The organism is Paenibacillus sp. 7523-1 (genome assembly GCF_002276415.1).
Classification (GTDB): Bacteria; Bacillota; Bacilli; order Paenibacillales; family Paenibacillaceae; genus Paenibacillus; species Paenibacillus illinoisensis_A.
Window position 1 is genome coordinate 230,686 of sequence record NZ_NPBR01000024.1, and the last position, 57,671, is coordinate 288,356.

Sequence of the window (57,671 nt, forward strand, 5' to 3'; positions counted from 1 at the left end):
TTGCAGAAGCTGCAGCTCGAAAACCGTGTTCAACTGACCCGCTACGCACTTGAAAGCGGCCTTGCCGGACGAAAACTGCGCAAATAGCAAGCATTCATGCTTTTGTCACAATTCTTGGAATATAATCGTTTTTTTATAGCCCGATGTAGTCATACGCCGTTATTTTGGACAAAGTTATAATGGTATAGATTGTTATCGGCATCCGAAGAATAACTACAATTCTATAACCTGAGGGTGATGTTTTTTTGAGTTTAGGACGTTTTACAATGAGATGGGATAAACGGCACTGGGCCGTAATGGTTTCCCTGCTGCTCATGTGTTGTCTGGTTATGCCGCAATGGGCTTCAGCTCATGCTTATATTGTTCAGGCCTCGCCAGGGGAGGACGATCTGGTAGCGACCGCTCCAGAGCGCTTGACACTGGAATTCAATGAATCGCTGCAAACGGCCTTCTATGATATTAAAATTACCGCACCTGACGGCACACAAGCGGATGACGGCAACGTGCAGATAGACGCCGAGCGTCCTCACGTGCTCGAAACGGGGCTGCGCAGCGGACTTGGCAACGGTACATATGCCGTCAGCTGGAAAGCCGTGTCGGCCGATGGCCATCCCATTCAGGGAGCCTATGTATTCCATATCGGGGAACCGTCAGGTGCCCCTGCGGGTCTGGCGGATCTGACCTCCGGTACTGGTCAAACAGGCGGTCCAATCAAATGGATACTGTCGCTGACCGATTGGATTCAATATCTTGCATTGTCTGTCATCCTGGGCACGCTCGCCTTCCTGCTCTTCCGGATTGCTCCGTCATCCATGGCAAGAGAACCCATGGAGGTGCCAGGCAGCTATAAGCTGTTATGGATCAGCTATGCGGCAGCTTCTGTAGCCGCGATCATCAGTTTGCCTCTGAACACGATTTACGAGTCAGGGGTGGCTATCCATGAATTCAGCTGGGCACTGATGGGCAGTGCCTTGAAGCTGACGTCGTTTGGCCTCATTTGGATGGCACAGATGCTCATTCTGATGCTGCTTGCAGTCACAATCCTGTCTGGATATGACCGGGATCGCTCACTCAAGATCCGCATCTGGTCATCTTATGGTTCACTGGTACTTGTACTGGGATGGCTGCTCACGCATGCTATGACAGGTCATCCCGCCGCAGCCGAGCAGCGTGGACTTGCCATAACCATGGATTATGTCCACCTGATTGCGGCAGCATTCTGGATTGGTGCTCTGACGGCCATGGCGGTTTGTCTGCCTCCACTGGCTGACAAGCTTCCTCCGAAGGTACGAGGAGAGGTGTATTGGGGAGCTATCCGCCGTTTTGCAGCTTGGGGCATTGGTGCTGTAGCCGCTCTGGTTGCTACGGGGATCTACAGCAGTTTAATCATTTTACCCGAACCTGTACTGACATCCCTGTTCACCACCACTTATGGTTATGTGCTGCTCGCGAAGATCGTTCTGCTGCTGGTGATGATCGCATTCGCATGGCGTCATGCCCGAACGGCCAGACAGGGCAAGGGTAACCGACTGGCAGGCAGTCTCAAAGCAGAGCTCGCGATAGGTGCCGTTGTGCTGGCTCTGGCTGCTGTACTTACCCATCTGTCCCCCGGCCAGCCTGAAGCCGCTGGTCCATTCAAGGAAGTACAAACGACAGAGGATGGCTCAGCGATCACGCTCCAGGTCAGCCCTAATGTCACTGGTGAGAATCAGTTCGAGGTTGGCGTAAAAGCACCTGACGGCAGCGTAGTAAATGATCTGGAGCAGATCACCTTGACGCTGACCCACCTGGATATGGATATGGGGATTTATGAAATCACCATTCCAAAAAACGATACAGGCGTGTATCAAGCAGAAGAATACATCTCCATGCCTGGACGATGGAGCATCAAGGTTCACCTGTTGACTCGATCCCTTGATTCACTGGATACCGAGTTCGAGATCAACACAGCGAATCCATAATTTTTCTAGAAAAAGAGAGGGGTAATTTATTTTGAAAAGAACATCCTGGACTTCCAAACTTACATCCACTATAGCGGCAGGTGCTGCAGCGCTCATGCTGTTCGCCGGCTTCGCAAGTGCTCATGTCACTGTCAGCCCAGCGGCTGCACAGACCGGAGCATGGCAGACGTACACGATCAAAATTCCTTCCGAGAAGGATCTGCCAACAACCAAGATCACAATGAAGGTTCCGGAAGGTGTAGCATTCAAGCAATATCAGCCACTGGCTGGATGGAAAATCACCACAGAGAAAAACAGCTCGAACGAAGTAACATCGATTACCTGGGAAGTGGATGGAGATAACGAGGGGATCCTCGCCGGACAATTCCAGCAATTTAACTTTGTCGCACAAAATCCGGATACAGCAACAGAAGTCGCTTGGGACGCGTTCCAATACTATAGCGATGGCAGCATCGTAGAATGGACAGGACAACCTAGTGACAGCACACCTCACAGTATTACGGCTATTAGCGAAGAACCTGCAGCTGCAGGCAATCAAGCCGCAACAGGTGGCCATGACAGCGCAGGTACAGCTGGCAATGCAAGCGATGACGAAGCAGCCGCTGGAGATAATAATGCCGCAGACGATACCAAGACTGACGATGATACCACGCTCGGCGATGCATTAACCGATACCGTTACAGGTGAGCCGAATAATACGGATTCAGATCCGGGTACATTGAAACTGCAGCAGGCAACACTGATCGTATCGATTCTGGCGCTGATTATGTCCTTCCTGGGCATTGCACTCGCCACACGCCGCAAAAAGAGATAACACGCGGTCTTATATATTGGTTAACGTAACAAAAGAGCCTTGGCAGATGCCAAGGCTCTTTCTTGTGAGATGAGATTTCCCATACTTCGTTTCAACGTTTACGATTAGCGTTCCTGATCCGTCTGAATCATAATCTCAATATATTGCAGCAAGCTCCGCTTCTGCTGTTCAATTGAATGGATTCGACTGGACAGCCCTGCGAAGAATCCTTCAATCTGCTGCCTGGTGTAGTCAGCCGACTGACCCTTCCAGTCATTCAGCCGCGCATACAGGGCTCTGGCCTCCTGCTCATCTGCCTGCAGGCGGGCCAGCAGCCGTGTAAGCTCCTTCTCCGCAATTCGAAGGTCATTCAGTTCCACCAGCAATTGTCCGCTCATGCCTATCCCCTCCCCTTATGTACATACCATTATCGATCTCCTGGCAGCTCCGGTGTTTAATTAAAATGAACCGGACTCTCATCAGCCTGGCGGAAGGCATCTGCCTTCTGATCAATGAAGTCGAGGAATTGACTCGTATGCTTCATATGCCATGTACTTAATTCGTTAATGGACGCATCAAGCTGGGTTACAATGGGCTCCAGTCTGCGACTGCGGCTGGTATGCAGATATTGAGCCATACGGCTGCGCACCTGATTGAGCTCGGCGTTGCACTGCTGTGCATTTTGCTTCCAGCGGGAAGCGACACTCTTCAGTTCTTCCGGCGTTACCTGAATCAGACCGGAAGCAGCTCCTGCAGCTCCCCCGCCTACACCTGTTTTCGATAGGCGTGGCCCCATGTTTTTGCTGTAGCCAGTCAAGTAGTCCATCAGACGAGGTGAATAACCAATTCGCTCTCCGGTAATCGGATCGTACAGTTCATTGGAAATATAACCATTCTTGAAGTTATATTGATCAAGGCTGTGATAGTTTTCGCCGCCAAAAGAGTTCTTCGCTTTGTCTATGATGCTGACACCGTCGTTCGCTGTCGCGTAATCAGAATTGATATAGTAGGTTGTTCCCACATGCCGATCATATCCGCCAAGCGTACCGCTCGCTACCAGATCGCCCGGATGCGCATAGTTCGTAATCTGGCCATCGAATTTACCCGCTTCCGCCTGACGGCGTACTTCCGGGGTCAGGTTACCCATAACAGATGGGGCACTAAATGTCACTGCAGGTATGCCTGTGTACGCGGATGCATACTGTGCATTCCCCCCACCAAGGGAGTGTCCTGTCATCGAGAAATTCAGATCCCTATGCTTATCCTGCATGTGATTCGCGTAATTCTCGGCCTGATACATCTGGTTAGCCCAACCTGTTGGGGACACGGTTTTCTCAATATCTTTTACCCGGTCGCCAGCCCAGTTCTCCACATCTCGTACTCTGTCCCCGGCCCAATTTTCCACTTTGGATACCCCGGTGAAGTCCTTGACGTTCTCAACACCTTTGTCGAGCCATTCCGGTGTGAGACTATCGACAAATTTGCTGGTCTCTTGCTGGCCTTTGCGGATTAATTCCCCGCCACCAATGCGTCCATCCATAACAAAATCGGGAACAGATCTGTCCAGAGAGGCACTCCCCTCCGTACCGCGGTATGAAATGACTGCTTGCTTGGTCTCCGGGTTGTAGAATGTGACGGCATCAAAGCCGGACAATTTGTTGCTTTCCGTCCCTTCAAGCACCTCCCATCCAGGAAGCTCGGTTAATTTATCACCCGTTTTCTGATCCTGGTAGGCCAGGTCGGATAATGTTCTATATGTCTCGTCATCAATATTCGGCGGTTTGCTCAACAACTACACCTCCAGTTTATTTGGCGTACGGATCGTACCCTTTCGCTTGTATGGCTTCCTCAATCTCCGGGCTAATGACCAGATTCTTGGTTGTTTTCTTTTTGTAATCGTATGATATGCCGAAACTTTGACCCTCATGGTCCTTCACATGCCCTTTCAGACCGATCTGGGAAACCGCCATTTCAGGTAAAAGTTCTTTGCTGGTAATCACAACATCCAGTTCATATTTCTGCTTGAAGTACTGAACCACACTGGATTCGGCCTCCTGGTACAATGCTTGCTTCTCGCTTTCTTTCATATTGCTGCAGCCCCCCAAAATTAAAGTAACCATGATGATAAGTGCAATGAAGCCTTTAAGCCCTCCTGTACGTTGAATACCAATCCCCCCTCGGTCATAATCCTAAGCAGCATTTTAGAGTCCGCCCTATTCATTTGTTAACTGCATCATAGTACAAAATCAACATGCCCACATCGGCTCACGGCATCGTTTTTATATAACTTTCTTCCTAAATGGTTCCAGTAAAGGATTCGGGTTACATTACCCATTTTCCTGATTTTTGCAACAATTTCGCAGCATTTGCGCAGACACGCAAAAAAGAGCCGCCCCATATTAGGGCAGCCCTCCAACTTACTAAGCCTAAGATCTTATTCCAGTACCATCCGCAGGGCAGTCAGCGCAATACCGATAACGAATCCGGTCACGGCGCCGTTAATACGAATCCATTGAAGATCCTGACCTACCTTGTCCTCAATCAATGAGATTAATGAGGCATTATCCATTTTATCAACATTTTCACGGACCAGATTTCCGATCTTGGAGTGGTTTTTCTCCAGCAGCGTTGTTACGCCTTCGACAATCTTGGCATTCATGGCATCCAGCAATGCACTGTCTGAGCGCAGATCGGATAATACCCGCTCAATGGCAGGGAGCGCATACGTCTCCACATACTTTCCATCCTCCATAGCAGCGAGAGCTCTTTCCCTCAGTTCGGCAAGCTTGTTGAGCACGGTTTCTTCCGCGTTCCAGCTGTCCAGCAGGCTGTCTTTCCAGCCGTTCAATCCGCCGCGCACACTTTCGTTCAAGGCAAGACGCACCGCTTGAGTTCGAACCAGACCTAACACCTTATACCGGAGGGCACTTCCCTCACGTTTCATATCCTCTACCTGGTCAAATAAATATCCCTGCAGGATGCTGCCAAGCTTCTCCTCATTCATATAGCCAAGGAAGGCATTCATGGCAAATTGCATAAGGCCATTCATCTGAATGCCACTAATAGCTTTCATGCCGCTCTCACCCAGAAACGTGATGGTCTCCGGCTTCACCAGCCACTCTTCAGCCTGCTTCAACCCGTAGTCCAGTGCCTTCGTGTCATATCCACGTTCACTCAATTGGATGGACGCCCGTTCCAGGATCGGTCCAAGGTCGAAAGCCCCGGCCTGTGATTTGATCTCACTCGCAACCAGCGGCGCAATCTGCTCCAGCGGCAGCCCTGCCAAAATACGTTTGCACAGCGTGTCGATCATCGTTTTGACGCCATCATTGTGAAGTTCACGTGACATGATGTCGATTACCATTTCTGCTGCCTTGAAACCGGCAATTTTCTCGGTAATGCTGTCTTTGTTGAGCAGATTGTTCTCCACCGCAGAAACAAGGCCCTCCGTCATCTTATCCCGGTTTTTCGGCAGCAAGGCCGTATGCGGAATCGGAATGCCGAGCGGGTGGCGGAACAATGCCGTTACAGCGAACCAGTCGGCAAGCCCCCCTACCAATCCTGCTTCAAATGAACCCACCAGCAGCTTGCCTACAACACTGCCCTGAAACGGCAATGAAGCGGCAAAGCCTGCCCCCATTACGACGAGTGACCAGGCTGCTGCCTTTTTGGTTTGTTTAGGTTTAGCCATCATTCTTGCTCCTTTATCATTAATCGCACGTCTGATCCCAACTGGACCCATCCGTGCATATTCCGTTCTTTTTCGAATGTGAGTATTCCAAAGTCGTTAACAGCACTTTTCATTATTTTCGCTTCCACATCGCGTATACTTCATCTTATCACCCGCAAGCACCAAAACCAAACCTCCAACTGCCAAAAAAGAGTAAAAGAGCTTTATTTTCCGTTAATTTTCTGCCCATCTTTTTTCCATTCCCTAAGTGCTTTTAGTATAATCAGGAAAGATGGCCTATCCTATGCGATTGGCTGCCTTACAGCAGGGTAATTACATAGTGGGATAAATGAAGGAACAGGGGAGGAAATACGGATCATGAAAAACGTGCAGGACACAACGACACTCTATAACGGAGTCAAAATGCCTTGGCTGGGTTTTGGCGTATTCAAAGTGAAAGATGGAGAAGAAGTGGTTGAAGCCGTCAAAACGGCCATTCAGGCAGGTTATCGCAGCATCGATACAGCCAAAGCCTACAACAACGAGACCGGTGTAGCCCAAGGTATTCGTGAATCCGGAGTTGCCCGCGAGGATCTGTTCATTACCACCAAAGTTTGGAACAGCGACCAAGGCTATGAATCAACATTGGCCGCCTTCGAAGCCAGCATGGAACGACTCGAACTTGAATATCTTGATCTCTATTTGATTCACTGGCCAGTCAAGGGCAAATACAAGGATACATGGAGAGCACTAGAGAAACTGCACCGCGAAGGACGCATCCGCGCTATAGGCGTAAGCAACTTCCAGATTCACCATCTGGAGGATCTGATGACGGATGCCACCGTCAAACCTGCTGTGAATCAGGTCGAGCTTCACCCGCTACTGATTCAATCGGAGCTCCGGGACTACTGCAGTAAACACCAGATCCAAATTGAGGCCTGGTCTCCACTCGGCCAAGGCAATCTACTGGAACATCCGCTTCTTCAGGAAATTGCAGCGAAGTACAGCAAATCCCCCGCACAGGTCATTTTGCGCTGGGATCTTCAAAACGGCATCGTAACCATACCAAAATCCGTTACGCCACAGCGTATTCGAGAGAATGCTGATCTATATGATTTTGAACTGACTGCGGATGAGGTTGAACAGATTAATGGACTGAACGAAAACAAACGCTTCGGTTCGGATCCGGATAACTTTAACTTCTAAGTTCAGTCATTTAGACAAGCTTCATGAAATATAGGAAAAACCAAAAAAATCCCGATTTGAATGCATCTGCATCCGAATCGGGATTTCGCCGTTCAATCGTTTTAACCGATCAGCCTTTGGAAACCAGCTTGAAATCATCATAGTGGAAACCTGGTGCAACCACACACGTTACCAATACAGGCTCATCTCCCAGCGGACGTGCCGTTTGCCATACCCCAGCTGGAACAAGTACCTGCGGCGATTGCCCTGCAGCAAGATCCATGCCGAGCACGAGCACTTCCTCATTCTCAGGGTTTTCCCCTTTGCCGCCCAGTTTCAATTCAATTGGACTTCCGCTGTGCCACAACCACAGCTCATCGGACAAAACGGTGTGCCACTCGGAAATTTCATGCGGGTGCAGCAGGAAGTACGTCGAGCTTGCAGAGAATCTTGGACCCGAATAAGCTTCCGGCAGAACGGATTGCGGGATTTGATAAGAAGCCTTCCATACTTCCTTATACCAACCGCCTTCAACGTGGGGCTGCATATCCAGCGCAGCAACCAGAGGCGATAATTCATGTGTCGTCATAACCTGTTTCCTTCCTTCCAAATCATATTGGAGACCCTCTTTCAGAGTTTGGCCTCACTCTCCCTACTGTAAAACATCGCTGTTCGTTTGTCACCCTTAGAACACGTCCATCCCATTTGAACGAAACTTTTGATAGCGTTTACAACAAACTGGATTTTCCGTTATGATATGGATATAAACGTAAATCAGACGAAGTAGAAGGGAGCCTGATCATGAGTATGATTGAGGATCGAATCGGACCCAAATATCGCATTGGGGAAAATTCATTCACCATTGAATACATGCGCAGACATGAAGGCAATGCCATGCCGCAGCCTCACGCTCATCCATTTTACGAGCTGTATTACCTGCTTGAAGGAGAACGGGTGTATTCCATGAACGGCCAGCTCCTGACCGCCAGCAAAGGTGATCTGATCCTCATTAATCCACATGATGTGCATACAACGTCCAGAGGAAACAGGCCCGGATTCGAACGAATACTTATTGGTTTCTCTCCTTCGTTTGCCACCGGGATGGAACTTGGCGTGTGCGGTCTGCTCCCTTTCGAACGATCCAGGCTGCTTCACTTCCCCGAATCAGAGCAGCAAGAGATGGAACGCATGCTATGGCAGATGCTGCGCGAATGCAAGGAGCGTCGCCCTCACTATGAGATGGTTGTCCGAAGCCTGCTCGCTCAGCTTCTGATCCATATCTATCGCGTAGAAGAAAATAGCCGCCTGATGTCACCCGGCCCGATTCACCCGATGCAGGACAAAATCGGCGAGATTGCCGCTTACGTGAACAGACATTACAACGAACCGCTTACCCTGGAGGATGCGGCAGCCCGTTTCTATATCAGTCCATCCTATCTGAGCCGGATGTTCAGTCGGTTTACCGGTTTTCGTTTCAGTGAATATTTACGGGTTGTACGGGTGCGGGAAGCGCAGCGGCGCCTATTGTCCACCCAGGAGCGGGTGCAGTTGATCGCGGAGAAGGTCGGGTTTGAGCACACGGCTCATTTCAACAAAACATTCAAACAGGTGACCGGAACCACCCCTTTGCGCTATCGAAAAGAGCATCGCTAGTACGGGGAATCTTGGAAAGTTGAAGATAGAAGCCGAGTGGGTAGCCCTACCAAGATAGATGTGTCTCTATATCACAAAAATCAGGATGATATCTGGAGACACATGCTACACCACTGCGGCTGAATGTGAAATAACGAACGACTTGCCATTCTTTCGTATCAAGGACTCTTATCTGCGGATGAGCACACCGCTTCTTACCTCAGGGCCCATAGAAATCTGGCGTCCTTCCTCATCTGCATCGTCCTCCCGGCATACAATTCCGGCAGACTCGTGTCCTGTTACAATCAGAAGCCGGCCGTCAGCTCCCTTCCCCTGTATGCCCTCTATTTCAGCACCCTTGCACTGGTGTAAATGGATCAATGATCCTTCGGAAATCCGGGCTCTCAGATTGGCAATTCTCAAGTGCTTCGCATGAGCACACTGTATACCGCTTCGAGCAGTGACGTCATATCCTTCGATTACTACACCGTCCAGAGGCATTTCGGGCAGTCCGCTTACGAATAAAGCCATCTCTGCACCTGCACAGATAACATCCGATATTCGAATATCGCGGAACACCGGGGTCTCTTCACTAATGTCCTGAAACAGATCGCTGCCGCGGGCTGATCCCTCCATATTCGCATAGAAAAAGGAAAACGAGATGGCTTCCATGATGATATCTTTCATATAGATACGTTGAATTTCAATATCCTCAACAACTCCACCGCGCCCGCGGGCGCTTTTGAACCTTAGTCCAATATCCGTCCCAATAAACGTACAATCCGATACCCGCACATGCCGTACGCCACCCGACATCTCACTGCCAATAACGAATCCGCCATGACCATGATATACGGTGCAGTCCCGAATTGTAATATATTCAGATGGCAAACCTAGCTCTCGGCCCTCAGCGTCCTTGCCGGATTTCAGGCAGATGGCATCATCCCCCACATCGAACACACTGTGCTCCACGACGACATGACGGCATGACTCAATATCCAGCCCATCACCATTTTGAGAAAACCACGGATTTCGTACACTCACGTTACGTATGGTAACATGCTCCGATGCCCACGGATGCAGGTTCCATGCAGGTGAGTTCTGGAATGTTGGACCATCCAACAGCACCCGCTTGCACCGACGCAAACTGACCATGTTCGGACGTAAAAAGTCTCTAGCTCCCTCATAAGCGGACAGTTCGCGCTCCTGTTCCATATGAAGCCGGTTGGCAATGGCGCCACCTTCGAGGGCTGAGGCCGAAGGCCACCAGATTTCTTCATTTTCACCCGAATGCTCTACAACACCACCGGAATCAACCAATTGACTCCATTGTGAAGCGGTCATCTTGGACCGTTTGACTGGACGCCATGCTTCTCCGCTGCCATCCCATATCCCCTCACCTGTAATCGCGATATCCTCCAACGATTCTCCGTCAATTGGAGATTGGCATCTTACCACCTGCCACCCCTCGAAGCTCGAAGCAATCAGAGGATAATGATCAAACTCGCGACTGAACGTTACCAATGCTCCCGCCTCTGTGTGCAGCTCAATGCGACTGCGAAGCACAATCGGACCTGTCAGCCAGACTCCTGCGGGAATAACAATTCGTCCGCCACCGGCTTCAGCACACGCAGCTATAGCAAGCCTGAACACCTCCGTGTTGTCCGTCACGCCGTCTCCTTTTGCTCCGTAGTCCGTGATGCGGAAATCCCGAGCAGGAATGTCAGGTAGAGCAACCTCATAGGCTTTCGTATCAGCTTGGATACCTTCTCCTGTACGTAATGGGGAGTAGTATGTATTCATCGTTCAGAACATCCTCTCTTCTCTGTATTGGGATTGGACTGTGATCGACATAGCATCGCTTTCAGGAATGAGTATTATCACCCATCATATCAACGGGATCTGGACCAAGGTTGTGTTTTTTTGCCATGTAGCGTTAGAATTTGAGGTTATTTGTTCCGTTACCCTGGACATAGGATAGGTATCAACATCAGTATACTCTATACATCTATTCCAAAGGTTGTAAAAACTCTAGGAGATTCGATTCATTTTTCTGTCAGGATTCGTCACAAACAACTTACCAACTTAACAAATACATGACGCATTTTTGGTCTACAGCCCTATTAAACCTCATACTTATGTCATGTTTTATTACAAACCAATTGCCAGAAGAAGGATGACTATGTATGATTAAATAACTAGTTTCAATTTATTCCTTATTATTCCTTTTCCAAACCAACGTTGCAGAAAGGATGGGTTACTCTTGATTGAATTTAGGGGTGTGCAGAAGCACTTTGGTCATTTTCATGTCCTCAAAGATATTCATCTTCACATTGAAGAAGGAGAGGTCGTTGTCATTATTGGCCCTTCCGGCTCTGGCAAAAGTACACTGCTCCGCTGCATCAACCGTCTGGAGACCATTTCGGAAGGCGAACTCGTCGTCAGCGGTGTCCCTTTACATCAGAAAAAGGTGGACATCAACCTCTTCCGTCGCGACATTGGCATGGTATTTCAACACTTCAATCTCTATCCTCACAAAAAAGTCATCGATAACATTACACTTGCCCCAGTAAAGGTACGCAAACAGCCCAAAGCTGAGGCAGCTGCTACGGCAATGAAATATTTAACCCGTGTTGGCATTGCCGACAAGGCTGACAGCTATCCCTCCCAGTTGTCCGGTGGACAGCAGCAGCGGGTCGCTATCGCGCGAGGACTCGCCATGGAGCCCAAAATCATGCTCTTTGACGAGCCCACCTCGGCGCTCGACCCCGAAATGATCGGGGAAGTACTGGATGTCATGCGCTCTCTCGCACATAACGGCATGACCATGGTTGTCGTTACCCATGAAATGGGCTTCGCCCGTGAAGTGGCAGACCGTGTCATTTTCATGGACGAAGGACGGATCGTGGAAGAGGCTTCTGCCACAGAATTTTTCGATAACCCGCGGGAAGAGCGGGCACAGCAGTTCCTAAGTCGTCTAATTCATCATTGAGAATGATAGGATATTCCATTTTGAAAGGGGTCTTTACTCATGAAGAATTTGCTGAAGTGGCCGTCGTTTGTCCTTGTTTTGGTTCTCTCGCTGGCATTGGCCGGCTGTAGTACAGGAGAGGAATCTACCGGCAGCGGTGGTGGTGGCGGTGATGATAATACTGCAGCCAAAGGAACCATTGAACAGATTAAGGAGCGCGGCAAGCTGATTGCCGGGGTCAAATATGATACGAAGCTCTTTGGCTTGAAGGACCCGGCAAGCGGTGAGGTCGAAGGATTCGATATTGATATCGCCAAGGCACTTGCCAAACAGATCCTTGGAGACGAGACCAAGGTTGAGCTGAAAGAGGTCACATCCAAAACCCGGATTCCCATGCTCCAGAACGGTGACATCGATATCATCATCGCTACTATGACGATCACAGACGAGCGGAAGGAGCAGGTGGATTTCAGTGACGTTTACTTCGAGGCAGGACAGTCCCTTCTTGTAAAAAATGATAGTGCCATCACCGGACTGGAGAGCCTTGGAGGTGTGAAGGTGCTCGCAGTTAAAGGTTCAACCTCTGCACAGAATATTCGTGAAAAAGCACCGGATGCCGAAGTACTGGAGTTCGACAACTATCAGGATGCCTTCACTGCGCTCAAAGCAGGCAAAGGTGAGGCACTGACGACGGACAATATCATCCTGATCGGCATGCAGCAAACGGACAACAACTACAAGCTGGTTGGTGGCAACTTCACAAGCGAGCCATATGGAATGGCCATCCGCAAAGGCGACTCTGCTTTTGTAGAAGAAGTAAACAACCTGCTCAAGAGCATGAAAGACAGTGGTGAATACGATACGTTACATGAAAAATGGCTTGGCACCAAGCCCGAGTAACCTCGATTAACGATGAACGAGCGGCGGTTTTCATCTGTAGGGACTAAACCACCCGTATAGCATGAGTCGCCGCTTCACATCTGGAGAACGGAGGCTTCGCCTACATGGGCAAATTGGATTTTGATGTATTGTTCAAGCATTCCGATCGTTTCCTGGAGGGATTCCTCAATACGATTCAAGTAAGCATCATGGCTTTGATCGGCAGTTTTATCCTTGGAGCAATCATGGCAATCTTTCGGATATCCCCCATCAAGCCGCTCAATTGGATCGGTACGGCTTTTGTGGAATTCATTCGAAATATTCCGCTTCTGCTGGTCGTGTTCTTCTTTTACCTTGGACTGCCCGCCCTTGGCATTTCACTGGACGGGTTTGTCTCTGGTACGCTAGGTCTTACCATCTACACAGCAGCTTTTATTGCAGAAGCCATCCGGGCAGGCATTCAGACCGTCCCCCGGGGACAGCTGGAGGCCGCTAGATCTTCAGGTTTGTCCTACGTACAGGCCATGAACCTGATTATTTTGCCGCAGGCAATCAAGATTGTGCTTCCATCCATCGGCAATCAATTTATCAACCTGGTCAAAAACTCCTCCATTCTTGCCGTTGTTGCTGGCATGGACCTGATGTATTTTGCCGATCTGGTCAATTCGGATACGTTCCAGCCACTGAGCGTGTATACCATTGTTGCACTTTTCTACCTGGTACTGACGCTGCCGCTCAGTTTTCTGGTTCATTATATGGAGCGCAGGTTTGGACAGAGCGACGCCGAAGCACGAGGCCGCAAGGGCAAGCCGAAGAAAAACAAGCCGGCCGGGCAGGTTACCATGTGATTTAGCCATACCACTATTCAGCCTAAGCATTACTCACAGAAGGAGGTCGATGTACTATGGACTTTAGCGGGGCTTATGCCTGGCCCAACCTTCGTTTCCTGCTGCATGGATTCCTGATCACCTTGCAGGTGGCAGGACTGTCAATCGTCTTCAGCTTTGTTCTCGGCACCGTGCTGGGTACCGTCCGGTATACCCGTATTCCGGTCCTGTCACAGATCATTGCGGTTATTGTGGATACAATTCGAAACCTGCCGCTGCTGCTGATCATCTTCTTCATTCATATTGTCCTGCCCCAGCTGGGGATTAAGATGTCCGTCTTCTGGTCCACCGTCGTTGGGCTTAGCCTGTTCGAAGGCGCCATGATCGCCGAAATCGTTCGTAGCGGTCTCAAATCGGTTGAGCGCGGACAGGTGGAAGCCGCCCGTTCCTCCGGTCTCAGCTATATGCAGACCCTGGGCAGCATCATTATGCCTCAGGCACTGCGCCGCATGTCACCGCCGATGGTCAGTCAGTTCATCTCCCTGCTGAAGGATACGTCCCTGGCCATTATCATCTCCTTGCCGGAGCTGATGCACAACGTGCAGATCCTGGGCGGTCAGAGCTTCGATTACGTTATCCCGGCGCTCCTGCTCGCAGCGGTCTTGTATTTTGTTATCAATTACACCCTTTCCATCGTGGCCCGGCGCCTTGAGGCAAGAATGAATTGATTCGGTTAGATCTATCGAAAGGCATTGTGTATGCACATAAGAGTCCAGCTAAACACATCTCTGTGTCTAGCTGGACTCTTTATTATTTGCGTATTGTTTCCGATTTCAAATTGCCACTCCATTTTGCCGTAATTCTTTCTGCAGCAACGCAACAGGGAGTGACAGTGGATCAAGCTGCATTTGCACTGCCAATGCAGCTGATGTTCCGGCTGCCTCCCCCGTAGCCATGCAACTGGGAGTCAACCTTGTTGTAGCATGGGCCTCATGCGTGGTAGAGATGCAGCGTCCTGCTGCCAGCAGGTTTCGGATATTGCTGGAGATCAGGCAGCGGTATGGAATATCGTATGCTCCATCTCCTTCAATAAATGCAGCCGTTACGCCTTGACCTGAAGGATCATGTATATCAATGGGATAACCACTTCTGGCGATAACATCGTCAAACTTTCGCCCCGTAACTACGTCTTCCCTCGTCAAAGAATAATGTCCAATAATCCGTCTCGATTCACGTATGCCAATCTGGGGAGCAACTGCAGAAATCGAAGCCCGCTCAAATCCGGGAACATCGTGCTGCAAGAATTCAGCGATCATGAGTACCTGCTTCCTGCCTTCCTGCTCAGCAGAAGTCAGATCCTCCGCATTGGTAGCATCCAGTCCCTGGACCCTGGTACAGTTAATCAACACTTCATCCTCAGCAGGCCCGGTAAAAAACAATACCTGATCACGGTTAATCGGAATCCCTGACTTCTGCCATTGCGAATAAAAACCACTCACCCCGGTTAACGGAATACGATCCAGCTCTGCAACAGGTGTTTTGGCGTAGAAATCTTCTGGGTGCTCCAGAATATACTGCTTTACTCGCTCAAGGTTTACGCCACGCATTCGAAATTTCATGGTCATAGGCTGGGACCGTTGATCTCCATCACGTCCCTTTGCGATAGCAGCGCCAGCTAGATAAGCTGCATCTGCATCGCCACTGGTATCGACAAATACTTTTGCTCTAAGCTCCATTCGGCCCGATTTGTTTGTTAATCTAACCGCTTCCACCCGGTTTTCCAGAGCAACCACTTCATCCACGAAGCTGTGTAACAACAGCCGAACACCTGCCTCTTGCAGCATATCCGCAGCAACCACCTGATAAATGGCCGGGTGGTATGGTGTAACACTATGCACAAATCCTACTGTATCGCGGAGATGTCCTGGAGATCCCCCTCGCTCCTTCAATCGGTCAACGATCTCCTGAGCGATACCTCTAATTACCTGCTCGCCGCTCTCTGTGTGAAATGTCATCCAAGGATAGACCATAGCTGCGGTCGACATCCCACCAACAAACCCATACCTTTCTACCAACACCGTACGCACGCCGTGTCGTCCGGCAGCAATTGCCGCCGCAATGCCAGCAGGGCCTCCACCCACAATGACAACATCCGCTTGTTCTATCTTCATGCTCCTTTGGTCGTTCATCCTACTCCTCCTCTCCTTGTTTAGCTGACTATTCTTTGAGTCCTGTCATCGCAACACCCTCAATGAATCGCCGTTGAGCTATGAAAAAGACAATCAGCAATGGCATAGTCGCCATAACCGTAGCACTCATCAAATATTGCCAGGCTGTACCCACTTCATCCGTAAACAGGGACAAGCCTAGCGGTAGCGTCATTAACTCGCGTGAATTAATGAAAATTAACGGATCAAAAAACTCATTCCAAATGGTGACAAAGGTAAAGATCGTCAGCGTCGCCATACCAGGTTTGGCAATCGGCAGCATTATGCGCGCATATATCCGGAACCTGCTGCAGCCATCAATCATCGCCGCTTCCTCCAGTTCAGTTGGGACCGTAATAAAAAACTGTCGCATCACAAAGATTCCGAATACACCACCTGCCCCGAAGATTGGAAGTAAAATCAGCGGGAGATGTGTATCAATCCAGCCCAGCTGCCGCATAAACAAAAACATGGGGATTGCTGTCACCTCATGAGGAATCATCATGGCACTTAGTAACACAAGGAATACCACATTGCGGCCCTTGAATGGAATTTTAGCGAAAGCATATCCCGCAAGAGAGGCGAAGAATACCGTGCCCAGGACAACCAAAACAGCAATATACGCACTATTCAAATAAAAACGATGGAATGGAATTAATCGAAAGACATCGATGTAATTCTGAAATCGGAACGTTTCCGGTATCCACTGCGGTGGATACGTAAATATACTCTGAGGCTCCTTGAACGATGTTGATATCATCCAAATAAAGGGCACAATCATGATCAGTGAGATCAATGTCAGCAATAAATACGTACCAACTGCCCCTCCTGCTGTATGAACAGATGGCTTAGGCATCGCTTTCATTGAAAACCCACCTCTTTCGTAGCTGCCATTGCAGCAGCGTCAGAATCATTACGATAAAAAATAGCACATACGCCAATGCGGAAGCATAACCGAATTGAAACAGTTTAAAAGCCTTTTCCCAGATGTAATAGACTAACACCTTGGTGCTATTGCTTGGACCTCCCTGTGTCATCACATAAATCTGCCCAAACACTTTGAGCGATCCAATGACCGTCATAACCACGGTCAAAAATACCGTAGGTGTAATCATTGGAAGCGTCACATGAAAAAAGGTTTTCTGCCTACCTGCACCATCCAGTTTGGCCGCTTCGTACAGTGATCTGGGTACCTGCTGAATTGCGGCTATGAATAGTACCATATTTAGGCCAACATTTTTTAGCACACTGGTCACAATCACCGCGGGCATCGCCAGATCCTGATTGTAGAGCCAGGCCGGTCCTTTGATGCCTATCATCAACAGAAGCTGATTGATCAGTCCCGACTCTGTCGCATACATAAGCTTCCATACAATTGCCCATACAATAAGTGAAGTCATGACCGGAACGAAGATAGCTGTACGGAATATCCCGATGCCACGCAGACTTTTGGATAGCAGCAAAGCGAGTAGCAACGCCAGCACGATATTCAGCGGAACAAGTCCAGCTGTGAAATATACGGTGTTTCCCAGTACCTTCCAAAACATCTTATCTACCATGATCTCGCGGTAGTTATTCAGCCCAATAAAGTGATGGTCTCCGAGCAATGGCCAATCGGTCAAGCTCATGTATAACGCGAGGCCCATTGGAAAGAGCAGCAGCAGAGTAAAACCAAGAACCATCGGAGATACGAATAGCCATCCTGCAATCTGGGCCTCTCTTGCAAGCGGTCCTCTTCCTGAATATTTGCGTGAATTGGTCAACGCTGGCCCTCCTCATCTCATCCGTCTTCCTTCTACTTCAGTTTGTCCATGGCATTGCGAAACCCGTTAACGACTTTTCGCAGTTGCTCCTCCGTTTTACCTGTTACGACTGCCCCAAGCATAATCGCCTTAACCCCGGTATCGTGCAGCACCCGCACATCCTCCTGTACCAGTCTCCTCTGGGAAGGGACCAACACCGGAAGCTCTGCTTGCATCACTAACCGGCGATACCGGAGGACATCTGAGAAGCTTAGCGATGTCCCATACTCTTCTCCAGGGACAATCGATGCTTCCAACGCGGTAAAACCATAATGTTGAGCCTCCTTAACCAAGGAAGGGTCGTAGTGTTCATTGATCGCGAAAGTTTTATCCAGACCGAGCTCACCCAGCATGAAGGATGGTAAATGGTGAGCATATATGGAATAGAAATCAAAACCCAAACCGGAAAGCCTTATCACATCTTCCCGTTGAATCCCATCAATGGTACCCGACGGGACCACTCCAAGCGGACCGTTAAATTGGGATCGGATATCACGGAAGTTTTCAATGTATTCATCCAGCGGACCAAAGTGATTTCCACTGGCGCGGTGTCCGACATTGCAATGTACTTTTAGTGCGTCTGCCCCTTCTTCAATGGCTGCCCGGGCCAGTGCTGCATCGTTAGCGGGCAGGCTGACTACAAGCAACATGCGTTGTCCGTTCAGCGCTTCTTCCAATTGCCCCATACCGTTACCTCCTTTAAATATGCCATTATTTATTATTGCAGCAGACCTTGAATCTCTTCCTGCATCTGCTTCAGATTATCCTGAGGTGTGGCTAAACGGGCAAATAATCGATCGAAACCCTGCAATACTGCATTGTCGATGTCTTGCCAGCGAATGTGGCCCGGAATCAAGCGTGCTTTCGGCATTTCATCAATTACTGCCTGAACAATATGTTCCTTGCTAGGATTATTCGGCTGATTAATGAAAACATCGGAATTCAGCACTGAGGTACGCGGAGGAACAAAGTAAGTTGCCGTGGCTTGAATTCCCTGTTCACTAGCAAAAAACTTCAGCAGTTTCTTTGCTTCTTCGGGATGTTTACTGTCATTAAACATGGCATATCCCGCCTGACCCAGCATGGGCACACTGCCCTGAGATCCTGAAGGCATCGGGGCAATACTCCATTCGAAGTCCATAATCTCTCTTGCTTTGGACACGTAGCTGTAGTTGTCGAAAAACATTCCCACATTACCAGCATCGAAGCTGACCTGCTCACCTGCCTTCGGGTGCGACTCATCGGTAAACATCATCCGTTCAAGCAATTCCAAGGTTTGCACACCATAAGGATCATTCCAGGTAAATTTCATCATGCTCTCATCAAAAGGCCCGCTGCCATTGGACCAGGAATAGGAGGAAAGAACAGCCCAAGTCTTCCAATCGCGAAAAAAGTTGGCACCGTAAATTCGGTTTGTTGCTTCCTTGCTGGCAATCGTCTTCGCTGTCTCTTCAAATCGCTCCCACGTCCATTGCCCTTGAGCGGCGAGCGTGTTGGGATCCGTAAGGCCAGCCTGGTCGAATAGCGATTTGTTGTAGAACATGACGACCGGAGGCGTGGAGAACGGCAAGCCAAGCAGTTGTTCACCATCCCGAAACAGATCCAGCGTACTTGGAATATAGTCACCCAGCTTGAACTCTGCATCATCCTTGAATTCCGATACGTCTGCCAGAATGTGATTGGATTTGAATTGTGGAATCATCCGCTCGGAGACCCAGGCGATATCCGGTAGCGAGCTGCCAGCTGCAAGCACAGATATTTTTTGCTGGTATTCCGCAAAGGGTACGGATTCCATCGTCACCTTGATGCCCGGATTTTCCTGTGTGAAGCTATCAATCAACTTGTTATAAACGTCCATGTGCGCCTGATTTCCCCACATCATGAACTTCAGTTCAACCTCTTCATCTCCTGCGGATGTATTCTCAGGGTCACTACCGGAATTGGAGCCTGCACAGCCAATTAATGCAACAATGATGAATACGAGCATGAACATCAATCCTGCTTTTTTCATGGAAATCCCCCTTGTGGCTTAGTGGTGTACACGTGCAACCAAATTATAGCGAAGGAATCAATTGTTCTAAATCACGCCAGCTATAGAAATGGTACGATTTTTCAAGGACTTATGCTGTTTGACACCTACTATAGCTGCTCATCCGTACTGAATCGGTTCCGATATTCCCCTGCCGTCCAACCCACCTGCTGTTTGAATACCAGCATGAAGTGTTTGGGACTCTGATGTCCGGACAACCTCGCTACGTCATATATTTTCAGTTGGGTGTTGACCAATAGCCACTTCGCCCGCTCCATGCGCACCTCAGCGATGTATTCAGAAAAGGTTATCCCCGTTTCATTTTTGAAGAGCTGGCTTAGGTAGGTTGGATTCAGATGAACAAGTGCTGCTATGGTCTGCAGGCGCAGATCCCCATCCGGGTGAAGCCTGATATATTCCTTTACATCACGAATCGTCTTTCGGGTATCTCCACTGTTACACTGTGCTTCCTTCGTTGTATCTACCTTCTGGCTGGACGAAATGCCGTACCTGCGGTTCAGCAGCAATTGAATTTTATGAATGGCGGTAACCCACTCGTGAAGTTCCACTGGTTTCAGCAGGTAATTCAGTACGCCATATTCCATCGCTCTACGCGCATACTCAAACTCGCCATAGCCGCTGATGACGATGATCAGCAGTTCGGGGTACATTTCCCGAGCTTTGGAAACCAGGGTCAGTCCATCCATTTCTCGCATGCGAATATCTGTAATCAGTACATCAGGCACATTACTTTTCATAAAATCCAGAGCCTCAGTTCCTCCAGAAGCCTCACCAATAACGCGAAACTCAGGAGCTGTCTGAATAATCAACTCTCGTAACCCGTCGCGGATGACCCTCTCATCTTCTACAAGCAAAACTCTATACATGCACGTTATCCCCTTTCTCCTGCAGCGGTATAGTAATTGTGGCAGCCAAACCCTGCCCGAGACTTCCGTCAACGCTCAGACTGGCGCCTTGTCCATAAATAAGATGGAGCCGTTGTGCTATATTGGTGAGCCCTAAATTACCTCCAACATTACAACGCAGGAATTCACTTGAGGGAAGCTGGGAGAATGACTCGTTCCATTTGTCAATCTCTTCTTGGCTTAGACCTTTACCATTATCTCGAACGGTAAGCAGCAGCTCTTGATCAAACTTCAAGGCCGATATCCAAATCATTCCCCCATCCTCCTGCCCTTCAATTCCATGGTATACTGCGTTCTCCACGAGTGGCTGCAAAATCAGCTTGGGAATCAAACCATCCATGACCTCTTCTTCAACTTCAAAAATCACCTGCAGCCTTCCGTTATAACGCACCTGTTGAATGCGTACATATGATTGTACAAAAGCTAATTCCTCCTGAAGGAGTACGATCCGATCCACCTTATCAATGGTGTAACGCAGCAGCTTGCCCAAGGCCGTCACCATGTTGGACACTTCTGTATGCTTCCTGCGGATGGCCATCATATTAATGGACTCCAGCGTATTGTATATAAAGTGAGGATGGATCTGACTTTGCAGTGCTGACAGCTCTGCTTCCCGTTCTCGAATACTGAGTAGAAACACCTCGTTAAACAAGCGGTGAATCTCTTCCATCATTCGATTAAACCCCCGGCCAATCTGTCCGAATTCATCACTGCCGAAACTTGCCACACGCTGGGTAAAGTCACCCTGCTCCACCCGAATCATATTTTGCTTTAGGCTGATTAACGGCCTTGTTACACGATAGGATATAAGAGCCGCCAGAATGGCTACGCCCGCCATGCACAGAATAGCGAACCCAAAAGTAAACGAAAGCATTTTACCCGATTCCTTTTGTATGACAGAAATGGGTGTAAGACTAATGACTGATAACCCGGAATAATTCGAGTAATGCCGTACATACAGATAGGAGCTCCCGTCTAGTTCCACCTTTTGATTTCCTGCATAGTCTTGAAGCTGCTCCAGCTGCAAAAGCTGATTGTATGTGGATCTTCCACCAAGTGAAGTTCGCTCAAACACAAGCCGCTGCTTGCTGTCCACTATCATGAGACTCGCATTTTCCTCAAAATTCAGATTGGATAGCAGCTGGCTAAAGGCGTCCAGCCGGATATCAATCAGAATATATCCCAGCCGTTTGAGCGTGCCTGGATCACGGAGCTCTCGGGCAACAGAGATATAGGCTTCTTCAACCTTGTCTGTGTAGTAGCTTGGATGATGTGGAGGGAGCAATCGCCACTCTCCCTCCGATCCACTCAACTCTGCAAACCAATTATCCAGTCTACTGTCCCATACCGGCTTCACCGCCAATGAATCCAGGTTCGAGAACAGGATGCCACTGTTCGAGATCAGGTGAATGCCGCGAATTTCCGGACGATCATAGGCCTGACCCGAAGTATAGAGCTTCATCTTCAAGTAATCGTCGGACCTTGCCCAAGTAGCAGTCCCCATTGGGGCGTTGTACTTTCCCAGAATACTCAGCACCGTCTGATCATAGAGCGGTAAGAGCGATATACGCTCGAAATCCCTCAACAGCCGATTCAGATTGGTGTTGATCTGCCGGATCATATCAATAGTGAACTGCTCGGTTTTTCGATCAATTGTCTGTGAAAAATGGTAATAGTTGACCAATCCCTGTAAACTTAGCGGAAGCAAAGTGAGAACCACGAACAACACCAGCAGCTTCGTGCGCAGGTTCATGTTTCTTTTTGAACAACCTAGTACCTTGTCCATTTAATCGATCCCTCCCACTGTGTCATTCAAGAATCTCCTTCAAAAACCACACTGGATATCGTTGGCGTTTATCATATCGAGTTTCAAGGATGGTTGGCTATCCTGCCAACACTGGGATTGGTATGGAATTTCAAGATAAAACCACCCTCACTTCAATGAAAACCAAAAAAAGCCGACTGTATCGCTCTACAGTCGACTATTTCTATGAACAAAATAATTCAATAAGACGAGATGTCTTTACCAGTGGATGGAATAATGCTACGTCGCTTTCTTGAAACTAAAAAACCGACTGCATTATGCAATCGGTTGTCTGTTCATATATTGTTGTTTTCTATATTTAAAACGGTTATATTCATTAATCAATTCGTCCAGTACCATCGATTGTTGAAGGACTTTGTAGTCTTGCATGCCATGATGCTCCGCCAAACGACTTAATTCTTGCCTGTTCCGTTCAATCTGGTCTACAACTTGACTTGGTCCTTTCATAGCATGCACCCCCTTCTTTATAGACCATTTTAGGATAGATTGCCAAAAAATTCATATTTTATTCCTTTGCAAATCAAAAAGTTTATTTGCAGAGGTATTCATTCATTACCAAGCATTTTATGAAAGTTCCTTGTGCCACTCAATTTCTACAAGATATGGATAGACTGATCCCCTTCCCCTCTACATATCGATTCTGAAGTAGGCTTTCATTAGAACGTTAGAAGTTCAATCCGCAATTGTTTTACTCTGTTTGCAAATAAGTTTATTAAATGTCTCTATCCCATTTTTATTACAAAAAAACAGCAACGTCCCTAAAGTTCAGAACAATGCTGTTTTAAATTAATCATTGTATATGTGTTTAACTCTAGTTATACCCCTCCATTGCCATGAGTGCTAGGACTGTACATTACAGGATTACTGGAAATAGGTTGAGGGTACCAGTTGAATAATAAAATAGTACTAAACAAAACTATGATTAAAGCTGCTTTTTTTCTCATAATTACTGTAAACCTCCCCAATTATAGTTTTATACTTACTTTCTAATTCTACTGTAACTCTACTTCTATGTCTCTCAAATAATCCCACACATTGCAAAAGTATGGATTCACTTTTCATTGTATTTGCTAATTTCAAACAGTCTAACAAATGCTTAAACCCTTCTGTGTATCGTTCTCTATGAAGCTGATAAACAGTTAACTCTTTGAGAAATTGTATATATCTCTCATCAGTGATCTGTTCCGTATAACTCCCTCTTACTTCAAGTGTTTCTCCGTACATAGAGATGTAAGGGTCAAATTTATCAAGTACCGGATCGACATCCAGGTTGTGCGTGTTTGCAGCCTCCATTATTTTCACCAATGCAGGCAGAATCTCAGCCTCATCCTGCTCAACAACAGCAATATACGGCTGTATAACTTCAGAATCCCCCATCATTAACCTGTATAAATAACGATTTACTTCTGCCCATCCATTAAACTTATTAATAAAAATGAGTTCCTCTTCACTGGGTTGCTCAATTTTGGTTAACCTAGAATAGGCCTCAGTATAACGGAGCGCTTCAGAATATTCTTCACGTCCATCACATGCCGCTGCTCTTATTAAATTTGAGTAAGCGGAATATACAAACATAGGATAAGAGGAGATTCTTTGAGTTTCCTCTTTCCTTTTGTTATAAGTTTGCAAAAACACTGTCTTCTGTTCTAACTCTTCTCCAAGATCAAACACTTTATCCCAATAGCGGAGAGATGAGTATGTATTCGCCAGATCCTTAATCGCGTCCAGCTGTCGCTCTTCATCCAGCCGGTTAATATACGGCTCGAAGTGTACTGCAGCCCTGAGATTCTCATGCTGGTCCTGGCCCAGAGACAAGGTGAAGATGCGATAATGGCATAGTGCCAGACGTTCGGAGTGCTGGTACTTCTCACACTCGGCGACACATTCGTACAGCATTCGCGCAGCCTTCTTCTGACCACGTTCAAGCATATACTCGGCCAGCTCGAACAATTCGGACACATAGGAGCGGTCATCCGTCACTTGCTGAATTACCCTCTGTATGCAGTCCAGCTTGTCCAACTCAGCGCAGCGTTGCAGGAACGGCTCCAGCCTTCTCCAGTGCGGTGCGGATTCCACAAAACATTCAGCACCATATATTTCGTAGAAGTGGCCCTCTTCCAGCTTCATCCCCTGGGTAATGAGGTCCAATTGAGCCATGGCGATCGGCCGTGTACCTTTGATAATTGCACTTAACGTCCCGGCGTTAACCCCCGATATATCAGCAAAGTATTGAAGGGTATACCCCTGTTTCCTGATGTAATCCTCAATATTTGAGCGTATCGTAGTTGTAGGTTCCATGTCTCCCACCTCCACAATGAAAATCCAGAAATTTGAATTTCTATGATAAGTACAATTTTAATCCTAAATTTTACAGCGGTCAATAAAAATCGTGGCAATTTCCTGCACATTTAGACATTTATATTGAATATATTTCGTCTTATAGAAAAAATCCATTAGAAGAATCGAAACGGACATGTTACAGTAAGTTTAATTCATAATACCCTACTATTTCCATAGGATTAAACAACACAGAATGGCCAATCCAGTTCAAGGAGAAGTTTAGATGAAATTTGCCTTGTTTAGCCTCATGATGAACCTGCCTAATGCGGTCACTGGTGAAGCTCTCACGACACAGCAGAAATTCCACAACATTCTGGAGCAAGCCAGACTGGCCGAGCGTTTGGGTTTCGATGCGTACGGGATTGGTGAACGGCACGGGGCACCTTTTCTGTCCTCTTCACCTCCAGTTGTATTGACTGCTATAGCTGCAGCTACCTCACGTATCCGGTTGCTTACCACAGTCACTGTTCTGAGCGTACTGGATCCGGTGCGGGTTGCAGAGGATTATGCAACGCTGGATCAGTTATCTGGTGGACGGCTGGAGATGATCATCGGGAAAGGCAATGACCCCCGGCACTATCTGCTGTTTGGCATTCGTGAAGAGGAACAGTGGGTTTCCCTTGCTGAACGTTATGAACTGCTGAAGCGCCTGTGGACGGAGGAGAATGTAACCTGGCAGGGCACGTATCGACCTCCCCTTCATGAGGTTACCACTTGGCCGAGACCACTCCAGCAATCCATTCCAATCTGGCATGGCAGCGCGTCGAGTACACTCTCTACTGAACTGGCTGCGAAATATGGTGAGCCGCTTTTCACTTCGAATTCTTTTCATCCCCTGGCAAAATACAAAGCATTGATTGACCATTATCGGGAACGCCTCGATTATTATGGTCATGATGCAAGGCGTGCGGTGATCGGATCGGGAGCAGGCAGCCTGTATCTGGCAGATACTCGTGAGGAGGCGATTCGTCGCTACACACCTTACTATAATGCATTTCATGCTACCGCTGCCGCACAGCATAACCAGTCACCCTTCACAGATCTGGAAGATAATATTGCACGTGGACCCGTGCTTATTGGCAGTCCGGAACAGGTCATTGAGAAAATCATGGATTACCATGCCGCTTTCGGACATCAGGTGCTAAGCATTAGCGTGGATGGACTCAGTCATAGTGAGCAGCTGGAGCAAGTGGAGCGCTTTGCCCACGACGTAGCACCTGTATTGCGACGAGAATTGCCGAGTGTGGTATGGAACGATCCCCCCGTTTTAAGCCAGCAATCTCCTTCCTCTGCCTCCGATACTTCTGCTTCTTGGCCCTCAGCCATTTCTCCCCTGTTTCAGGTATGACGCAGCCTCGCCAGATACACCTTCATACAGGGTGATTCATGAGAATCGCCCTGTTCCCCTTCGGCTTTCGTTCCTTCTCTCCGCTTACTTGGACTTAATCCCTGCAAATAGTGAATCCAGTAGTCTCTGTACAAACTCAGGATCCATTGGTTCCCCCGTCACTAACATGCGATAGAACACCGGCCCGTAGATCATGTCGATGCACAAACCGATATCCAGGTCACTCTTCAATTCGCCCCGCGTTACGCCCTTTTCAATAATCCCCCAAGCTTCACGCCGACGAGGCTGAATATATCTGGTCCGGTATTCTACCGCAAGACCTGGATCTGACTGCCCTTCTCCGATAATCTCTGTAATGGCCTTTCCGTCCTGGCTGGTCAAAAATTGAATCATATTACTCGCATGAATGCGTACATCCTCAAATACCGATCCTGTATCCGGGACAGGCAATCTTGCTGTCATGGCCGACATGTATCCATCCATAATGACAGCCCCCTTATTGGGCCACCATTTATATATGGTTGCTTTGCTTACTTGCGCTCGCTCAGCTATCTTTTCAACCGTAATCGCGGCAAAGCCATGTTCCAATAATAACTCATAGGCTGCTGCCAGAATGGCATTCTGGGTTTCCATGTTGCGGGGACGCCCTCTTTTGGCTGTCATCTAGACCCCTCCTTGTTTCTAAGCACACATTTCATTTCTATTTTCTTAAAAACGATACGTTCATTATACTAAATTGCCCACTACATAAACAATTTGCCCCTCCGACGATGCTGATTTTCCCAAATAATTTATTTGCGCCTATTTACAATACTAAACGTTTAGTTTAATATATGTTTGTAATTAGTGAACGAACTGTTTAGAAAATAATGATTCCAGCTGTATTGACTCATAATGAGTAGTAATTTAATACCATGTGGAGGATGATAATCATGAACATGAAAAACGATGTGCAAGCAAAACAGGTTCCCCGTTGGCTGGTTTTCCTTTTGGCTGCGGCATGCGGACTCATTGTGGCTAATCTGTACTACGCACAGACCGTAATCGGGCCGATCAGTGATTCGACAGGATTGTCGCCTGCTGCGGCAGGATTAATCGTAACGTTAACACAAGTTGGATATGTCATCGGACTGCTGTTTATCGTACCGCTCAGTGACATTATGGAGAATCGGCGGCTCGTAACTTCCTTTCTGGTATTACTGGTTGTTGCCTTGGCTGCAGCAGCGTTCTCCACTCATGCTGTATTATTTCTAACGGCCTCTCTGGTTATCGGTGTAGGTTCCGTCGTTGCCCAGATTCTCGTACCCTACGCGACTTACCTTACTTCGGAAGAACAACGCGGGCAGGTCGTAGGCAATGTCATGAGCGGCCTTCTTCTTGGCATCATGCTGGCTCGTCCGGTGGCAAGCTTCATTACGGATGCTTTTGGTTGGCAGGCTGTCTTTATCTTCTCCGCTATCGTTATTGCACTGCTCGCTCTGCTATTATCACGCGCTCTTCCTGCACGCAAGCCTCAGCCTGCAATGAAATATGGTCAGCTCATTGTTTCACTGGGTACCCTGTTTAAAACTCTGCCCATGCTGCGCCGCCGGGCGCTGTATCAGGCCAGCTTGTTTGGTGCCTTCAGTCTCTTCTGGACCACTGTACCCTTGCGGCTGGCGAATGATTTTGGCATGACCCAGCAGGGCATTGCCTGGTTTGCCCTAGCCGGGGTGGGCGGGGCCATTGCGGCTCCCATCGCGGGCAGATGGGCAGACAAAGGCCTGACCCGGATATTGACCGGTCTCGCCATTGTAATTGCTGTTCTATCCTTCGGCCTTGCGTACGTGTTCCAGGGACATTCGACTGCTGAGCTGGTTCTACTGGTCGTTGTTGCCATTACACTCGACATGGCAGTCTCGGGCAATCTCGTTCTGGGGCAGCGCGTCATCTACTCCCTTGCTGGCGAAGCAAGAGGACGGGTGAACGGGATCTTCATGTCGATCTTCTTTATTGGAGGTGCCCTTGGTTCCTCTATTGGAAGCTGGTCTTACGCATCAGGTGGCTGGAGTCTGACGACACTAATAGGCCTGATCATGCCGCTGCTGGCCCTCGGTTACTATTTCACTGAAAAGAAAGTCAGCATTGTCAGCAACTCATAACCGATTCCCATAATTAATATGAAAGAAGCCTAATCCCAGTGATTAGGCTCCTTATTTCGCATTTTTATCAAGGTCTGCCCATTCACTTAAATGACCAAATAAGCTGCCAATAGAGAAAGCACAACAACATTATAATTCCGCGTTATACTTTCTTTAGAATTAGCCCGTATCCTTGGGTTATGGATTTCAACATATCATTCATACGGAGGATACACATCATGAACCTGAAATATCGTTTTATTCAAAAAACAGCCGTACTCGGCATGGCTATTGCCATGATTGCTGGCTCCGCTTCGGCAGCAGCCTCACCTATAGCTAAGGAGCAATGGGTGCAGGAGCATGCCCATGAGATCACATCCCTGACCTCGGACAACTACAGTGACCTTGCCTTTCTAAAGCCATTGCTGCAGGACAAGAAAGTAGTTAGTCTGGGAGAGAACTTTCACCGGGTTGCGGAATACAGTGCCATCAAAACGCGCATGATCAAATTTTTGCATGAAGAACTCGGCTATGATGTCATTGCCTTCGAATCCGGCATGGGGGATGCAGCCGTTGCCTATGAACAAGGCGCGAACCTGACGCCTGCCCAGATGATGGAGCTTTCCATTTTCCCGATCTGGCACTCGCAGGAAACACTCGGCCTCTACGAATACATTCAGGAGCAGAGCAAGACGGATCATCCACTGATTCTTGCAGGATATGATATGCAGTTTACGACCGGGTACTTAACCCAATTTATCAGTGACTGGATTAGCAGTCTGGATCCTGCCAGAGGCAAGCAGTTCTATGCATTTGAGATGCAGGGCATCACGGATTTGTATGCCGTCCTTAACAAATATGGTATCGACAGCGACAACAATCCCGAATTCAAGGCGGCCATTCACCAAGTGAAGGAAGCTTATTCTCCTCAGTACGAGGAATTGGTTCATTGGATCACCGAGCATAAGCAGGAACTCGTAAAGTCATTCCCGGATAACCCGAAACTGGCTGACATGATGATCCGTGTGCTGAAGGACCGGAGCAAATTTATCGAGATGGCTGCCTACGACACTCGGGAGAGTTACGAATTCCGCGACCGTGCCATGGCTGATAATCTGGAGTGGCTAATGGACGTCATGTATCCAGGTAAAAAATTCATTCTTTGGGCTCACAATGACCATCTCGCCAAGAGCACATCGACCATTCTCAATCCTCCAATCGGAGAAGGTAACGGGAACTCCGGTTTGTGGCAATCCAGCTTCAAAAGCATGGGCGAAATGATGCATGAGAAGCTGCAGAATGACATGTATGTGATCGGGCTTTATATGAATGAAGGACAAGCGAGCGAGATTTCCACAGGCCAATCGTTTGATATCTCTCCGATGCCTCGCGGCAGTCTGGAGTATACCTTAATGAAATCCGGTTTCCGTAATACATACATTGATCTCTCCGAAGCCAAAAACGCTACAGGTGCTGCAGCCTGGTTGTCCCGCCCGGTCTTTGCAGCAGAAGATGGCATGGTGGATGAAGTCATTCATCCGATGTCGATGAACTTCATCCCGGCTGAACAATATGATGGCATTCTGTTAATCGACAAAGTCAAAGCACCAACGACCACCTACAAAGGCGGCTTCAAGGATCAAATGCAGCAGCAAAAGTAACCTAACACGCTGTAAAAGGGTAACCTATCAAAAAAAGAGGCAGACATTCCTTTCGGGAATACCTGCCTCTTGGGCTATCTTTTTAACGCATTCAGCTGTATGAAACTCATGGTTCCTCCTGGACTTACCCGCGCAGTCGGCGGGCACTCAGTGCGTGATGACCTTGCTGGAGGAAGGTGCTGCGTGTATTCTTCATCAGCTCAATTCGGCGTTCAGCCAAACGGTCTGCGGCGATATACGTGGCTATGCCCTCGGTACGGGAGGTTTCGAAAATTTTCTCCAAACTGGTGTAAATTTCTCCGATTTTGCTCCAAGCACGCTCCGAGTTATAACCATTCAATTCGTCCGCGATGTTGATAACTCCACCTGCATTAATGACGTAATCCGGAGCATAAACGATACCTCTCTCATGCAAAATGTCACCATGACGTGGTTCCAGCAGCTGGTTATTGGCACAGCCTGCAACCACTTTGGCTTTGAGCGTTTTGAGTGTATCGTCATTAATCGTTCCGCCCAGTGCACACGGTGCATAGATGTCACATTCGACGCCGGTAATCTCCCCCGGATCAACAGCCGTTGCCCCGAAGCGATCCACTGCTTGCTTCACGGAATCCTTGTGAATATCCGTCACAATCAAGCGGGCTCCTTCCTCGTATAAATACTTGCACAGACTCATGGCTACGTTGCCGACACCTTGAACGGCAACGGTTTTACCTTCCAGCAGATCCGTGCCAAAGGCCTCTTTGGCCGCTGCCTTCATCCCCCGGTACACTCCCCAGGCCGTAGCAGGAGATGGGTTCCCGGACGAGCCGTAGCTTGGCGATATGCCTGTTACATAATCCGTTTCCTGATAGATCAGGTTCATGTCTTCCTCCGAGGTCCCCACGTCTTCTGCAGTTACATAACGTCCATTCAGACCTTGAATGTACCTGCCGAATGCACGGAACATCGCTTCATTCTTGTCGCGGCGTGGGTCACCGATAATCACAGCTTTACCGCCGCCAAGATTCAAGCCGGATACGGCATTTTTATATGTCATTCCACGCGAAAGGCGCAGTGCGTCTTCTATAGCAGCCTCTTCAGAAGCATACGTCCACATTCGAGTACCGCCGAGTGCAGGGCCTAGTGTTGTATCGTGAATGGCGATGATCGCCTTTAACCCGGAAGCTTTGTCCTGACACAGGACCAGTTCCTCATAATCATGATGCTCCATTACTTCAAACCAACTCATGTTTAACCGTCTCCTCCAACCATTTTTGCGAGTAAATCACAAGGCTTCTGTATCTTCGCCATCCTCTATTGTACCTAGTTAATCTCAGAATGTGCAAAATCACATCACGATGTAAGACGAATACGAAGCTAGGAAGCCTCCTGTCGCTTATCGTTAATGAATGGTCTCAACGACATTAATGGGATGCAAATCCCCGTCCACGGCAAAAGAAGCTTGTCCCGTTTCCTCGGAAACAACCAGCACAACGGCATCTGTCAATTCACTTAGCCCCAGTGCGGCACGGTGGCGTGTTCCCATTTTACGTTCCCCTGCTTCAGCCTGGGACAGTGGGAGCACATTGCCTGCGGAGACGATCTGGTTGCCGCGGATCAGAACTGCCCCGTCATGCAGCGGTGCACCGGGGATAAACAAGGATTCAAGCAGCGCATGGGTCACTCGCGCATCCACAGCAACACCCGAATGAATGATAGGTTCAAGAGGAATTTCACGTTCAATAACGATAAGAGCACCATATCTGCGATCAGACAGATGCTGTACGCTTGCCGTCAGCTCAGCGAATTTTTCGGTGAAGGGAGACAGGTAACAATCCAGATAAAAAGAAGAGGCGAGCACCTCAATCTGCTTGATCTCGGTACGAATCTCAGCGAATTGTGCGAGCAGACAGACACTGTCATTGTCAAAACGGGTTAATGTCCGATTCATGCGATCCGCTACACGATGCAAATCTTCCTTCAGCCTCTGTCTCATGGACGAACTGTCACAGTCTACTTGCCGGGTCATTATTTACCGCCTCTCCTTCTGGATTGATGCCAACATAGTTAACCTATACGTTTCCCGCGGTACGATTCATTTATACCAATCAGACCCTTGCCCTGTTTCATCAAATAGGAAAAGCCTGTTTGCAACGTTAGCGTCACAAACAGGCTCCAGTACAGCTAAGCAGCTCTCTAAGATTCTACTTTAAGGGGTAACGGCGCCATAAGAACCTTTCTTAAACGTCGTTGGATCGTACCATTTATATCCTGCAGCCGGAGCAGACCATGGCTCAAGCTGTGGTTCGGTGGAGTTAGCCGGAGTCTCTATGGCAAGCAGGTTCGTCGGTGTGTCCAATGTCAGGCCAGATACCTGCGACAGACTCGTATAGCTTTCTTTTACCGCAAGCCATTTTACGGTGTTGACCAGGAAGGTGCCATCGTCCACTTCCTTGAATCCATCATAGGTTTTCTTGGAGGCTCCCGTCTCTTCTCGTAAATATTTCGGAGTCGCATCTTCCACCGGTGAGGAATCGCCGATAAATGCTGCTTTGCCTGCGCCTACTTTGGCAATGGCTGCATATGCACCTTCGGCACGCCCGCCGCCATTGTACACGCCCTGATCCACTGCGCTGCTCCATTTAGATACACCGCTTGGCACATAAACCAATCCCTTGGCTTTGTTCGGATCAATGATGGCCAGGGTAGATCCGGCATGCATCGCCACCGCATTTACACCACTTGTAATTCCAAATGACTGTGATGGAGCCACAATATCGGTGGCATTTACGTCACCCAGTGCATTATAGCGGAACCGGATGCCGAAGTTGCTTGCCAGCCAGTCAGAGCTCGTAACTCCCTGCATCGCTGGAGATTCGGCTTCTGCCGAGGACATGCCTTTGGCCGGATTCAGAAAAGCTCCACGGCGGTATCCATTAAACACTTCGGAGGAGTCCCAGCGGTTTTTGTTTCGGTCTGCATTATAGTGATCGGAGATGAAGAAGACGCTGCCCCCGTTCTGTACATATTGCAGCAGGGCAGCCTGCTCCGTTGCTTTAAACGGCACGTTGGCTTCGCCAATGACGAAGACATCATAATCTTTTAATGTATTGTAGGTGATGGCCTGCTCACCGAATGTATACGGGATGCTGCGCTCAAGCTGATCCACGGCAAAGCCTACGTTTCTAAGCCCGTTCGCAAAGTCTGAAAATGCCCCATCAATGATCCAGTCCGCTGCCCCAGCTGTTTGGGCATGGGTATTATCGAACAACACCTTCTTGCCTTTACCATCAGGCAGTGTTGTCCCTGGGCCCGGTTCAGGGTTAGGATTGGTTGTTCCGGTAGAGAGTGTAATGGAGGTTGGGTTCTTGAGTCCTGCATAGCTGTTGTATGCACCAAGTGTTCCGGTTACGATAACCTTCTTGCCTACAAGGCTCGGATTGGAAGCAAGTCCATACTGTGAGCGGAATGAAGAGGAAACTTGTATGTCCAACAATTTTGCGTTGGCCTTCTCTGACGGAGAATCCGCAATCAGGAAATTAAAATCATTGGCGTAAGGAGATGTAAACTTGGCTGTAAGTGAGCCGGTAGCATGTCCAACAATATAACCCTCTACCGTCGCCGTTCCTCCACCACTCTGAGCAGCTATAGCCTGCGATACAGTAAGCGGTGCTGCCGCAGCTTGTACCGGACCCTGTGAACCTGGCCCCAGCAGTGCTGTTGCCGTCAGAATGAAAATTAGGAATGCCCCGATCCAGTGCTGCCATAACGCCTTCTTCATGTTCTCCTTCTCCTCCTCAGATTTACCTTTTAATGGGTTGTCCACTTTAATTTAATCCTTCACATGATGAATTCCTCTTTGTTTATGTAAAATTTTTGAAAAAAGTTTGCTCCGTTGCGCAACTGCCCATACTGTTTACCAAAAGCATGATAAAGGAGAACATGTACCATGAGATTTCTATTTTTGCTGCTTCTAATCATTGTCCCGCTCGTGATGGTTTTTCTAGCTCTTCGTTCCCGAACGGTCATAAAGTGTTTTCATGCCTTGGCTCTTATATGTTTCTATAGTGCTGCCACGGTCATTGCCGGAGATGTGTATGCCACCAATGCACATATGACTACATTTACAACCGAAATTCATCATTTTCTGCTGAATGGCTGGTTCCTCTATCCGTCGGCTTATTTGGGCGTGTACATTCCGTTTCTGTTATGGATAAGCCTTTTTTCGAAAAAAAATAATGATTAATTGGTTTCTCAACATTGCTTTTTCGCTGTGTTCGTAGCATAATACATGTATACGTGATAATGATTATCATTCTTGAGGTTGTCTCTTATTTACAATTGAACTTTACATGAATTACCGATCATATAGCTAAAGGGGAACGAACATCAAATGAATACAACACTGCAAAAGACTTCACTGCAGCTTGACGATTATCTGGATCTTCTGAACCTGGCCATCACCTTGGGTGATACGAAGTGGCAGAAGGAAATCGTCCGCAAATTGGCTTACACTTATCCTGCAGTTCCATGCAAACAACCACAATAACACCTTTTCAATAACTCATGAGCGATTCAGATCTGAATCGGCTTCATGAGTTATTTTTTTGTTATAATGATCCAATCGATACAGGTAAAATGAACTTAATTTTCGGCCAGGGGAGTGAATGGCATGTTAGCAGAGACAGAACGACTGATTTTACGAGAGATTGGCTTGGACGACTGGGAAAGTATACATACGTACACCGTTTCACCTGAAGTAACCAAGTACACAGCTTGGGGACCCAACACAGAACAAGATACAACTGCGTACATCGAACAGGTTCTGCAGTCGCAACAGGAACAGCCTAGATCCCAATATGACCTTGCTGTCTGCCTGAAAACAGACGGAACACTGGTCGGCAGCGTTGGCATATACACGGAGGGAACCAATGCGGAGATGGGTTATGTGATGAATCCACAGTATCAGGGTAGAGGCTTCGCCGCCGAGGCAAGCCATGCGCTGCTGGGTTTGGGCTTCAACACCCTTGGTGTACATCGGATCTACGCCAAATGCCGGCCGAATAACAAGGCATCTGAGCGAGTCATGCAGAAGATCGGCATGGAGTACGAAGGCCTGATGCGGGAGCACTGGTTTTACAAGGGAGCATTTCACGATTCGTTGCTCTATTCGATCCTCGCCAGGGAATATGCTCAACTCCAAAAAGCTGATATCGGTTAATACCGACATCAGCTTTTTTCTTCTCCGTAACGACCCCAATCGCCAGTGAAGATTGATCTGTGATCCATGACTATGGTGAAACTAAAGGCGGCATAACTCTGCCGGACAGCTCGGAAACGTAGGACACCCACACATGCAGCGCAATGCGGCTAGATCGCGAATCATCAGTTTGCCATCCAGTGTGTCCAGTGTACCCTGTTCTTTCCAGGCCCCCAGCATCCGTGTAACACTCTCCCGAGTAGCTCCAATCATCTCCGCAAGCTCCGTATGGTTCAGCTTCATCTCAAGTACGATCCCCTCAGGAGTGATTTTGCCATACGAGTTGCTGGCACGGATCAGTGTCGAAGCCAAAGCCCCAGCTTTGCCATAGAGCAGCAGATCCCGGAAACGCGATTGGGTAATCCGCTGTGAAAGTGCCATCCATTGCAGGAATTTCAAGGCAAGGTCCCCATGTTTGCTAAGCACGCTTTCCAGATCACTGAGCGAGATGATCGCGAGTTCGCCTTTCTCCGTCATCTCTGCACTGTAGCTGTGATTCTGGCCGCCAATGCCACCAAATTCCCCGATCAGGTCCCCTTTTTGCTGAATCGACAAAATGATTTCCTTGCCATCTTCCGTCGATTTGGTCATTTTCACGCGTCCCGAACGAATGTAGTACAGATATCCGGCTTCATCGCCTTCCAGAAAGAGACTATACCCCGACTTCACCCGTTTGGGCTGCATTTTGTCCTCAATCCAGGCCCACTGTTCAGCTGTTACGAACGAAAGTATTCCACCTGTCTCTCGTGTCATTTTGCTTCCCTCCGTTTTACGTTCTGTCGCTTGGGTTGTTCTTTCTGTAAATATCGTACCCATCACTTTCGTCCCCCTCGTGTTTCCTTATGAATCTATCTTATCGCGAAACCGGCGTGAACGTTATCGGGGGATTACCTGAACCTGGCTGAGAAATTCCCTGAATTTGCTGTGAGAAAAGTCACATCCTATGAGGTCATACACATGTTTCGATATGGTAAAGTTTCTTGCTGTGTACGGATTGAGTCCATACGTTAATTAAGATCAGTATTTTGCAGAACCGAAATAGGGGGATTCCCTGAATTACAACTCAGACGAATGAGACTACAATAGAACTACCGTATAAACTTATATTTCAGGACACCTTGGTCAAAGGTTAAACATATCCATGTCACCGAGTCTAATCTAATGGTGTAATTCCAAAAAGGAAGTGTCTCTCATGCACGATGAACTCCCTTCCGGCATTCAGGAGATGATCAATAATCTGCGCCTAAACACATCCACCGATTTTTGCGGACTGGCCTATCTCTCGGGGTCCATGCTGCGCTGGAAGTACACTTCCGGCGCAACCAATGATCGCGTTACACGGATGGAGATGCGCCCCGGACAAGATCTTGTGGGCACTGCTCTACGGACAGGCCGTACGTCCCTGTCGGATGAAAGTACCACAAACGCCAGTACACCTGGCCGTTGTCCGTTGATGATCGCAGAGCGGCTGTTATGCGCCATCGCTGTGCCTGTGTTTCTGGAGAGCAGCGTCCCTGGTGCCGTGCTGCTTGTTGGCAGCAGGCAGCCATGTACGTTCTCACCGGACACGGTCAGGGAAGCAGAGCTAGCGGCCGGAGCAGCTGCAGCCATTCACGGATAAGCAGGCCCGGCGAACGCGATGAAGAAAAGCTATTCAGAGATTAAACCTCTGGGTGGCTTTTTTTGGTATCATGAAGACAGAACCAAGAAGCGGACAGGGGGAATATGTAGTGATTCAACTATTGGTTGTGGACGATCATGTGGTTGTGCGTTCCGGGCTGATCGCTCTGCTCGACGGCAAGAATGATATCCGGATCGTGGGGGATGCAGCAGATGGTGACGAGGCCATTGCCAAGGCACAGGAATTGAAACCGGATGTGGTATTGATGGATTTCAGCATGCCGCCAGGCAAGGACGGGTTGACTGCTACGGCAGAATTGAAAAAGTTAATGCCTGACGTGGCCATTTTAATTCTGACCATGCATGATGATGAAGAGTATCTGTTCCGTGCAATCCATGCCGGAGCTTCAGGATATATTCTCAAAAGCGCACCGCACGAGGAACTGCTGGCAGCCATTCGCTCTGTAGCAGAGGGGAGTGCGTATCTGTATCCCAGTGCCACCAAACGGCTGATGAGTGAATATCTGGACAAATCCAAACAGGAAAACGCCGGGCCGTATGACACACTTTCCGAACGGGAGAAAGAGATATTGTCCTGGATCGCCAAGGGTTACGCCAACAAGGAAATTGCCGAGCACCTGGTCATCAGCGTCAAAACGGTCGAATCCCACAAAAGCAACCTGATGGATAAGCTGGGCCTGCGGACCAGACCTGAACTCGTCAAGTTTGCCATGAAAAAGGGGTTGCTGAACTTTGAGTAGCGCACGTGAGAACAGACTTAGCGGACTGGCTGAGCAGCCTGTACTGCAGCTGCTGGATGAACTGGACAATCATATCACCGATGATGAATTCCGCAGCAGGCTGAAAGGCTCGCTGCATCAGCTAAGCGATCTGAAGTTTGCATTGGATGAATCCTCCATCGTTGCCCTCACGGATCGTAAAGGGAAGATACAGTATGTGAACGATAAATTCTGCGAAATTTCGCAATATGACCGGGAAGAATTGATCGGTCAGGACCACCGGATTATCAATTCGGGATACCACGGTAAAACGTTTATGAAAACCCTGTGGGAAACCATTTCTTCAGGGCGAGTATGGAACGGAGAGATTCGTAACCGTGCGAAGGATGGCAGCCACTACTGGGTGAATACAACGATTGTGCCTTTTCTCGATAATGACGGAGAACCATATCAATACCTGGCAGTACGCAGCGAAGTGACGAAGCTGAAACGGGTCGAAGCTGAATTGCAGACGATGATGACCCAGGTCATGAACATTCAGGAGGAGGAGCGCCGCCGGATATCCCGTGAGCTGCATGACGGAATCGGACAGAGTCTCTTCTCGCTCGTGATTCAGATCGATCAGCTGCTGGCTGACAAGCCTCATTCCGGCGTGGAAGCGCTGCGTAAGCAAGTCACGGGGATTATGGAAGAAGTCCGTGGCATGGCCTGGGAGCTCAGACCTTCCGTGCTGGATGATCTGGGTGTCGTTCCGGCCATCCGGACTTACATTGAGAACTATACCCGCCACTACGGTATCGAAGTCGATCTGGAATGCAACCTGCGCAGACGGCTGGAGATGAATCGGGAGATCGCCATGTACCGGATTATCCAGGAGGCACTTACCAATGTCGCCAAGTATGCCGATGTTGCCGAAGCACAGGTGACGGTGGAAGATTCCCAGGAAGGCACAGTCGTAACAATTTCGGACCAAGGCGCCGGATTCAATGTACAGACAGCAGGTCAGGGCGTCGGACTGTTCAGCATGGAAGAACGTGCTCGTGGAGCAGGAGGGACGTTAACGTTATCGTCTGAGCCTGGTGAGGGTACAAGCATTACGTTTCACCTTCCCAGAGGTGTATAAAATGGAACCAATGTGTGGATAGGCTATAGACACAATCTACAATATAAAGAAAGAGAGCTGCTCGCGGATTTATTCCAAGAGCGGCCTTTTTTTGTTCAAATTTTGGTGCCAATGACAAAATGAAAGCCTGGAATCGGATAAATTTAATATAATGGATAAATAGGTTGACTCCAATTACGATTCGTCATTAAAATATGAATGCTGCATGCAAAATGCATTTTTGAAGGTTTACATTTTATATCTATATAGAGAACGAAAAGGATGGATTAATCATGTCAGATAAACGCTCCTCTAAAGGAGGAGAAATCCCGCAAATGTACAACCTGGACGCGATCGATCGGAAAATCATAGCCGCCCTGCATCAGAACAGCCGTATATCCTATACGGATCTGGGCGCACAGATTGGACTGTCACGTGTAGCGGTTCAGGCTCGCATCAATGCTTTATCCGAAAAAGGCATTATTGAACGTTTCACGGTTGTTATTAACCCGGGTAAGGTTGGGCTTCAGGTCTCTGCCTTTTTTAATGTAGATGTGGAGCCGCCCTTCCTTGATGAAGTGGCCGAGAAACTGGACGAGGAACCGGCGGTCACCAGCCTCTATCATATGACGGGCCCAAGCACACTGCACATGCACGGCATTTTTGCGGACATGGAAGAGATGGAGCAGTTTCTGCTGGAGAAGCTCTACAAGATGCCTGGCATTGTGAAGGTCGAATCACAGTTGTTATTGAAACGATATAAAAGCCGAATGGGCATGAGACTGTAGGAGGAAAACAGCATGAGTTGGAAAGATTACACCGGTCTCGTTACGGGTATGGTACGAACCGGGATATTAGGTTATGGCGGTGGTCCTTCGGTTATTCCGTTGATTCGTTATGAAGCCGTCACCCGTTATCAATGGGTTACTGATGAGGAATTCGGCGAAATTTTGGCCATAGCCAATGCCCTGCCTGGTCCGATTGCAACCAAAATGGCTGCTTACCTCGGTTACAAAACCAAAGGCGCGCTCGGCGCCATCGTGTCCGTGCTGGCACACATTTTGCCCACAAGCATTGCCATTATCGCCCTGCTTGGCTCCATGTACGCATTACGTGAGTCGAAGATCGTAGCAGGCATGGTAGCGGCTGTGCGCCCCGTGATCTTTGTGATGCTGGGCATGATGGCTTATGAATTCGCCAAAAAAGCATGGTCCGGACTCGGCAAAACCTTTGCCATCCTGTTTGGTGTCATTGCGTTTGTGTTATTGCAGCTGCTGAATATTCATCCAGGCATTGTTATTGCAGTCTTCCTGGGTTATGGCGTATTCCACCTGGATCTGGTTCAGCGCTACAAGTCCAAACGCAGCTCCGACAAGGAGGTGTCCTAAACGATGCTTCAAACATGGTGGGAATTGTTTTGGGGATTTTTCGTAGCAAATATTTTGGGATACGGGGGCGGTCCTGCTTCCATCCCTCTCATGCAGGAAGAAGTGGTGAACCATTATCAGTGGATGACCACAGAGCAATTTGGCGATGTACTCGCCATCGGGAATGCGCTCCCTGGTCCAATCGCTACCAAGATTGCCGCATTTGTCGGTTATCAGGTGGCCGGGTGGTTCGGAGCGTTTATCGCCAGTTTTGCCACGATTGTACCTTCTGCTGCCGCACTGATCCTGCTGCTTCGTTTGCTTAACAAGCATCGTACATCGCCGAAAGTCAAAGGAATGACGCTGCTTGTGCAGCCCGTTATTGCAGTGCTTATGATTCTGCTCACATGGGAGTTCGGCCAAGTATCCACTGATTCCATCGGGATCTGGCAGACACTGATCATTGCAGGGATCTCCTTATGGATCATGACCAAGACCAAACTGCATCCAGCTATTTTAATTGTTATCGCTTTTGCTTATGGTGCCTTGGTTCTGTCTCATACGATGTAATCCGTTGATGGAGAAAATATAATTGTTTATACAAAAAAACGGTGGTGTCAGCATCCAAGCTGGCATCACCGTTTTCCCGTTTACATCTCACCTTCAAGGCAAGTTTTAAGTTTTATTTCGCTTCAACAACGATGGTCACTTTTGTTTTCACGCCAGCATAACTCACCGTGATTGTCGCTTTACCTTTACCGTTAGCCTGGATGATACCATCCTTCACCGACGCTGTTGCAATACGGGAGGACTTCCAGAGTGCCGGTTTGGAGACATTTGCTTCACTGCCATCTGCATACGTTGCCGTTGCTACCACGGTAACCTTATCCCCTGGTTTCATGGTCAAGGTAACTTTATCGGTTTGTAGATATTTCAATGTGTCTACATCGATAGCCACAGTTACGGATTTGCTGCCATATTTGGCTGTAATTTTCGCTTTACCTGAACCAACCGCTTTTACTTTTCCTTTGGTTACCTGAGCTACTTTGTAGCTGTTGGTTTTCCATTCGGCTTTGTCGGTTACATCGCGTTCGCTACCGTCATTAAAATACGCCACAACGGTAATATCAGCTGTCTCGCCAGATTTCAGAGATACTGCTGGCTCTGATGCTTCAATGCGGGCAATGACATCAACTTCAATTGCGATCGTAACCTTTTGGGAACCATACTCTGCTGTAATGTTCACTTTACCGCTACCGTTTGCTGTTACGAAACCTTTTTTAACATCAGCTACCCGAGCATTGCTCGTTTTCCAAGTTGCTTCTGAAGTTACATCCAGCGTTTTACCGTCTTCATCTGTACCCGTCAGAGTAATCTGCTGTGTTTCTTTGGAAGCCAGTGCGATAAAGTTTACATCCGCTTCGAGGCCGCTTGCCATACCAACCTCAACAGACATGGTCAGTGTTTTTCCATCCACTTTAGCGGTAATGGTTGCTTTGCCGACAGCAATACCCTTTACTTCGCCATCCTTGGACACTTCGGCAACCTTATCACTGCTACTGCTCCATTCCACATCTTCAGTTACGACTTTGGATGTGTTGCCATATACAGCTAGAACCTCTGCAGTAAAGGTATCACCCACACCGATTGATTTTTTCTTGTTTTGCATTTCGTATTTGTCTGGGACATCTACACTTACAGTGATTTTGACCGTTTTGCCGCCATAAGCTACTGTAATGGTTGCCTGTCCCGATTTGTAAGCCGTAAGTTTACCTGTAGATACATAGACGATATCTTCATCGCTTGAAGTCCACGTTGCTTTGGATGTTACATTCTCCGTGCTTCCATCCACATACTCCGCGTTGACCGTAAGTTCTTTTTCTTTTGTTCCGGTCAAACTCATAGCCAGCTTATCTTCAACGTCTACAACGTCCAGATAACGAGCGGTGTCTACATCTACCGTAATTTCAACGGTTTTACCACTGTAGCTGGCTTTAACTGTAGTTGTACCTTGACCAATGGCTGTAATTTGACCTTTATATACAGTAGCAACCTTTTCGTTACTGGATGTCCACACTGCCGTATTGGTTACATCTGCATCTGAACTATCCGGATAGATTGCCGTCAACGTCAGTTGTTTGGAGCGATCCGTATTGCTTAATTTGAAGAATAACTTTTGCTCGTCCACCTTCAGATTGCTTGTCCGATCCACGTCTACATCGATCGAAACGGTTTTCGTACCGTATTTAGCTGTGATTACAGCAGATCCCGCGGCATAACCTGTGATGGTACCCTTCAGCACATCAGCGATTTTCTCATCACTGGAACTCCAATCTGCAAGAGAAGTTACATCCATGGTCGTTCCATCCGGATATGTTGCTGTCAAAACGACTTTGTCGCTTTTGTTCAAAAGTAGGTTTACTTGTTTTTTATCTGTATCGATTCGCTTCACGACTTCGACGTTTACCTCAACGGTAACAGATTGTTTTCCTACCTTACCTGTAATTAATGCCGTACCCGCGCTTTGTCCGGTAACTTTACCGTTAACTACAGTCGCTACCTGATCGTCATCAGAAGACCATTCTGCGATATCGGATACGGATTCAGAACTGTTATCACTGTAAGTTGCAGTCAGTTTGATCTGATCAGATTCACCTTTACGAATATCAAGGGTTTGCTTGTCTTTGGTCAACGCCTTAACCTTTTTGGTGACATTCACCTGAATGGATTGTGGCTTATTTTCATAGGATACGATGACCGTTGCCTGTCCCTCACCTTTGGCAGTAATTGTTCCGTTATATACCGTAGCCACTGCAGTGTCATCACTGCTCCAGCTTGCATTCACTGTAATATTGCTTGTTGAAGCATCCGTATAGACTCCTGTAGCTGTTACAGAACTGGATTCTCCCACTTCAAGCGCCACTTCATTTTTGGAAACCACTATTTTGGACAGTTCCTTATCTGCCGCAGCGGCCAAGCCTACGTTGGAAATACTCAGCACGAATACCAGCATCATCACCATGTACTTGGTCAATCTTGGCTTTAACATCATTTCCCCCCGATTATCATCATTTTTTTCCTTAATTTTAATGTCGGCAAGTTCTTTCCAGATGTTTAGGCTTTCAGCGATTTTTCAGAAAAATGATTGGAAAACAATTCCGTTGTCTCATCTCTCTTCAGGGAATCATACCCGCCAGCATTCCGCATAACCTATCTATATTGCTATTTTTCATGCGCCAAGCAACTGAATTGTACATGATAGGAGGAGAAACATGCGGCAGCCCTTTGATTACATTGGATATTGGGAGCAGACATACCGTTCCGGAGAAACTTCTGGACGTGGATCATACGGGGTTCTGGCTGAGTTCAAGGCCGAGATTGTGAACGGATTGATCCAACAGGAGGGTATTACCAGCGTAATCGAGTTTGGATGTGGGGATGGCAACCAGCTGCAGTATATGAATTATAAAGAATACCTCGGTGTCGATGTCGCAGCCTCTTCGGTGCGCTTGTGTGCCTCAAAATTTGCCACGGACTCCTCCAAAAGCTTCATGCTGTATACACCTGGCCTGTGGATCAACCGGGGTTTTCTGACGGCCGACCTTACGGTTTGCCTCGATGTGCTGTATCACATCACGGATGAGACGGATTTCCGCAATACCTTATATGATATTTTGCATTCATCGAAGGAATGGGTTGTACTGTACACCAGGTTGAAGGAAAACGGCAACCCGGGTGTGGACACGATTCAGGATCGCAACCTGTTCCATTATTTATTTGACTATCCCGACTTCAAGGTTCAAGAGATCATCCCGCAGCGATATCCCGATCAATCTTCAGCGGACTTTGTGATCCTAAGACGCGTACCATTCGAAGAAAAATAAATAAATCATCTAACTCATATCACGAAAAACCACCCAGAACAGCCCCGTGGAAGATAGGCTGCTTCAGGTGGTTTTTTATTTCAATGATTTAATTCTCCGACATGTTGAAGTTAAAATAGTCCCGGACGTCCACGCAGCTTCGCCAGCGCTTCCATATAGAAATAATCGCCGTAGATGATCGGCACATTCAATCCCCTTCCTTCCGGGTAATGCACGGTTCCCTGCATGATCAGCCCCTCTTCCGCAGCTGACTCGCCTGAGCTGTAGCGCTCATGTAGGCCGCGAACGATGCGCTCGCCCGCTGCGGCATACTCTTCTCCGCGTGGCGACAGCTTCGCCAGCTCAAGCAGACCGCTCGCCGCAATCGCAGCGGCGGACGAATCCCACGCCACCTGATGCTCCGCCGGTGCGCGAAAATCCCAGAACGGCACGATATCTTCGCCAAGCATGGCGAGGAAGAAATCGGCCGCGCGTTCCGCTGTCTCCAGATAGCGGGCTTCGCCCGTATACCGGTAAGACAGCGCAAAACCATGCAGCGCCCAGGCGGTGCCCCGCGCCCAGGCGGAACCCGGAGCATGGCCCTGTCCGCCATGCTCTCTCAGCTTCTGCCCCGTGTGTGGATCAAACTCCACCACGTGGCAGATGGACCCGTCTGCGCGGACGAACTCGCGCGCAACCGTGTCCGCGTGTGCTTCCGCCAGCAAGCGGAAGCGGGGATCGCCGCTCTGCTCCGATGCCCAGTAGAGCAGCGGCAGGTTCATCATGCTGTCGATGATGGCTACGCCGCGCGTATCCATTGTGGACGAGTTGAAGTTCCAGGCACGAATGAACTGACCACGTACATTGAAGCGAGCAGCAAATAGATTGGCAGCAAGCATCCCTCGCCGCCGGCTGTCCATGCTGCCAGTCTGGCGGTACGATGCTACGCCGCTGAGCAGCCAGATGAAACCAAGATCGTGATCCACCGAATCCGGATTGCGGAGGCATCCCTCCAGCTGCCGTTCACAGCTATCTGCAATACGAGACAATGAAGCAGCATCTACATTTTCCGGGGACTCACCATACACAAGCCATAACAATCCTGGCCAGAAGCCGGCTGTCCACCATTCCGGATCATTCTGGTCATACGTCCCCTGCGGAGAGATGTGTGGAAAGGTATCCTTGATTCGCTGTGCGTTGCGAATGGTTTTGTCCGCGCCCTGCCGCCAAGCTTCTTCAACCCATGTTACCGATGTCGATGTACTCACGAGCTTTGCCTCCTCTTTTCGTATCCTTATTTATTTACTCATACACGTACGCAACTTTAATGGACTATATCTTTACGCAGCCTTCAGTGGTTTCCTTGCAACAGTTCAGTCCGGATTGTCTTCAATTCTTATCCTTTGAATGGAATTACCTCGGATACATGGTGAATTTGAGTCTGCACCTTGTCTCCTGTACGGAATGATCCCGAGAATTACCGCTTTCATCTGCGGTTTGTCGTAAGATTAATGCGGTGCGGTAAAACTTCTGTGGCAGGTGATCATGATCCACGGTCTCGATCACTTCGATCTGTGCATTCCAGCATTCAGCATCGTACGCCATGAACACCACAGCCCTGCTTCCTTCCCATCGTACTCCTGTTTCTTGCAAGACAGGTTCGATTCGACTGATAAAATGTTGGGCAACTAGCGGTTTTACATCCAAGGGCTCCCCTCTCTGAATACCGGAAGGTGGGTGCCATTGGTAGTGGTCTTCAAGGAAAAGCTCTGCTTCGGAATTTCCAGCTGAACCGTGCCATCGTAACCGCCGGATATATCTTGCCAGTGTAGGAGCCTCAGAATAAGCTGATGTCAGATCCAATTCAGCCTCTATCCCCTGTGATGGCAGGTGCTTAATATGTAGCATTTTGGCTTCGGCTTGTCTTCCGGATTGTTGACCCGTTCCTTCAATGACAGGAACGCTGTGCCCCTGAGAGCCAATTTGCAGAATGCTTTCCCTACCAGGTGCGAAGTAGGCTTGAGTATACTCGCCTGAGCCTGGATCACAGAGAATGTTTTCACCGCCGCCATGAAGGATGAAGTGTCCCAGATCATTATGATTATGAGGCTCTGCGTTATGACCTCCTTTTACCGAAAAGGCCACCTTTACTTCCTGCTGTTCGCTTGTTGTCAGCGTCCCTCGTGCTATCACCCACGACAAATCCTCCAAGTAAATCGGAGCCCCGGGCTCACCCGATTCAGTCTCACTCTCGAACTTAGCCGGATTAGTCCAGAGTACATTGCGGAGAGCATGAGCCCACCTGCGGCAGGGATCCTGGGAGAGAAGCGGGATGTGAAGCCCGGAGTTGATTTGAATCTGCTGCCGTTCGGATAAAAGGGACAGCAGACCGGACGGAAGCGTCTCCCGCTCGCGACTGTCCGAATAGTTGATAAATACCCCATCCGATAAATGAATATTTCCCGGGAAAGCAGCAATCGCTCCCGTCTTGGGTTCTGACAACATATCCAGTTCACCTGCACTGAACAATCTCAGCATCTCTGCGTAATAGGTATAGAATCCGAACCCGTACACCCAGTAGCCCACACCTTCAGCACATCCTCCATCCGGCCCGTAACCACTCAAAAAGGCATTCATGGATCGAATCGTGTGCTGCACAGCCATGGTTCTAAGACGCTCATCCTCCAATAAAAGGAGAGCAGCCATTCCGCATCCTCCACTGCAAACGGCTGACCAGTTGTGATTTGCCTCTTCCCAACCGTAAGTCCGCTGCTCCCTGTACAATGGAGTAAATATCCTGTCTTCTACCTCCGCCTTGACCATCCGAATCACACGTTCATCCAGCATGTCATCCAGTATCACAACTAGCTCTGCCAGCATCTGTGCGGTCTCTGCAGCGAATAGATCAATATGTGTTCTTGCGCCAGCTTCTTCCCCTTCCGGTATATGGGCAGACAGACACCAGGTTTGTTCGGTACAAACACTCCAGATCAGATCCTCCAGCAGATGCAAACGAGAGGAAGACGGCGATACTGCCACCAGCAGCCCCAGCGAAACAAGCCTTCCGCGCCTTTCAAAATAGGCCTGCTCATACGCTTGACGCTCACCCGTATCCCTGAATTGACGAAATAGGGAAAAAGATAGTTCAGGCAGGTTCTCTGTGAGTGCCTTCTGTTCATAACCTTCTAAATCCGACCAAAAGCCGGCGTAAACAGGGTCATTCCACGTGTCCGTGAGCCTGTCTTTCCAGTGATGGATAAGCTCCAAACCATTGGACATACCATGTTTCATAGCCGCAGCGATGTGATCTGCCTTCCAACGTAATCCAGGGTGAACCTTCATAAGAATTCCTCCCCATTTTTGTAACCGATTTCATTTTAGCTTATTAGATATTAAAAATGAAGGGAATTCGGCTAATCTTATGTAAAAAAACAAATAATATGAAAATAACTGAAACTTTTCAGACTGTTTTCTCGTAAAAGAGTTGTCGGTACTCATTGCATATGCATTTTATTCCATTATGAGGACAGGTGAACCATACTGAATACTGAATTATTTGATCAGGCTGTAACGGAGCTGCTGCAACGCTCGGATAGCCGGGTGCTTGTCCAGGTCGAATCCCATTTTCCGGACAATCGCCTCGTCGGAGGTAAATATCACATGGGGAGTCACACCGTATATCTGTACAAAAAAGAGATCATGGAGCAATGCCGGATGCTCTTCGGTACGCTAGCTCCATTGCAAGCCTATATTTATGTCATTCTGGCTCATGAACTGGGTCATGCAGAGGATACGGAATTAGCATATCTCTCCAACCTTCTTGATGGTCCCCTTTCGGCTCCTGAGCAGGCAGAGATCCGGTTGCGTATTGAAGAAAACGCCTGGCGTTATGCAGAATCACTGCTGCAGGGCATGGATCCTGTTTTCTTGCATACCATCATTGATGAATCCCTGCTCAGCTATCGACAAGCCATTGAACCACATATCGCCTAGAGCCTAGATTATCCGTACAACATTAAATGAATAAATAAGGCCAGACCCACCCTTTTCCACAGGTGAGATCTGGCCTTGTTTGCTAGAATTACGTTTTTTTCACGCTTGCTTCTATATCAATGATTAATTTTTCCGATTCCGTGACCGGGCTTGTCCACCCTTGCGCCCTGCTTCTTCGCGGCTCATTTTGCCATCCTGATCGTCATTTCCGTCACTGCTGCCCCGGGCGCTTCCGCCCTCACTTCCAATCTCTTGATAGAACTCACGGTCGTGGGATTTTGATGTAGCTTCCCCGCCTTTGCTGCCGATCTCCTGATAGAAATCCTTGTCATGGTTCTTCGAGGTTGCCTCTCCGCCCTTACGTCCTGCTTCTTCACGGCTCATTTTTCCGTTTTGGTTATTCTGTGCCATTTTGAATTCACTCCTTATCGGGTATTGAGTATAGTGTGCTACGCTTCTTAATTACCCTCCTCTTTGGAAATAAAACAAGGGATTTCTAAATATGTAACTTTTCTATAATTTATTTTCGGATGTTCGTCTATGTAAAAAAAGAGCAGAGGATTGCACAGGACCCTCTGCTCTTTTTTCCTATTGGATTTTAAGTTTGCTGTCCTGTACGACAGATAACCATTGACGTGCAATCAGTTCATGACCTACCGCCGTTGGATGCACACCATCCCACAACCAATAGGATGCCTCTGCCTTTTCAGTCGCTTGATTGAGCACATCCTGCAATGGAACGAACACAGCATCGAACTCATCCGCGAGCTCCCGGACAAGGCGTTGATATTGGCCTATTTTCTCCTGCCATGCATCCCATTTGTCCACCGTAGCGCCGGTTTTCAGAATGAAGGGTTCCATCAACACGAGCCCTGTATTCGGGAGCACTTCCCGCGTTTCTTCAAGCAGATGACGATATGCCCGTCCAAGACGATCCGTCACCCCGCTCCGTTCATTATTCATTATACGCCAGGCGTCATTCACACCGATCAGAATGCTGATCAGCTCCGGCTTCAAACTAAAGGTATCTTCATTCCAGCGTGCATACAGATCGGATGCGCGATCCCCACTAACCCCCCTGTTGTAGAAGGTGGGCTGCTTCTCTGCCAGCTCCGCACCCAATCTGCTTGAGATCAAATAAGCGTAGCCATGTCCCAGAAAGTGATTCGGATCATCGTTCCGCGATCTTCCTCCGTCTGTAATGGAATCTCCCTGAAACAATATTACGGATGGACTTGTACTCATGATTTAAACCGTTCCTTCCTCTTATGCAAAATGGAAACCTTGATCCTACAGTCTCCATTTTATCCCTTTCCGGTTCAATAGAAAATAGCGTTTTCAACAGTTCAACTAAACGCCCTTCTGGTCTTTTGCCACATATCCTCCGCCCTGATATTTCGTCTCATCCTGCTTATCCGGCGCACCTCTGCGCTTCGCTTCTTCCCACAGCGCGGCAGCATCGTCTTCCGGGCGGTATCCAATTTTTTCAGCCAAATAACCGATATCATAATAATTGTCGCTATTCGCGGAGGTTCCATATAGATTAAGATACTTCATCCCGGAATCGGCTTCAATACAGCACACAGCGAGCTGCACCATATCCCTCGGGGATATCCAGATATGGGCAGAGCGCTCGGAATGCGGATAATCATCCCCGGAGAAGTTGCCGATCCGAATGTTGAATGAAGACAGGTCATACTTGTCCACATAATATCGGCCAAGCAGTTCAATATAACATTTGCTGAGGCCATAGAAGCTGTCAGGGCGATAGGGGTCGTTGACCTCAATCTCTTCACCTGTACGGTAAAAGCCAGTTGCATGGTTAGAGCTTGCAAAAATGACACGCTGAACACCATTCATTCGTGCTGCTTCATATACATGGTAAGCTCCTGTAACATTGATCGGTAGAACTTTACCCAAGAAGTCCTCTTCATCCTTGGCCCAGGCAATGTGCAGCACAGTATGCACTCCTCGCATCAACTCTTGCAGCCTTTCTGCGTCCGTAACATCCATGGGGACAATACCTGCTCCAGGATCATCCTGAAGGTCAGCCGCAACAATATCATACTTGTCCATTTCCCTCAGACCGTCCAGCAGACTGCGACCGATTACGCCAGCAGCACCTGTGATCAGGACCTTTTTCCTCGTATTACCCATTCACCTTCGCTCCCTTCATTCTTAACGGATACCTCAGTTCTACTACATAGGTCTATAGAACATTATTAACCGTTAGTCTGAAGGAATTACCTGTACCTCTTGCGTCCTCTACCCGAGCACATAACGCAAAATCATCATCGCTACAATGCCCACAAGAACCGTACCGAGAAGGCTTCGCGTCCAGATCGCTACCACAAAGGTAGGCAGCGCAGCCCACAGTGCAGCATTTTGGGTGAGCGGTACCAGCTGGTTGCCAGACATCAACAGCTCCTGACCAATTAATGCTGCCATCACGGCCACAGGTACATATTCCAGCCAGCGAAGCAGCCATACCGGAATCTGTATTTTGCTAAACAGCATTAGGGGCAGCACCCGGGGAATAAAGGTCAACAAGGCGGACCCGATAATAATCCAAAATACATCCCATCTTACTTCCATCGTTCCATGACAACTCCCATCGTTGCTGCAACGACTGCAGCCACTATAATGCTCGTGCTGCCCAAAGAGGCCATACTCGCTAGTACCACACACACCACGGCAATAATGGCTACATTGATGTGCAGCTTTCTGTTTTTCCGATGGATTAACTGGAGCACGATTAGGCCGATAAACATAGCCGGCAGGGCAAAATCCAGTCCAAACTGCTCCGGATTGGTAATCCAGCGCCCGAAATAAGCTCCTGCCATGTTGGCTGCGAACCAATTCAGATAAGCTGTAATATTCAATCCATGCATCCAACGTTCACTTAATGTTTTGCGGCCAATTGCGCGAGTCATCGCCACTCCGAACGATTCATCCGTGAGCAGGGAGCCAATCCACATGTTTTTGAGTGGGGTCAGGTGCCTGAAATACGGCGATACGGCTGCACTGAGTAATAGATGTCGCAGATTGACAAAGAAAATCGTGAAGATGATCGCTGCTGCCGATCCGTTCGATGCGAGCATGCCTGCAGCAATAAACTGGGCCGAACCTGCATATAAGATCAGACTCAGCAGGGCTATTTCCGCCATACTGAGTCCTGCTGTCATTTCGATGACACCTGCTGCAAACCCAATACTCAAATAGCCAAGCAGGGTTGGAATGCAATCCTTTACCCCCTGCATAAACGTGGCATGATCCCGAGTCTCTAAGATGTCTTCCGATTTTGTGACCATGGGCATTGATTTATCCAATTCTGCTGCAACTCCTTCTCATCCCTTCAGAGATGTAAATACGTTTCCTTTATATTAATTTAGAAATATACCACAAGTTGAGTGAATGAGGGAGAGACAGATTTCTCCTTTACAGAACAGATGCAAATAGATCTCTCATGCAAAAAAGTCCATAACCTGTTAAGGTCATGGACTTGGTAAGCCCGAAATAAATATGCTGTGGAATTACTGACTACTACCTTTTTTGTCCCCGTGATAACCTTGTTCGCCGTATGGCTCAAGCTGATCCATCCAACGATCCAAACATTTGGCAAGTGCATCCTTGGTGTCAAAATAGGGGTTATCCTCTTTTTTCAATACTTCCAGCACTTCAATCGTAAACGCATCATCACCGTATTCATTCCATTCCGCCTGCAGCTGCTTGTTCAGATGACTGCCCATTTGCAGCATGAATTTCTGTCCATTGATCGTTTTCAGATTCAATGTGCTATCCAGGTAGACTTTACCGTTGCGTTCATTTCGAATCTGGTATATTCCAGCCTCCGTCTTGATTTCCTTGGCCTGCTCCTGAAGTTCTTTGCGCCGATTCATTTCTTCGTTCTCTCCTTTCCCGCTTCCCGTTTCCGTTTGTTTATTATTCTTCTTCTCTTCTTGCTCTGCCGAGAGATTTAACCAGTACTGACTGCCGTCCTCTTCACGATTCAGGAAACCGTAGTCGATCAGATATCTCCTCAGTTCCACGTAGTCCTCATAGATTTGTTTTAAGACCTCGTTAACCTGTTTCTCGGTATAGTGGCGTTTTGGCTCGAACCGTTTGGCGATTTCAGTGAGAACGATATATTTATGCTTCTGCTGCATGTGAAAACTCGACAGCGGACCATCTGTACCTTCTGGAAAATACTTGGCCAGCACTTTTTCACGATCCTGTTCCGAGATATCAAACTGTTTATAGTTGATCGTATGCACATGTCTTGTGACAGGCAGTACGAGCTCGGCAGGAGCATAGTCATCTTTGCTTTTTAGCAGTTCCATTAATGCCAAAAAGATTTTGGCCTGCCGTTCTTTCTCCTTCAACACAAACCGGTGATTCCGAATGGTGGACGCACTACCGATCCCCAGTGCCTTCTGCACTTCGGTATCCTTCTTCCCTTCATAAAACTGCCCAAGTAACCCCCGCTGCACGTCGGATAGGCCTGTTACACTTTTATCCAGCTCCAGCAAGTATTCAAAAACAGATCCATGGGCCTTCTCGATATGAACACGCATATATCTCTCTGCCTCATAGAGAACACCTTCCTCGGGATAGACAATTCCCGCCTCTGTTTTATAGCCACAGCAGATACATGTAAAGGTTGGCCCTTCCGCGAGATATCCCCGCTTGATCTCTTCGAGCGTGGCCGTCTGCAATAATGGTTCCGATGATTTCATTGGACAAACTCCTTTTTATGCTTTTAATAGATATCCCAATCGACAATTAATACCACTCAATAATTCGATATAAGTTTGTTTGTTTATTTATAGATATATTATAATTTTGTTTGTTTAAAGTCAATGGCCATCTTCTGTATGCTCTCTTCTCAATGAGTTAAGCTCTCCATTGAGGTTACCAGGGCATACTTATTCCAATAAAAAAAGACTACAGGGAATTGACCCTGCAGTCTCGTTGTCATCGTCATGCTGACGCTGGTACTCTACGGTTTATCCCCTTTCTAACTCAGAGGCACCGCTTTATTCAATTTAATCGGTTATAGCTTGAAACGTTCAATCATGCTCTGCAGATCTTCAGCCATTCGAGACAATGCGGCAGAGGAAGCTGCCACTTCTTCCATCGTGGCAAGCTGCTCCTGTGCTGCAGCAGAGCCATCCTCCGTACCGGATGCGATCTGATCAGACAAGACAATGGTATCATTGACCGCTTTGGTTACGTGATTCATTCCTCCATCAATCTGACGGGATGCGGCAGACACTTCTCCAGCTTGAGCAGCAACGAGCTGCACCGCATCTCGAATGGTACGGAACGCATCGCCCGCTTCGGTAATCAGCTCCGAACCTTTCACCATACCTTCACCTGTACGTGCAAAGGTGGACTGCACTGCGTACGTTTTCTCCTGCATTTCACGCATTAACTCATTAATCCGCTCGGCAGAACTTCCTGAATTGTGAGCCAAAGCTTTAACCTCATTGGCTACAACAGCAAATCCGCGTCCTTGCTCTCCAGCTCTGGCAGCTTCAATGCTCGCATTCAACGCGAGAATATTGGTCTGTTTCGCAATGGTGGTAATTTCGGTAACGATCTGAATAATCTCTTCATTTTTTGCCCGGAGATCCTCAATGACTGCCGCCATGGCTTCACTCTCTTCGTTGACCCGCTGAATATGAGCGACCGCTTCTTCCACGGTTACCATTCCGGCTTCGGACTTGTTCGAAGCTTCCCCTGCAATGCGGGCCGTCTCTTCGGCGCTGGAAGAGATTTCTTTGACACCAATGGACATCTCTCCGACAAGCTGACCCGTTGCCGCAAGACTGTCATTTTGTTTGGTCGTTCCTTCCGCTGCGTTCTGCATCAGCTCGGCAACCTGTTCTGTGGCTTTGGACGTCTGTTCCGAACTGGCCATCAATTCCTCGGAAGACGCTGCAAGCTGGCTCGACGTATCATGCACCTCTCCAAGAACATTGCGCAGCGATGAAGTCATGGAATCAAAGCTGTCTCCAAGCTGTCCAAATTCATCCCGCCGCTTCAGCCCAACACGAACCGTAAGGTCCCCGGCGCTGACCTTGGATGCGGCCTGGGTGAGCTGCTGCAATGGACGAACAATTCCTCGGATGATGAATATGAGCAGGATTATACCGATGATTAGTGAACTTCCCACAAGTGTATAGGTTCGAATCATAATCGGTCTAACTGCTTCATCTGCTTCGGAAGGCAGCATCTCACCAACGATTTTCCATCCCGTTGCCGGGTTGGTAAAGTATACAGCTTCCACTTCTTGTCCTTCATACGTATACTTCACGGTTCCTCTGTCGCTCGTGTACATTTGATTAATATAGTCTTGATCTGACTGCACACCTGATTCGATATTGTAATGGAACAGGAACTTTCCGCCATTGTCCAACATGTACAGCTTTCCTTCTTCACCAATATGAATCTGATCTACGTTTTCTTTTAAGTGGTTAAGACTAACATTGGCTCCAAATACACCTTTACCATCAGCCAGCTTGGCAGAGGCAGTCACGACCCACTCTCCTGTCGTTGCCGACTGGAATGTATCCGAAATAATAGGTTCATTGGATGCCATGCCCATCGTATACCAGCTGCGTTCCCGCGGATCATAGATCTGTTGCCCAGGATCAGGAGACTTCATCCAGCTTCCATCCTCGGCACCGATGGTCAGCACGCCCAGTTCTTTATGGTTTTGAGACATATCATCCATTTGTTTTTGCAGTGCAGGCGATTTATTAATAACATCCTCAGAAGTAAAACCCGCAGCGAGCTGTGCGGCGTTATCTTTCTCCATGTTGAGCATCTGATCAATCTGTAAACTGAGCATCTCTGTTTTGGCCTGTGCAGAATGCAGGAGTTCTTCTCTAACCCGTTCTGCGGCTTTATCGTAAGATAACCAACCAACGGTGATGCTTGGCACAATCAAAAACAGAAGCAGCGCCGCGACCAGACGTTTTTTTACGGTTGGCGCAAACCATTGTTGAAACCTTTTCTTCATATGAACTATCCCCCATCATCATCTTCACCTATCTTTTTATCGGACGAACATCATGAAAACATTATGTATGAATACTAAATATCATCGAAATTCTATTATTTTTGTTAGGCTCTTCTATTCTCTTGTTCTCCATCCATTTTGACCCTCTCCGCGAGATCGTTTACAATATTTTAAGCTGGTTATTCATGAAAAGTCTGGAAGGAGAGGATTCAAATCACACGCAGATCGCCTCACGAGCATCAATCGGTTTCCAAGGCCTATTTATCCCTGTTTCGTATTCTGCTCGCGTTCATTCTGGTTGCAGGGCCGATGCTGGGACAATTCAGCACATCGATATCGGCTGCACAGAACACGAAAGCAGTTCTTATTGAAGTGAATGGCGAACCACAATCCTGGAAGAATACACCTCAGATCTATAACGGATCAACGTACGTACCCCTTAGGGATGTCGTCCAGTCGGTGAAGGGTTCCTTGAAATGGGATAACCGTACCAAAACAGCTACCATCACCGTCGGAAGAGATACTTTGGTTCACCAGTCCGGCAGCGACTCGATCAAGGTCAACCATGTTCGCCTGGATGCAGGCGTGAAATCCCGTACGGTTAACGGTACGCTTATGGTACCTGTCCGTCCTATGGCTAATGCCCTGAAAGCCGATATAAAAGTCGGCCGTACCTCATCTGGTCAGATGAGCGTGAACATCCAAACGGACAAAGTCAGTTTGCTGGACAAGGAAGTGACCAGCGTGGATGCTTATTTACGTGAAATTCAATTCCCTGGCATGGCCCTAATAGCCCGCAATGGTGAAGTATTGCTTCGTCAAGGATATGGACTGGCCGATGAGAAAACGCTGAACCGCCCGGACCAGAAGACAAGAATTGCTTCACTGAGCAAATCCTTCACGGCAGCTTCCATTCTCAGCCTCGCGGAAGATGGCAAGCTGAATGTAGAAGATCCCATCTCCAAATACATCTCTGGTATTCCGAAGGGTGACGAGATGACTCTGCATATGCTGTTATCTCAAACTTCCGGGCTTCCGTCTGCATTTGGTCGGGGTGAAGGAACCTCACTGGAAGAAACGGTAGAGGAGATCCGTCACAAAACGCTGAAGTTCGAACCGGGCACTGCCTATCTCTACAGCAATAGCGGCTATGTGCTGCTCGCCTATGTCATTGAACAGGTATCCGGCATGAGTTATGCCGACTATGTTCAACAAACGATTCTGAAGCCGCTCGGCATGAAAAACTCGGGTGAGGCATCACGCAAGGTCAAAACTATCAGTGGTTTCGTTGCAGAAAATAACAAGTGGGTGCCTGCTCCTTATTACGTGTCACAATCGGGATCAGGGACGATCTATTCGACGGTTGACGATATGCTCAAATGGGACCGCGCACTGTACACCGATCAGATCCTCAGTCAGGAGACGATTGAACAGATGTACAAGCCCTATTCGGACAAAAATTACGGCTATGCCTGGATTCTCAAGGAAAAAGGCGATAATCGCACCGTCTTCCACAATGGCAGCGGAGGCGGTTTTGCCACAGCCTTCTCTCGTAATCTATCAGACGACGTAACGATTATTCTGCTTGGTAATCATACGGGTATGGATATGACCTCTCTGATGGATGAAGTAGAAGCTCGCACGGCCAAAGCATTGAAATTGCAATAATTGGTCTATTCGCAGTACAAGAGACGGCCCTCCTTAGGGTCGTCTCTTTCGTTTATATAATCCATGTCATGGTTGGGAGATGGAGTCACCTATCATACTAGATCTGAGCACTAAAATTAAATAATCTATAAAAGAAACATTTTTACAATTTTGTTGTTTATATATTGTAGTAAAATTATGGGAGATGAATTGTTTTTTACCGATGGGAACTCTGAATTTCCATGTCGGTGAGTTACAAGCTCTAAAAATGTTGAGGTGTATTCATGAAGAAAATAATTGTATTTATGTTTCTGAGCCTGTTCTTCCTTTTTCTGTTTCCTATTCAGGGAAATGCCGCTGCAAACACGTCTAAAATCTTCTTGAATGGAGAGCAATTGTCTCTTCCGAATGACGTTCAGGTGACCATCGTCAATAAAAATGTCATGATCCCGATCCGAGTCGTTGCAGAAAATTTGAAGTTTGATGTCGACTGGAATCAACAAGCCCGTCAGGTGAAGATACAGCAAAATGAGAAGGTAATATCTCTCACCGTTGATCAGAAGCAAGCCATGGTTGCTGACAAACAGGTTACCCTGAATACGGCTCCACAAATTTTAAACAAAACGCTGGTGGTACCCATTCGTTTTGTCAGTGAACAGATGGGGCTTAGCGTAAAGTGGAACAACCAGGAGAAGATCGTATACTTAACTGGTAGCAGTAATGAGTCCGACGAAGCATCTGGAGATGATCCTGGAGGTAGCGACACCACGTCGTTAACCCATGTAACAGATATTGTTTTTGCCGATAATCAGCTTGTCGTGTCCATGGATGGGGAACAAGTGCAGCCTGTCATATCCACCTTGAAGAACCCGGATCGACTGGTTGTGGATCTGC

The 57,671-nt window shown here is 48.1% G+C and carries 55 protein-coding genes (2 of these 55 only partly in view); 25 read left to right on the forward strand and 30 right to left on the reverse strand.

Annotated features, from left to right (window positions below; genetic code table 11):
* From CHH60_RS24595 to CHH60_RS24605, 3 genes are all read left to right on the forward strand, one after another.
* A protein-coding gene (locus CHH60_RS24595; RefSeq protein ID WP_095291633.1) for a response regulator crosses the window boundary here: on the forward strand, window positions 1-87 show its end. The gene continues 570 nt to the left of window position 1, outside the view; the window shows 87 of its 657 coding nt (coding positions 571-657); its start codon lies beyond the left edge, outside the window; the stop codon is at window positions 85-87.
* A 179-nt stretch (window positions 88-266) separates the two neighbouring features.
* Window positions 267-1,961, forward strand: a complete 1,695-nt coding sequence (locus tag CHH60_RS24600) for a copper resistance CopC/CopD family protein (protein ID WP_095361608.1) — start codon at window positions 267-269, stop codon at window positions 1,959-1,961.
* A 31-nt stretch (window positions 1,962-1,992) separates the two neighbouring features.
* Window positions 1,993-2,775, forward strand: a complete 783-nt coding sequence (locus CHH60_RS24605) for a YcnI family copper-binding membrane protein (RefSeq protein WP_255248076.1) — start codon at window positions 1,993-1,995, stop codon at window positions 2,773-2,775.
* A 104-nt stretch (window positions 2,776-2,879) separates the two neighbouring features.
* Here CHH60_RS24605 and CHH60_RS24610 read toward each other — a convergent pair whose 3' ends face one another.
* The 4 genes from CHH60_RS24610 to CHH60_RS24625 all read right to left on the reverse strand — a co-directional run bounded on the left by CHH60_RS24610 (window position 2,880) and on the right by CHH60_RS24625 (window position 6,445).
* Window positions 2,880-3,152 (reverse strand): hypothetical protein, encoded by a 273-nt coding sequence (locus CHH60_RS24610; RefSeq protein WP_095291629.1) that lies wholly within the window; start codon window positions 3,150-3,152, stop codon window positions 2,880-2,882.
* Between the two features lie 56 nt (window positions 3,153-3,208).
* Window positions 3,209-4,543, reverse strand: coding sequence for a hypothetical protein (locus CHH60_RS24615; RefSeq protein WP_095361609.1), 1,335 nt, complete (start codon window positions 4,541-4,543; stop codon window positions 3,209-3,211).
* 16 nt (window positions 4,544-4,559) lie between these two features.
* Window positions 4,560-4,841, reverse strand: coding sequence for a hypothetical protein (locus tag CHH60_RS24620; RefSeq protein ID WP_095361610.1), 282 nt, complete (start codon window positions 4,839-4,841; stop codon window positions 4,560-4,562).
* 347 nt (window positions 4,842-5,188) lie between these two features.
* Window positions 5,189-6,445 (reverse strand): DUF445 domain-containing protein, encoded by a 1,257-nt coding sequence (locus tag CHH60_RS24625; RefSeq protein WP_095361611.1) that lies wholly within the window; start codon window positions 6,443-6,445, stop codon window positions 5,189-5,191.
* A gap of 357 nt (window positions 6,446-6,802) precedes the next feature.
* Between CHH60_RS24625 and CHH60_RS24630 the strand changes: the two genes are divergently transcribed.
* Window positions 6,803-7,630: an aldo/keto reductase gene (locus tag CHH60_RS24630; RefSeq protein WP_095361612.1), complete on the forward strand. Its 828-nt coding sequence runs from the start codon at window positions 6,803-6,805 to the stop codon at window positions 7,628-7,630.
* 109 nt (window positions 7,631-7,739) lie between these two features.
* On the opposite strand, the gene CHH60_RS24635 is transcribed toward CHH60_RS24630, so the two are convergent.
* Entirely contained in the window at window positions 7,740-8,198 is a 459-nt protein-coding gene (locus CHH60_RS24635) for a cupin domain-containing protein (protein WP_095361613.1), read from the reverse strand.
* Window positions 8,199-8,410: 212 nt separating this feature from the next.
* Between CHH60_RS24635 and CHH60_RS24640 the strand changes: the two genes are divergently transcribed.
* Window positions 8,411-9,262 carry a helix-turn-helix transcriptional regulator gene (locus CHH60_RS24640; protein ID WP_095361614.1) on the forward strand — a complete coding sequence of 284 codons (852 nt, stop codon included), beginning with the start codon at window positions 8,411-8,413 and terminating at the stop codon, window positions 9,260-9,262.
* 168 nt (window positions 9,263-9,430) lie between these two features.
* On the opposite strand, the gene CHH60_RS24645 is transcribed toward CHH60_RS24640, so the two are convergent.
* Window positions 9,431-11,044 carry a glycoside hydrolase family 28 protein gene (locus CHH60_RS24645; RefSeq protein ID WP_095361615.1) on the reverse strand — a complete coding sequence of 538 codons (1,614 nt, stop codon included), beginning with the start codon at window positions 11,042-11,044 and terminating at the stop codon, window positions 9,431-9,433.
* 460 nt (window positions 11,045-11,504) lie between these two features.
* On the opposite strand from CHH60_RS24645, the gene CHH60_RS24650 reads away from it, so the two are divergent.
* The 4 genes from CHH60_RS24650 (at window position 11,505) to CHH60_RS24665 (ending at window position 14,646) form a co-directional block, all read left to right on the forward strand.
* On the forward strand, window positions 11,505-12,233 hold the full coding sequence (locus CHH60_RS24650; RefSeq protein ID WP_095361616.1) for an amino acid ABC transporter ATP-binding protein: 729 nt from the start codon (window positions 11,505-11,507) through the stop codon (window positions 12,231-12,233).
* Between the two features lie 39 nt (window positions 12,234-12,272).
* The gene (locus CHH60_RS24655; protein ID WP_095361617.1) at window positions 12,273-13,112 is read left to right on the forward strand and encodes an ABC transporter substrate-binding protein; all 840 of its coding nucleotides are present in this window, start codon (window positions 12,273-12,275) and stop codon (window positions 13,110-13,112) included.
* Window positions 13,113-13,216: 104 nt separating this feature from the next.
* A complete protein-coding gene (locus CHH60_RS24660; RefSeq protein WP_095361618.1) occupies window positions 13,217-13,939 on the forward strand; it encodes an amino acid ABC transporter permease in 723 nt (240 codons plus the stop codon).
* A 56-nt stretch (window positions 13,940-13,995) separates the two neighbouring features.
* Window positions 13,996-14,646, forward strand: a complete 651-nt coding sequence (locus CHH60_RS24665) for an amino acid ABC transporter permease (RefSeq protein ID WP_095361619.1) — start codon at window positions 13,996-13,998, stop codon at window positions 14,644-14,646.
* 105 nt (window positions 14,647-14,751) lie between these two features.
* On the opposite strand, the gene CHH60_RS24670 is transcribed toward CHH60_RS24665, so the two are convergent.
* From CHH60_RS24670 to CHH60_RS24710, 9 genes are all read right to left on the reverse strand, one after another.
* Complete coding sequence (locus tag CHH60_RS24670) at window positions 14,752-16,107, reverse strand: FAD-dependent oxidoreductase (protein WP_095361620.1); 1,356 nt, start codon at window positions 16,105-16,107, stop codon at window positions 14,752-14,754.
* A 28-nt stretch (window positions 16,108-16,135) separates the two neighbouring features.
* Window positions 16,136-16,981 carry a carbohydrate ABC transporter permease gene (locus CHH60_RS24675; protein ID WP_390586184.1) on the reverse strand — a complete coding sequence of 282 codons (846 nt, stop codon included), beginning with the start codon at window positions 16,979-16,981 and terminating at the stop codon, window positions 16,136-16,138.
* Window positions 16,974-17,807: a carbohydrate ABC transporter permease gene (locus CHH60_RS24680; RefSeq protein WP_441339412.1), complete on the reverse strand. Its 834-nt coding sequence runs from the start codon at window positions 17,805-17,807 to the stop codon at window positions 16,974-16,976. Before CHH60_RS24680 ends, CHH60_RS24675 begins: the two co-directional genes overlap by 8 nt.
* A 113-nt stretch (window positions 17,808-17,920) precedes the next feature.
* Window positions 17,921-18,613, reverse strand: coding sequence for a hypothetical protein (locus CHH60_RS24685; protein WP_095361623.1), 693 nt, complete (start codon window positions 18,611-18,613; stop codon window positions 17,921-17,923).
* A gap of 32 nt (window positions 18,614-18,645) precedes the next feature.
* Entirely contained in the window at window positions 18,646-19,938 is a 1,293-nt protein-coding gene (locus tag CHH60_RS24690) for an ABC transporter substrate-binding protein (RefSeq protein WP_095361624.1), read from the reverse strand.
* 128 nt (window positions 19,939-20,066) lie between these two features.
* Complete coding sequence (locus CHH60_RS24695; protein ID WP_095361625.1) at window positions 20,067-20,843, reverse strand: response regulator transcription factor; 777 nt, start codon at window positions 20,841-20,843, stop codon at window positions 20,067-20,069.
* Window positions 20,836-22,668 carry a cache domain-containing sensor histidine kinase gene (locus CHH60_RS24700; RefSeq protein ID WP_095361626.1) on the reverse strand — a complete coding sequence of 611 codons (1,833 nt, stop codon included), beginning with the start codon at window positions 22,666-22,668 and terminating at the stop codon, window positions 20,836-20,838. The genes CHH60_RS24695 and CHH60_RS24700 overlap by 8 nt, the downstream gene beginning before the upstream one ends.
* 294 nt (window positions 22,669-22,962) lie before the next feature.
* Window positions 22,963-23,154, reverse strand: coding sequence for an aspartyl-phosphate phosphatase Spo0E family protein (locus CHH60_RS24705; protein ID WP_095361627.1), 192 nt, complete (start codon window positions 23,152-23,154; stop codon window positions 22,963-22,965).
* A gap of 459 nt (window positions 23,155-23,613) precedes the next feature.
* Complete coding sequence (locus CHH60_RS24710) at window positions 23,614-25,005, reverse strand: transcriptional regulator (protein ID WP_095361628.1); 1,392 nt, start codon at window positions 25,003-25,005, stop codon at window positions 23,614-23,616.
* 265 nt (window positions 25,006-25,270) lie between these two features.
* Here CHH60_RS24710 and CHH60_RS24715 point away from each other — a divergent pair, with 265 nt between their 5' ends.
* Window positions 25,271-26,395 (forward strand): LLM class flavin-dependent oxidoreductase, encoded by a 1,125-nt coding sequence (locus tag CHH60_RS24715; protein ID WP_095361629.1) that lies wholly within the window; start codon window positions 25,271-25,273, stop codon window positions 26,393-26,395.
* An 84-nt stretch (window positions 26,396-26,479) separates the two neighbouring features.
* Here CHH60_RS24715 and CHH60_RS24720 read toward each other — a convergent pair whose 3' ends face one another.
* Window positions 26,480-27,058: a TetR/AcrR family transcriptional regulator gene (locus CHH60_RS24720; protein WP_095361630.1), complete on the reverse strand. Its 579-nt coding sequence runs from the start codon at window positions 27,056-27,058 to the stop codon at window positions 26,480-26,482.
* 269 nt (window positions 27,059-27,327) lie between these two features.
* Between CHH60_RS24720 and CHH60_RS24725 the strand changes: the two genes are divergently transcribed.
* Together CHH60_RS24725 and CHH60_RS24730 are read left to right on the forward strand one after the other, a co-directional pair.
* Window positions 27,328-28,536, forward strand: a complete 1,209-nt coding sequence (locus CHH60_RS24725; protein WP_441339411.1) for an MFS transporter — start codon at window positions 27,328-27,330, stop codon at window positions 28,534-28,536.
* 218 nt (window positions 28,537-28,754) lie between these two features.
* Window positions 28,755-30,176, forward strand: a complete 1,422-nt coding sequence (locus tag CHH60_RS24730; RefSeq protein WP_255248077.1) for an erythromycin esterase family protein — start codon at window positions 28,755-28,757, stop codon at window positions 30,174-30,176.
* A gap of 124 nt (window positions 30,177-30,300) precedes the next feature.
* Here CHH60_RS24730 and CHH60_RS24735 read toward each other — a convergent pair whose 3' ends face one another.
* The 3 genes from CHH60_RS24735 to CHH60_RS24745 form a co-directional block, all read right to left on the reverse strand.
* Complete coding sequence (locus tag CHH60_RS24735) at window positions 30,301-31,407, reverse strand: Glu/Leu/Phe/Val family dehydrogenase (RefSeq protein WP_095361631.1); 1,107 nt, start codon at window positions 31,405-31,407, stop codon at window positions 30,301-30,303.
* 153 nt (window positions 31,408-31,560) lie between these two features.
* On the reverse strand, window positions 31,561-32,187 hold the full coding sequence (cdaS, locus tag CHH60_RS24740; protein ID WP_095361632.1) for a sporulation-specific diadenylate cyclase CdaS: 627 nt from the start codon (window positions 32,185-32,187) through the stop codon (window positions 31,561-31,563).
* Between the two features lie 180 nt (window positions 32,188-32,367).
* A complete protein-coding gene (locus tag CHH60_RS24745) occupies window positions 32,368-33,939 on the reverse strand; it encodes a DUF6359 domain-containing protein (protein WP_095361633.1) in 1,572 nt (523 codons plus the stop codon).
* A 168-nt stretch (window positions 33,940-34,107) separates the two neighbouring features.
* Here CHH60_RS24745 and CHH60_RS24750 point away from each other — a divergent pair, with 168 nt between their 5' ends.
* From CHH60_RS24750 to CHH60_RS24755, 3 genes are all read left to right on the forward strand, one after another.
* Window positions 34,108-34,404 (forward strand): hypothetical protein, encoded by a 297-nt coding sequence (locus CHH60_RS24750; protein WP_095361634.1) that lies wholly within the window; start codon window positions 34,108-34,110, stop codon window positions 34,402-34,404.
* A gap of 147 nt (window positions 34,405-34,551) precedes the next feature.
* Window positions 34,552-34,707 carry a hypothetical protein gene (locus tag CHH60_RS29985; protein WP_170948240.1) on the forward strand — a complete coding sequence of 52 codons (156 nt, stop codon included), beginning with the start codon at window positions 34,552-34,554 and terminating at the stop codon, window positions 34,705-34,707.
* Window positions 34,708-34,830: 123 nt separating this feature from the next.
* Entirely contained in the window at window positions 34,831-35,379 is a 549-nt protein-coding gene (locus CHH60_RS24755; protein WP_095361635.1) for a GNAT family N-acetyltransferase, read from the forward strand.
* Window positions 35,380-35,460: 81 nt separating this feature from the next.
* Here the strand turns inward: CHH60_RS24755 and CHH60_RS24760 are convergent, their stop codons facing one another.
* Window positions 35,461-36,234 (reverse strand): Crp/Fnr family transcriptional regulator, encoded by a 774-nt coding sequence (locus CHH60_RS24760; protein WP_249281211.1) that lies wholly within the window; start codon window positions 36,232-36,234, stop codon window positions 35,461-35,463.
* Between the two features lie 376 nt (window positions 36,235-36,610).
* On the opposite strand from CHH60_RS24760, the gene CHH60_RS24765 reads away from it, so the two are divergent.
* From CHH60_RS24765 to CHH60_RS24790, 6 genes are all read left to right on the forward strand, one after another.
* A complete protein-coding gene (locus tag CHH60_RS24765) occupies window positions 36,611-37,039 on the forward strand; it encodes a GAF domain-containing protein (RefSeq protein WP_095361636.1) in 429 nt (142 codons plus the stop codon).
* A 109-nt stretch (window positions 37,040-37,148) separates the two neighbouring features.
* Window positions 37,149-37,799: a response regulator gene (locus tag CHH60_RS24770; protein WP_095361637.1), complete on the forward strand. Its 651-nt coding sequence runs from the start codon at window positions 37,149-37,151 to the stop codon at window positions 37,797-37,799.
* Complete coding sequence (locus CHH60_RS24775; RefSeq protein WP_095361638.1) at window positions 37,792-38,901, forward strand: PAS domain-containing sensor histidine kinase; 1,110 nt, start codon at window positions 37,792-37,794, stop codon at window positions 38,899-38,901. The genes CHH60_RS24770 and CHH60_RS24775 overlap by 8 nt, the downstream gene beginning before the upstream one ends.
* Window positions 38,902-39,173: 272 nt before the next feature.
* Window positions 39,174-39,668, forward strand: a complete 495-nt coding sequence (locus CHH60_RS24780; protein ID WP_095361639.1) for an Lrp/AsnC family transcriptional regulator — start codon at window positions 39,174-39,176, stop codon at window positions 39,666-39,668.
* A gap of 12 nt (window positions 39,669-39,680) precedes the next feature.
* Window positions 39,681-40,268: a chromate transporter gene (locus CHH60_RS24785; RefSeq protein WP_095361640.1), complete on the forward strand. Its 588-nt coding sequence runs from the start codon at window positions 39,681-39,683 to the stop codon at window positions 40,266-40,268.
* Between the two features lie 3 nt (window positions 40,269-40,271).
* Window positions 40,272-40,817, forward strand: coding sequence for a chromate transporter (locus CHH60_RS24790; protein WP_095361641.1), 546 nt, complete (start codon window positions 40,272-40,274; stop codon window positions 40,815-40,817).
* 112 nt (window positions 40,818-40,929) lie between these two features.
* Here CHH60_RS24790 and CHH60_RS24795 read toward each other — a convergent pair whose 3' ends face one another.
* Complete coding sequence (locus tag CHH60_RS24795; protein WP_095361642.1) at window positions 40,930-43,296, reverse strand: Ig-like domain-containing protein; 2,367 nt, start codon at window positions 43,294-43,296, stop codon at window positions 40,930-40,932.
* 223 nt (window positions 43,297-43,519) lie between these two features.
* On the opposite strand from CHH60_RS24795, the gene CHH60_RS24800 reads away from it, so the two are divergent.
* A complete protein-coding gene (locus CHH60_RS24800; RefSeq protein ID WP_095361643.1) occupies window positions 43,520-44,131 on the forward strand; it encodes a class I SAM-dependent methyltransferase in 612 nt (203 codons plus the stop codon).
* A 110-nt stretch (window positions 44,132-44,241) separates the two neighbouring features.
* Here CHH60_RS24800 and CHH60_RS24805 read toward each other — a convergent pair whose 3' ends face one another.
* Together CHH60_RS24805 and CHH60_RS24810 are read right to left on the reverse strand one after the other, a co-directional pair.
* On the reverse strand, window positions 44,242-45,378 hold the full coding sequence (locus tag CHH60_RS24805; protein WP_095361644.1) for a glycoside hydrolase family 88 protein: 1,137 nt from the start codon (window positions 45,376-45,378) through the stop codon (window positions 44,242-44,244).
* Window positions 45,379-45,523: 145 nt separating this feature from the next.
* Window positions 45,524-47,452 carry a heparinase II/III family protein gene (locus CHH60_RS24810; RefSeq protein ID WP_095361645.1) on the reverse strand — a complete coding sequence of 643 codons (1,929 nt, stop codon included), beginning with the start codon at window positions 47,450-47,452 and terminating at the stop codon, window positions 45,524-45,526.
* 318 nt (window positions 47,453-47,770) lie between these two features.
* Here CHH60_RS24810 and CHH60_RS24815 point away from each other — a divergent pair, with 318 nt between their 5' ends.
* Complete coding sequence (locus tag CHH60_RS24815; RefSeq protein WP_095361646.1) at window positions 47,771-48,103, forward strand: hypothetical protein; 333 nt, start codon at window positions 47,771-47,773, stop codon at window positions 48,101-48,103.
* A gap of 123 nt (window positions 48,104-48,226) precedes the next feature.
* Here the strand turns inward: CHH60_RS24815 and CHH60_RS24820 are convergent, their stop codons facing one another.
* From CHH60_RS24820 to CHH60_RS24850, 7 genes are all read right to left on the reverse strand, one after another.
* Window positions 48,227-48,514: a KGG domain-containing protein gene (locus CHH60_RS24820; protein ID WP_095361647.1), complete on the reverse strand. Its 288-nt coding sequence runs from the start codon at window positions 48,512-48,514 to the stop codon at window positions 48,227-48,229.
* A gap of 177 nt (window positions 48,515-48,691) precedes the next feature.
* Entirely contained in the window at window positions 48,692-49,348 is a 657-nt protein-coding gene (locus CHH60_RS24825) for an SGNH/GDSL hydrolase family protein (protein WP_095361648.1), read from the reverse strand.
* 105 nt (window positions 49,349-49,453) lie between these two features.
* Window positions 49,454-50,260: an NAD-dependent epimerase/dehydratase family protein gene (locus tag CHH60_RS24830; protein ID WP_095361649.1), complete on the reverse strand. Its 807-nt coding sequence runs from the start codon at window positions 50,258-50,260 to the stop codon at window positions 49,454-49,456.
* A 108-nt stretch (window positions 50,261-50,368) separates the two neighbouring features.
* A complete protein-coding gene (locus tag CHH60_RS24835; protein WP_095291558.1) occupies window positions 50,369-50,698 on the reverse strand; it encodes an AzlD domain-containing protein in 330 nt (109 codons plus the stop codon).
* Window positions 50,689-51,414, reverse strand: coding sequence for an AzlC family ABC transporter permease (locus CHH60_RS24840; protein ID WP_255248079.1), 726 nt, complete (start codon window positions 51,412-51,414; stop codon window positions 50,689-50,691). The genes CHH60_RS24835 and CHH60_RS24840 overlap by 10 nt, the downstream gene beginning before the upstream one ends.
* A 222-nt stretch (window positions 51,415-51,636) precedes the next feature.
* Window positions 51,637-52,839 (reverse strand): DUF2087 domain-containing protein, encoded by a 1,203-nt coding sequence (locus CHH60_RS24845; protein WP_095361650.1) that lies wholly within the window; start codon window positions 52,837-52,839, stop codon window positions 51,637-51,639.
* Between the two features lie 317 nt (window positions 52,840-53,156).
* Window positions 53,157-55,130, reverse strand: coding sequence for a methyl-accepting chemotaxis protein (locus CHH60_RS24850; RefSeq protein ID WP_095361651.1), 1,974 nt, complete (start codon window positions 55,128-55,130; stop codon window positions 53,157-53,159).
* A 309-nt stretch (window positions 55,131-55,439) separates the two neighbouring features.
* Here CHH60_RS24850 and CHH60_RS24855 point away from each other — a divergent pair, with 309 nt between their 5' ends.
* Both CHH60_RS24855 and CHH60_RS24860 read left to right on the forward strand, forming a co-directional pair.
* On the forward strand, window positions 55,440-56,798 hold the full coding sequence (locus CHH60_RS24855) for a serine hydrolase (RefSeq protein WP_095361652.1): 1,359 nt from the start codon (window positions 55,440-55,442) through the stop codon (window positions 56,796-56,798).
* 263 nt (window positions 56,799-57,061) lie between these two features.
* A protein-coding gene (locus tag CHH60_RS24860; RefSeq protein WP_095361653.1) for an N-acetylmuramoyl-L-alanine amidase family protein crosses the window boundary here: on the forward strand, window positions 57,062-57,671 show its beginning. Its footprint extends 806 nt past the window's final position; the window shows 610 of its 1,416 coding nt (coding positions 1-610); it begins with the start codon at window positions 57,062-57,064; its stop codon lies off the right edge, out of view.

Bases quoted from the DNA above. Each gene is read 5' to 3' on its own strand.
- CHH60_RS24600 (WP_095361608.1), top strand. From the start codon at position 267: ATGAGATGGGATAAACGGCACTGGGCCGTAATGGTTTCCCTGCTGCTC.
- CHH60_RS24610 (WP_095291629.1), bottom strand. From the start codon at position 3,152: ATGAGCGGACAATTGCTGGTGGAACTGAATGACCTTCGAATTGCGGAG.
- CHH60_RS24620 (WP_095361610.1), bottom strand. From the start codon at position 4,841: ATGAAAGAAAGCGAGAAGCAAGCATTGTACCAGGAGGCCGAATCCAGT.
- CHH60_RS24625 (WP_095361611.1), bottom strand. From the start codon at position 6,445: ATGGCTAAACCTAAACAAACCAAAAAGGCAGCAGCCTGGTCACTCGTC.
- CHH60_RS24630 (WP_095361612.1), top strand. From the start codon at position 6,803: ATGAAAAACGTGCAGGACACAACGACACTCTATAACGGAGTCAAAATG.
- CHH60_RS24635 (WP_095361613.1), bottom strand. From the start codon at position 8,198: ATGACGACACATGAATTATCGCCTCTGGTTGCTGCGCTGGATATGCAG.
- CHH60_RS24640 (WP_095361614.1), top strand. From the start codon at position 8,411: ATGAGTATGATTGAGGATCGAATCGGACCCAAATATCGCATTGGGGAA.
- CHH60_RS24645 (WP_095361615.1), bottom strand. From the start codon at position 11,044: ATGAATACATACTACTCCCCATTACGTACAGGAGAAGGTATCCAAGCT.
- CHH60_RS24655 (WP_095361617.1), top strand. From the start codon at position 12,273: ATGAAGAATTTGCTGAAGTGGCCGTCGTTTGTCCTTGTTTTGGTTCTC.
- CHH60_RS24660 (WP_095361618.1), top strand. From the start codon at position 13,217: ATGGGCAAATTGGATTTTGATGTATTGTTCAAGCATTCCGATCGTTTC.
- CHH60_RS24665 (WP_095361619.1), top strand. From the start codon at position 13,996: ATGGACTTTAGCGGGGCTTATGCCTGGCCCAACCTTCGTTTCCTGCTG.
- CHH60_RS24670 (WP_095361620.1), bottom strand. From the start codon at position 16,107: ATGAACGACCAAAGGAGCATGAAGATAGAACAAGCGGATGTTGTCATT.
- CHH60_RS24675 (WP_390586184.1), bottom strand. From the start codon at position 16,981: ATGCCTAAGCCATCTGTTCATACAGCAGGAGGGGCAGTTGGTACGTAT.
- CHH60_RS24680 (WP_441339412.1), bottom strand. From the start codon at position 17,807: ATGGTTCTTGGTTTTACTCTGCTGCTGCTCTTTCCAATGGGCCTCGCG.
- CHH60_RS24685 (WP_095361623.1), bottom strand. From the start codon at position 18,613: ATGGGGCAATTGGAAGAAGCGCTGAACGGACAACGCATGTTGCTTGTA.
- CHH60_RS24690 (WP_095361624.1), bottom strand. From the start codon at position 19,938: ATGAAAAAAGCAGGATTGATGTTCATGCTCGTATTCATCATTGTTGCA.
- CHH60_RS24695 (WP_095361625.1), bottom strand. From the start codon at position 20,843: ATGTATAGAGTTTTGCTTGTAGAAGATGAGAGGGTCATCCGCGACGGG.
- CHH60_RS24700 (WP_095361626.1), bottom strand. From the start codon at position 22,668: ATGGACAAGGTACTAGGTTGTTCAAAAAGAAACATGAACCTGCGCACG.
- CHH60_RS24705 (WP_095361627.1), bottom strand. From the start codon at position 23,154: ATGAAAGGACCAAGTCAAGTTGTAGACCAGATTGAACGGAACAGGCAA.
- CHH60_RS24710 (WP_095361628.1), bottom strand. From the start codon at position 25,005: ATGGAACCTACAACTACGATACGCTCAAATATTGAGGATTACATCAGG.
- CHH60_RS24715 (WP_095361629.1), top strand. From the start codon at position 25,271: ATGAAATTTGCCTTGTTTAGCCTCATGATGAACCTGCCTAATGCGGTC.
- CHH60_RS24720 (WP_095361630.1), bottom strand. From the start codon at position 27,058: ATGACAGCCAAAAGAGGGCGTCCCCGCAACATGGAAACCCAGAATGCC.
- CHH60_RS24725 (WP_441339411.1), top strand. From the start codon at position 27,328: ATGAACATGAAAAACGATGTGCAAGCAAAACAGGTTCCCCGTTGGCTG.
- CHH60_RS24730 (WP_255248077.1), top strand. From the start codon at position 28,755: ATGAACCTGAAATATCGTTTTATTCAAAAAACAGCCGTACTCGGCATG.
- CHH60_RS24735 (WP_095361631.1), bottom strand. From the start codon at position 31,407: ATGAGTTGGTTTGAAGTAATGGAGCATCATGATTATGAGGAACTGGTC.
- cdaS (WP_095361632.1), bottom strand. From the start codon at position 32,187: ATGACCCGGCAAGTAGACTGTGACAGTTCGTCCATGAGACAGAGGCTG.
- CHH60_RS24745 (WP_095361633.1), bottom strand. From the start codon at position 33,939: ATGAAGAAGGCGTTATGGCAGCACTGGATCGGGGCATTCCTAATTTTC.
- CHH60_RS24750 (WP_095361634.1), top strand. From the start codon at position 34,108: ATGAGATTTCTATTTTTGCTGCTTCTAATCATTGTCCCGCTCGTGATG.
- CHH60_RS29985 (WP_170948240.1), top strand. From the start codon at position 34,552: ATGAATACAACACTGCAAAAGACTTCACTGCAGCTTGACGATTATCTG.
- CHH60_RS24755 (WP_095361635.1), top strand. From the start codon at position 34,831: ATGTTAGCAGAGACAGAACGACTGATTTTACGAGAGATTGGCTTGGAC.
- CHH60_RS24760 (WP_249281211.1), bottom strand. From the start codon at position 36,234: ATGGGTACGATATTTACAGAAAGAACAACCCAAGCGACAGAACGTAAA.
- CHH60_RS24765 (WP_095361636.1), top strand. From the start codon at position 36,611: ATGCACGATGAACTCCCTTCCGGCATTCAGGAGATGATCAATAATCTG.
- CHH60_RS24780 (WP_095361639.1), top strand. From the start codon at position 39,174: ATGTCAGATAAACGCTCCTCTAAAGGAGGAGAAATCCCGCAAATGTAC.
- CHH60_RS24785 (WP_095361640.1), top strand. From the start codon at position 39,681: ATGAGTTGGAAAGATTACACCGGTCTCGTTACGGGTATGGTACGAACC.
- CHH60_RS24790 (WP_095361641.1), top strand. From the start codon at position 40,272: ATGCTTCAAACATGGTGGGAATTGTTTTGGGGATTTTTCGTAGCAAAT.
- CHH60_RS24795 (WP_095361642.1), bottom strand. From the start codon at position 43,296: ATGTTAAAGCCAAGATTGACCAAGTACATGGTGATGATGCTGGTATTC.
- CHH60_RS24800 (WP_095361643.1), top strand. From the start codon at position 43,520: ATGCGGCAGCCCTTTGATTACATTGGATATTGGGAGCAGACATACCGT.
- CHH60_RS24810 (WP_095361645.1), bottom strand. From the start codon at position 47,452: ATGAAGGTTCACCCTGGATTACGTTGGAAGGCAGATCACATCGCTGCG.
- CHH60_RS24815 (WP_095361646.1), top strand. From the start codon at position 47,771: ATGGGGAGTCACACCGTATATCTGTACAAAAAAGAGATCATGGAGCAA.
- CHH60_RS24820 (WP_095361647.1), bottom strand. From the start codon at position 48,514: ATGGCACAGAATAACCAAAACGGAAAAATGAGCCGTGAAGAAGCAGGA.
- CHH60_RS24825 (WP_095361648.1), bottom strand. From the start codon at position 49,348: ATGAGTACAAGTCCATCCGTAATATTGTTTCAGGGAGATTCCATTACA.
- CHH60_RS24830 (WP_095361649.1), bottom strand. From the start codon at position 50,260: ATGGGTAATACGAGGAAAAAGGTCCTGATCACAGGTGCTGCTGGCGTA.
- CHH60_RS24835 (WP_095291558.1), bottom strand. From the start codon at position 50,698: ATGGAAGTAAGATGGGATGTATTTTGGATTATTATCGGGTCCGCCTTG.
- CHH60_RS24840 (WP_255248079.1), bottom strand. From the start codon at position 51,414: ATGGTCACAAAATCGGAAGACATCTTAGAGACTCGGGATCATGCCACG.
- CHH60_RS24845 (WP_095361650.1), bottom strand. From the start codon at position 52,839: ATGAAATCATCGGAACCATTATTGCAGACGGCCACGCTCGAAGAGATC.
- CHH60_RS24850 (WP_095361651.1), bottom strand. From the start codon at position 55,130: ATGAAGAAAAGGTTTCAACAATGGTTTGCGCCAACCGTAAAAAAACGT.
- CHH60_RS24855 (WP_095361652.1), top strand. From the start codon at position 55,440: ATGCTGGGACAATTCAGCACATCGATATCGGCTGCACAGAACACGAAA.